Origin of the sequence: Kribbella sandramycini (assembly GCF_013131805.1) — a bacterium.
Lineage (GTDB): Bacteria > Actinomycetota > Actinomycetes > Propionibacteriales > Kribbellaceae > Kribbella > Kribbella sandramycini.
This window is the reverse complement of sequence record NZ_JABJRC010000009.1, coordinates 286,474-343,907: the sequence shown is the minus strand read 5'-3', so window position 1 is coordinate 343,907 and position 57,434 is coordinate 286,474. Positions and strand designations below refer to the sequence as shown.

48 protein-coding genes (2 of these 48 only partly in view) are annotated in these 57,434 nt (G+C 69.3%); 22 read left to right on the top strand and 26 right to left on the bottom strand.

Annotated features, from left to right (window positions below):
* Together HPO96_RS31620 and HPO96_RS31615 are read left to right on the top strand one after the other, a co-directional pair.
* On the top strand, positions 1 to 944 hold the 3' portion of the coding sequence (locus HPO96_RS31620; protein ID WP_171678047.1) for an ATP-grasp domain-containing protein. 10 nt of this gene lie to the left of the window's left edge; only the last 944 of its 954 coding nucleotides appear in the window; the start codon falls outside the window, past its left edge; the stop codon is at positions 942 to 944.
* Positions 941 to 1,333, top strand: a complete 393-nt coding sequence (locus HPO96_RS31615; protein ID WP_171678046.1) for an MAPEG family protein — start codon at positions 941 to 943, stop codon at positions 1,331 to 1,333. Before HPO96_RS31620 ends, HPO96_RS31615 begins: the two co-directional genes overlap by 4 nt.
* Here the strand turns inward: HPO96_RS31615 and HPO96_RS31610 are convergent.
* Entirely contained in the window at positions 1,326 to 2,123 is a 798-nt protein-coding gene (locus tag HPO96_RS31610) for a HEAT repeat domain-containing protein (RefSeq protein ID WP_171678045.1), read from the bottom strand. The two genes, HPO96_RS31615 and HPO96_RS31610, sit on opposite strands and share 8 nt — an antisense overlap.
* Before the next feature lie 53 nt (positions 2,124 to 2,176).
* Here HPO96_RS31610 and HPO96_RS31605 point away from each other — a divergent pair, with 53 nt between their 5' ends.
* The 3 genes from HPO96_RS31605 to HPO96_RS31595 are packed head-to-tail and all read left to right on the top strand — an operon-like array spanning position 2,177 to position 5,158.
* Positions 2,177 to 3,082 carry an NADP-dependent oxidoreductase gene (locus HPO96_RS31605; protein WP_171678044.1) on the top strand — a complete coding sequence of 302 codons (906 nt, stop codon included), beginning with the start codon at positions 2,177 to 2,179 and terminating at the stop codon, positions 3,080 to 3,082.
* Positions 3,083 to 3,116: 34 nt separating this feature from the next.
* Positions 3,117 to 4,235, top strand: a complete 1,119-nt coding sequence (locus HPO96_RS31600) for a VanZ family protein (RefSeq protein ID WP_171678043.1) — start codon at positions 3,117 to 3,119, stop codon at positions 4,233 to 4,235.
* A 44-nt stretch (positions 4,236 to 4,279) separates the two neighbouring features.
* A complete protein-coding gene (locus HPO96_RS31595; RefSeq protein ID WP_171678042.1) occupies positions 4,280 to 5,158 on the top strand; it encodes a bile acid:sodium symporter family protein in 879 nt (292 codons plus the stop codon).
* Here HPO96_RS31595 and HPO96_RS31590 read toward each other — a convergent pair.
* Together HPO96_RS31590 and HPO96_RS31585 are read right to left on the bottom strand one after the other, a co-directional pair.
* Positions 5,147 to 5,443 carry a hypothetical protein gene (locus tag HPO96_RS31590; RefSeq protein ID WP_171678041.1) on the bottom strand — a complete coding sequence of 99 codons (297 nt, stop codon included), beginning with the start codon at positions 5,441 to 5,443 and terminating at the stop codon, positions 5,147 to 5,149. The genes HPO96_RS31595 and HPO96_RS31590 overlap by 12 nt on opposite strands.
* Before the next feature lie 12 nt (positions 5,444 to 5,455).
* The gene (locus tag HPO96_RS31585; protein ID WP_171678040.1) at positions 5,456 to 11,764 is read right to left on the bottom strand and encodes an RHS repeat domain-containing protein; all 6,309 of its coding nucleotides are present in this window, start codon (positions 11,762 to 11,764) and stop codon (positions 5,456 to 5,458) included.
* A gap of 184 nt (positions 11,765 to 11,948) precedes the next feature.
* Between HPO96_RS31585 and HPO96_RS31580 the strand changes: the two genes are divergently transcribed.
* Positions 11,949 to 15,998, top strand: coding sequence for an RICIN domain-containing protein (locus HPO96_RS31580; RefSeq protein WP_171678039.1), 4,050 nt, complete (start codon positions 11,949 to 11,951; stop codon positions 15,996 to 15,998).
* On the opposite strand, the gene HPO96_RS31575 is transcribed toward HPO96_RS31580, so the two are convergent.
* The gene (locus tag HPO96_RS31575) at positions 15,985 to 16,575 is read right to left on the bottom strand and encodes a TetR/AcrR family transcriptional regulator (RefSeq protein ID WP_171678038.1); all 591 of its coding nucleotides are present in this window, start codon (positions 16,573 to 16,575) and stop codon (positions 15,985 to 15,987) included. The two genes, HPO96_RS31580 and HPO96_RS31575, sit on opposite strands and share 14 nt — an antisense overlap.
* A 52-nt stretch (positions 16,576 to 16,627) precedes the next feature.
* On the opposite strand from HPO96_RS31575, the gene HPO96_RS31570 reads away from it, so the two are divergent.
* A complete protein-coding gene (locus HPO96_RS31570) occupies positions 16,628 to 18,049 on the top strand; it encodes an MFS transporter (protein ID WP_171678037.1) in 1,422 nt (473 codons plus the stop codon).
* 18 nt (positions 18,050 to 18,067) lie between these two features.
* Entirely contained in the window at positions 18,068 to 19,597 is a 1,530-nt protein-coding gene (locus tag HPO96_RS31565) for a molybdopterin-dependent oxidoreductase (protein ID WP_171678036.1), read from the top strand.
* Here the strand turns inward: HPO96_RS31565 and HPO96_RS31560 are convergent, their stop codons facing one another.
* The 8 genes from HPO96_RS31560 to HPO96_RS31525 form a co-directional block, all read right to left on the bottom strand.
* On the bottom strand, positions 19,598 to 20,386 hold the full coding sequence (locus HPO96_RS31560) for a maleylpyruvate isomerase N-terminal domain-containing protein (protein WP_171678035.1): 789 nt from the start codon (positions 20,384 to 20,386) through the stop codon (positions 19,598 to 19,600).
* Positions 20,387 to 20,458: 72 nt separating this feature from the next.
* A complete protein-coding gene (locus tag HPO96_RS31555) occupies positions 20,459 to 20,653 on the bottom strand; it encodes a CsbD family protein (protein ID WP_171678034.1) in 195 nt (64 codons plus the stop codon).
* Positions 20,654 to 20,732: 79 nt separating this feature from the next.
* Positions 20,733 to 21,620, bottom strand: coding sequence for an N-acetylglucosamine kinase (locus tag HPO96_RS31550; RefSeq protein ID WP_171678033.1), 888 nt, complete (start codon positions 21,618 to 21,620; stop codon positions 20,733 to 20,735).
* Positions 21,617 to 22,645, bottom strand: coding sequence for an SIS domain-containing protein (locus tag HPO96_RS31545; protein WP_171678032.1), 1,029 nt, complete (start codon positions 22,643 to 22,645; stop codon positions 21,617 to 21,619). Before HPO96_RS31545 ends, HPO96_RS31550 begins: the two co-directional genes overlap by 4 nt.
* A gap of 15 nt (positions 22,646 to 22,660) precedes the next feature.
* Positions 22,661 to 24,325 carry a glycoside hydrolase family 9 protein gene (locus HPO96_RS31540; protein WP_171678031.1) on the bottom strand — a complete coding sequence of 555 codons (1,665 nt, stop codon included), beginning with the start codon at positions 24,323 to 24,325 and terminating at the stop codon, positions 22,661 to 22,663.
* Positions 24,309 to 25,151 carry a carbohydrate ABC transporter permease gene (locus HPO96_RS31535; RefSeq protein ID WP_238355690.1) on the bottom strand — a complete coding sequence of 281 codons (843 nt, stop codon included), beginning with the start codon at positions 25,149 to 25,151 and terminating at the stop codon, positions 24,309 to 24,311. Before HPO96_RS31535 ends, HPO96_RS31540 begins: the two co-directional genes overlap by 17 nt.
* Positions 25,151 to 26,020, bottom strand: a complete 870-nt coding sequence (locus tag HPO96_RS31530) for an ABC transporter permease subunit (RefSeq protein WP_202886633.1) — start codon at positions 26,018 to 26,020, stop codon at positions 25,151 to 25,153. The genes HPO96_RS31535 and HPO96_RS31530 overlap by 1 nt, the downstream gene beginning before the upstream one ends.
* Entirely contained in the window at positions 26,017 to 27,291 is a 1,275-nt protein-coding gene (locus HPO96_RS31525; RefSeq protein ID WP_171678030.1) for an ABC transporter substrate-binding protein, read from the bottom strand. Before HPO96_RS31525 ends, HPO96_RS31530 begins: the two co-directional genes overlap by 4 nt.
* A 99-nt stretch (positions 27,292 to 27,390) precedes the next feature.
* Here HPO96_RS31525 and HPO96_RS31520 point away from each other — a divergent pair, with 99 nt between their 5' ends.
* Positions 27,391 to 28,131: a GntR family transcriptional regulator gene (locus HPO96_RS31520; RefSeq protein ID WP_171678029.1), complete on the top strand. Its 741-nt coding sequence runs from the start codon at positions 27,391 to 27,393 to the stop codon at positions 28,129 to 28,131.
* Here the strand turns inward: HPO96_RS31520 and HPO96_RS31515 are convergent.
* The 4 genes from HPO96_RS31515 to HPO96_RS31500 all read right to left on the bottom strand — a co-directional run bounded on the left by HPO96_RS31515 (position 28,098) and on the right by HPO96_RS31500 (position 30,366).
* Positions 28,098 to 28,460: a ribosomal maturation YjgA family protein gene (locus HPO96_RS31515; protein WP_171678028.1), complete on the bottom strand. Its 363-nt coding sequence runs from the start codon at positions 28,458 to 28,460 to the stop codon at positions 28,098 to 28,100. The two genes, HPO96_RS31520 and HPO96_RS31515, sit on opposite strands and share 34 nt — an antisense overlap.
* 20 nt (positions 28,461 to 28,480) lie before the next feature.
* On the bottom strand, positions 28,481 to 29,203 hold the full coding sequence (locus HPO96_RS31510) for an anti-sigma factor domain-containing protein (protein ID WP_171678027.1): 723 nt from the start codon (positions 29,201 to 29,203) through the stop codon (positions 28,481 to 28,483).
* A complete protein-coding gene (locus HPO96_RS31505; protein ID WP_337796887.1) occupies positions 29,184 to 29,762 on the bottom strand; it encodes a sigma-70 family RNA polymerase sigma factor in 579 nt (192 codons plus the stop codon). The genes HPO96_RS31510 and HPO96_RS31505 overlap by 20 nt, the downstream gene beginning before the upstream one ends.
* Positions 29,763 to 29,892: 130 nt before the next feature.
* Positions 29,893 to 30,366, bottom strand: a complete 474-nt coding sequence (locus HPO96_RS31500) for a MarR family winged helix-turn-helix transcriptional regulator (protein WP_171678025.1) — start codon at positions 30,364 to 30,366, stop codon at positions 29,893 to 29,895.
* A 71-nt stretch (positions 30,367 to 30,437) separates the two neighbouring features.
* Between HPO96_RS31500 and HPO96_RS31495 the strand changes: the two genes are divergently transcribed.
* The 4 genes from HPO96_RS31495 (at position 30,438) to HPO96_RS31480 (ending at position 35,420) form a co-directional block, all read left to right on the top strand.
* On the top strand, positions 30,438 to 32,453 hold the full coding sequence (locus tag HPO96_RS31495) for an MMPL family transporter (protein WP_171678024.1): 2,016 nt from the start codon (positions 30,438 to 30,440) through the stop codon (positions 32,451 to 32,453).
* A 79-nt stretch (positions 32,454 to 32,532) separates the two neighbouring features.
* A complete protein-coding gene (locus HPO96_RS31490) occupies positions 32,533 to 33,360 on the top strand; it encodes a DUF4397 domain-containing protein (RefSeq protein WP_171678023.1) in 828 nt (275 codons plus the stop codon).
* Positions 33,357 to 34,046 carry a sortase domain-containing protein gene (locus HPO96_RS39330; protein WP_171678022.1) on the top strand — a complete coding sequence of 230 codons (690 nt, stop codon included), beginning with the start codon at positions 33,357 to 33,359 and terminating at the stop codon, positions 34,044 to 34,046. The genes HPO96_RS31490 and HPO96_RS39330 overlap by 4 nt, the downstream gene beginning before the upstream one ends.
* Positions 34,047 to 34,082: 36 nt before the next feature.
* Positions 34,083 to 35,420, top strand: a complete 1,338-nt coding sequence (locus tag HPO96_RS31480) for a TIGR01777 family oxidoreductase (protein WP_171678021.1) — start codon at positions 34,083 to 34,085, stop codon at positions 35,418 to 35,420.
* Here HPO96_RS31480 and HPO96_RS31475 read toward each other — a convergent pair.
* Entirely contained in the window at positions 35,415 to 36,263 is an 849-nt protein-coding gene (locus HPO96_RS31475) for an MmyB family transcriptional regulator (RefSeq protein WP_171678020.1), read from the bottom strand. The genes HPO96_RS31480 and HPO96_RS31475 overlap by 6 nt on opposite strands.
* A gap of 132 nt (positions 36,264 to 36,395) precedes the next feature.
* Here HPO96_RS31475 and HPO96_RS39325 point away from each other — a divergent pair, with 132 nt between their 5' ends.
* From HPO96_RS39325 to HPO96_RS31460, 4 genes are all read left to right on the top strand, one after another.
* Positions 36,396 to 36,521: a hypothetical protein gene (locus tag HPO96_RS39325; RefSeq protein WP_272954743.1), complete on the top strand. Its 126-nt coding sequence runs from the start codon at positions 36,396 to 36,398 to the stop codon at positions 36,519 to 36,521.
* A 170-nt stretch (positions 36,522 to 36,691) separates the two neighbouring features.
* On the top strand, positions 36,692 to 40,261 hold the full coding sequence (locus HPO96_RS31470; RefSeq protein ID WP_171678019.1) for a glycoside hydrolase domain-containing protein: 3,570 nt from the start codon (positions 36,692 to 36,694) through the stop codon (positions 40,259 to 40,261).
* Positions 40,262 to 40,456: 195 nt separating this feature from the next.
* Positions 40,457 to 41,590 (top strand): phosphotransferase, encoded by a 1,134-nt coding sequence (locus HPO96_RS31465; protein WP_171678018.1) that lies wholly within the window; start codon positions 40,457 to 40,459, stop codon positions 41,588 to 41,590.
* A gap of 66 nt (positions 41,591 to 41,656) precedes the next feature.
* Entirely contained in the window at positions 41,657 to 42,436 is a 780-nt protein-coding gene (locus tag HPO96_RS31460; RefSeq protein ID WP_171678017.1) for a CPBP family intramembrane glutamic endopeptidase, read from the top strand.
* 25 nt (positions 42,437 to 42,461) lie between these two features.
* On the opposite strand, the gene HPO96_RS31455 is transcribed toward HPO96_RS31460, so the two are convergent.
* From HPO96_RS31455 to HPO96_RS31445, 3 genes are all read right to left on the bottom strand, one after another.
* Complete coding sequence (locus HPO96_RS31455; RefSeq protein WP_171678016.1) at positions 42,462 to 43,103, bottom strand: BTAD domain-containing putative transcriptional regulator; 642 nt, start codon at positions 43,101 to 43,103, stop codon at positions 42,462 to 42,464.
* A 432-nt stretch (positions 43,104 to 43,535) separates the two neighbouring features.
* Positions 43,536 to 43,994, bottom strand: a complete 459-nt coding sequence (locus tag HPO96_RS31450; protein ID WP_171678015.1) for a hypothetical protein — start codon at positions 43,992 to 43,994, stop codon at positions 43,536 to 43,538.
* Between the two features lie 910 nt (positions 43,995 to 44,904).
* Positions 44,905 to 46,068 (bottom strand): acyl-CoA dehydrogenase family protein, encoded by a 1,164-nt coding sequence (locus HPO96_RS31445; protein ID WP_171678014.1) that lies wholly within the window; start codon positions 46,066 to 46,068, stop codon positions 44,905 to 44,907.
* A gap of 134 nt (positions 46,069 to 46,202) precedes the next feature.
* Between HPO96_RS31445 and HPO96_RS31440 the strand changes: the two genes are divergently transcribed.
* On the top strand, positions 46,203 to 47,540 hold the full coding sequence (locus HPO96_RS31440; protein ID WP_171678013.1) for a UDP-glucose dehydrogenase family protein: 1,338 nt from the start codon (positions 46,203 to 46,205) through the stop codon (positions 47,538 to 47,540).
* On the opposite strand, the gene HPO96_RS31435 is transcribed toward HPO96_RS31440, so the two are convergent.
* The 3 genes from HPO96_RS31435 to HPO96_RS31425 all read right to left on the bottom strand — a co-directional run bounded on the left by HPO96_RS31435 (position 47,537) and on the right by HPO96_RS31425 (position 50,516).
* The gene (locus HPO96_RS31435) at positions 47,537 to 48,754 is read right to left on the bottom strand and encodes an MFS transporter (protein ID WP_171678012.1); all 1,218 of its coding nucleotides are present in this window, start codon (positions 48,752 to 48,754) and stop codon (positions 47,537 to 47,539) included. The two genes, HPO96_RS31440 and HPO96_RS31435, sit on opposite strands and share 4 nt — an antisense overlap.
* 75 nt (positions 48,755 to 48,829) lie before the next feature.
* On the bottom strand, positions 48,830 to 49,315 hold the full coding sequence (gene purE, locus HPO96_RS31430; protein WP_171678148.1) for a 5-(carboxyamino)imidazole ribonucleotide mutase: 486 nt from the start codon (positions 49,313 to 49,315) through the stop codon (positions 48,830 to 48,832).
* 28 nt (positions 49,316 to 49,343) lie between these two features.
* Positions 49,344 to 50,516, bottom strand: coding sequence for a 5-(carboxyamino)imidazole ribonucleotide synthase (locus HPO96_RS31425; RefSeq protein ID WP_171678011.1), 1,173 nt, complete (start codon positions 50,514 to 50,516; stop codon positions 49,344 to 49,346).
* Positions 50,517 to 50,658: 142 nt separating this feature from the next.
* Here HPO96_RS31425 and HPO96_RS31420 point away from each other — a divergent pair, with 142 nt between their 5' ends.
* Positions 50,659 to 51,204, top strand: coding sequence for a GtrA family protein (locus tag HPO96_RS31420; RefSeq protein ID WP_171678010.1), 546 nt, complete (start codon positions 50,659 to 50,661; stop codon positions 51,202 to 51,204).
* Positions 51,205 to 51,403: 199 nt separating this feature from the next.
* On the opposite strand, the gene HPO96_RS31415 is transcribed toward HPO96_RS31420, so the two are convergent.
* Positions 51,404 to 51,991, bottom strand: coding sequence for a PH domain-containing protein (locus HPO96_RS31415; RefSeq protein WP_171678009.1), 588 nt, complete (start codon positions 51,989 to 51,991; stop codon positions 51,404 to 51,406).
* Between the two features lie 159 nt (positions 51,992 to 52,150).
* On the opposite strand from HPO96_RS31415, the gene HPO96_RS31410 reads away from it, so the two are divergent.
* The 3 genes from HPO96_RS31410 to HPO96_RS31405 are packed head-to-tail and all read left to right on the top strand — an operon-like array spanning position 52,151 to position 54,168.
* A complete protein-coding gene (locus HPO96_RS31410; protein ID WP_171678008.1) occupies positions 52,151 to 53,545 on the top strand; it encodes an OFA family MFS transporter in 1,395 nt (464 codons plus the stop codon).
* Positions 53,542 to 53,649, top strand: coding sequence for an MFS transporter small subunit (locus HPO96_RS39935; protein WP_420323406.1), 108 nt, complete (start codon positions 53,542 to 53,544; stop codon positions 53,647 to 53,649). The genes HPO96_RS31410 and HPO96_RS39935 overlap by 4 nt, the downstream gene beginning before the upstream one ends.
* Positions 53,650 to 53,679: 30 nt before the next feature.
* Positions 53,680 to 54,168 (top strand): hypothetical protein, encoded by a 489-nt coding sequence (locus HPO96_RS31405; RefSeq protein WP_171678007.1) that lies wholly within the window; start codon positions 53,680 to 53,682, stop codon positions 54,166 to 54,168.
* Here HPO96_RS31405 and HPO96_RS31400 read toward each other — a convergent pair.
* Positions 54,144 to 54,968 (bottom strand): biotin--[acetyl-CoA-carboxylase] ligase, encoded by an 825-nt coding sequence (locus HPO96_RS31400; RefSeq protein WP_171678006.1) that lies wholly within the window; start codon positions 54,966 to 54,968, stop codon positions 54,144 to 54,146. The genes HPO96_RS31405 and HPO96_RS31400 overlap by 25 nt on opposite strands.
* A protein-coding gene (locus HPO96_RS31395; protein ID WP_171678005.1) for a phosphoenolpyruvate carboxylase crosses the window boundary here: on the bottom strand, positions 54,968 to 57,434 show its 3' portion. The gene runs 161 nt beyond the window's last position; only the last 2,467 of its 2,628 coding nucleotides appear in the window; its start codon lies off the right edge, out of view; its stop codon occupies positions 54,968 to 54,970. Before HPO96_RS31395 ends, HPO96_RS31400 begins: the two co-directional genes overlap by 1 nt.

The window sequence follows — 57,434 nt, the reverse complement described above, 5'->3', positions numbered from 1 at the left end:
TCCTGTTCGTCACCGACCCGCTCGGCGGACTGGCCGCCGACATCGACGCCACCATCGGCATGATGGACGCGACCCAGCGACTCGGCCATGCCGTCTGGTGCTGCGGCCCCGAGGACCTCGCCGTCGTCGACGGCCTACTCGTCGCCCGCGCGCACCACATCCGGCTCCGGCCGCGCCACCCCGGCGTCGACCACCGCTGGATCGTCGACCCGACCTGGTTCGACGAGCTCACGACGGACGTCGTCCCGGTCAGCGAGTTCGCCGTCGTCCACCTGCGGATCGACCCGCCGGTCGACGAGCGCTACCTGCACACGACGTACCTGCTCGATCTCGCGGGCACCCGGGTGATCAACCGGGCCGACGGCGTCCGCGCGATCCACGAGAAGCTGATCGCCTTACGGTTCCCCGACCTGTGCCCGCCGACATCCGTCGGGACCTCGGTCACCGACCTCCGGGACTTCGTCGCCCAGGCCGGGACGGCGATCGTCAAACCGGTCGACGGTTTCGCGGGGCTCGACGTGTGGCTCGTCCCCGACGACCACGCGGCCACGTCGCTGCTGGAGTCGGCGACCCGCGGCGGACGGCGGCAGGTGATCGCCCAGCAGTACCTCCCAGCCGTTGCGCACGGCAACAAACGGCTCTTCCTCCTGGACGGTGAGATCGTCGGCGCCGTACTGCGTCGCCCAGCCGCCGCCGATTTCCGGATCGGACCGCCGGTCGCCGTCGCACCGATCGACGCGGCCGATCTCGCGATCGCCGCCGCCCTGCGGCCGGTCCTCGTTCAGCACGGCCTGGCCATCGCGGGCGCCGATGTGATCGGCGGCCGGCTGATCGAGGTCAACGTGACGTGTCCCGGCGGTATGCACAAGACCGACGCCCTGCTCGGCACCAACCTCAGCGAAACCATCGTTCGCCGCCTCACCCGTGAAGGAGTTCTGACATGACCACCGTGACCGTCACCTGCATGGCCCTGCTCGGCATCCTGCTCTTCCTGCTCGGCGCCAACGTCACCCGGCAGCGCGTCCTCCGCGGCGCCGGCAACCAGCAGCCCACCGACCCCGCCGATCGCCTCCTGATCGCCCAGCGCGCCCACGGCAACGCGGCCGAGTACATCCCCACCCTGCTCGTCCTGATCCTGGTCTGCTCGACCCTCACCGACAGCCCACTCGTCGACGCCCTGGCCATCGCCGCCCTCGCCGTCCGCCTCGCCCACGCCATCGGCATGCTCACGGCCAAAACCCTCGCCGCCCACGGCCCCCTCCGCGACATCGGCGCCCTCGGCACCTACCTCGTCGGCCTGGCCATCGGAGCAACCGCGATCGTGGCTATGTGAACCGCTTGAGCGCCCGCTTCGCATACGGCGCGAGCTCGCCACCCGCGGCAGCCACCGCCTCCAGATGCGTCCGCGCGGGCTCGTGCCGGAGTTTGCCGAGCGCCAAGAGGGCCGCGGCCTGAATGCGTTCGCTCGGATCGGACAACAGCTCCATCAACACCTCCGGCATCCGCGGGTCCTTGGTCTTCGGCAAGCCGGTGCCGATCAGCGAGACCCGAAGGTCGCCGAGCGATTGATCGCGGACCAGGTCGATCAGCTCGTCCGCAACAGCCGGCGTGGCCTGCTTCGCCAGGCCGCTGCAGATCGTCTCGCGGAGCTGGGTCTGCCAGTGCGCCATCCCCCAATCGGACTGGGGATGGTCCACCGGCGGCGGGTTCCGAGTCAGCTCCAGGAAAACCGGTACGGAGTACTTGCGCGCCGCGACCGGACTGAGTACGTGGGCGATATCGGAGGCCAGCGGGTAGTAGGTGACCTTGGGCAACCACTGGGCGAGCAGCGGAATCGCCGGCCGGTAATCGATCTGGCGCCGCTCGACGACCTCGCCCGACGCGTCCTTGACGAAGATGGCACGTTGCGTGAGGTCGCTGACGTGCCGGATCTGGAACCCGTGCGCGTCGAACTCGGGAATCAGCGACTGCAACTGGGGCAGCAGGTCGGCGGCGGCCTCGGCGTACAGCCGCTCCCGCTCGACGTGCTCCGGGTCGGCGGCGAGGGCGGCCGCGCGCTCGGCCTGGATCCCCGGATCGTTCAGGATCCACTCGACCATTTCCCTGTGCGACTTCCACCTCATCGCCGCAGCGTACGACGCCCTGGGGTGCACCTTCGGAGGCCGATACTGGGCGGATGCGCGCACTTACGATCAGTCGGTTCGGCGGTCCCGAGGTTCTTGAGGTTCGGGAGGTGGCGGACGCGGTGGCCGGGCCGGGCGAGGTGCTCGTGCGGGTTGTTGCCAGCAGCCTCAATCCGGTCGATGTGAAGACGCGGGCCGACGAGATCCGTGGTGGGGTGCCGGCGCTGCCGATGATCTTGGGCTGGGATGTCGCCGGCATCGTGGTCGATCCGGGGAGTAGCTCGTTCGACGTCGGGCAGCGGGTGGTCGGGATGTCGGCGCAGCTGGCCGCGGGGAAGGGCACGTGGGCCGATCTGGTCGCGCTGCCGGAGCGGGTGCTCGCGCCCGCGCCCACGGCGGCCAGTCTGGCCGAGGCCGCGACGCTGCCGTTGCCGGCGCTGACAGCGTCGCAGGCCGTTGAGTGGCTCGGCCTGTCGGCTGGGCAGCGGTTGCTGGTGACGGGTGCGGTGGGCGCCGTCGGCGGGCTCGCGGTTCAGCTGGCCCGGCGGGACGGCGTCGTCGTGGATGCGCTGGTCTCTCGGGACGCCCAGCTGGAGCGGGCGATGGCGCTCGGCGCGACCACGGCCTGCACGAATGCGCACGCATTGTCCGCTTCGGCGTACGACGGGATTCTCGACACCGCCGGCATCAGGCCGGAGGAGGCACTCCGGGACGGCGGCCGGCTCGCCTCGATCGCGACCGAGGCCGGCCCGGTCCCGGACCTGTCGGCGCGCGGGATCGCCAGCACGAACGTCCAGGTCGCCGAGGACGGTGCCCGGCTCGCGACATTGATGAAGCTGGTGGACGACGGTGTCCTGCGGGCTCGCGTCGACAGCACGTACTCGATCCACCAGGCACGGGCGGCGCAGGAGCGGTTCGCGGCCGGCGGCCTGAACGGCAAGGTCGTCCTCACCTTCTGAGATGAGCTGATCACAGTCCGCTACAGTCGGCGGGGTGTCCAGGGTTCTGCCGGCAGTGCTGGCCATCTTGTTCGGCGGGCTGCTCGCCCTGGTGTTGCTGACGCCCTTCGTCTATCGCAGTTACCGGCGGCGCGGCGAGCTCGGCTTCGGGTCGACGCTGCTCGCGTTCAGCTCGCTGATCTACGGGTTCGCGCTGGTCGCGTACGTGCTGTTCCCGGTGCCGACGATCGACGACACCTGGTGCGCGGCGCACGAGGCGCTCACGCGTCCGCAGCTGAACCCGTTCCAGTTCGTGCATGACATCGCGAAGGAGCGGCGCGGCTTCGGCGTCAGCGCCTTCCTCGCGAACCCCGCCGTCCAGCAGCTCGTGTTCAACGTGTTCCTGTTCGTCCCGCTCGGCGCCTACCTCCGGCACTACACCAAACGCCGCCCGGTCGTGATCGTGCTGATCGGGCTCGGGATCTCGTTGCTGATCGAGCTCACCCAGCTGACCGGCAACTGGTTCCTCTTCGAGTGCCCGTACCGGCTCTTCGACGTCGACGACCTGCTCACCAACACCGCCGGCACCGCGATCGGCCTGCTGTTCGCGCCGGTACTGCGCGTTCTCGACCACCCGCGAGCCGACGTCCAACCCGGGACGCCGCGGCCGGTCACCACCCGCCGCCGGCTGCTCGGCATGCTCGTCGACCTGATCGCCGTCACCGCCTTCGGCGCCATCCTCGGTGTGTTCGTCACGCTGCTGGTCCGGGGCGCGTTCGACGTCTGGATCGACGACACCCCCGGCGGCAAATTGCTCGGCGTCGTCCTCACCACCTGGCTGCCCGCTCTGCTCCTGCTCGCGCTCCCGTCGCTCAGCCCGCGCCAAGCCACCATCGGCCAAATGTCCGTCCGCCTCCGCCGCGCCCGCCCCGACGGCCGACCGGCAGGCCCCAAGATGATCCTGGCCCTGCTCTTCGGCTCCTTCGGCTACTTCATGCTCTTCGGCCTCTCCCGCTACGTCCCCGTTGCCGAGAGCCTCTACCAGCTCTACCCCGTCGCCGCCTTGATCCTCGCCTGGCGCCCACGCGGCCACCCCGGCCTCTCCGGCGTCGTCAGCGGCCTGACCATCGTCGACGACCGCGCCGACATCTGGACGAACAGCCGCCGCGGATAGGACCCTGTTCCTCCACAGTTCGGGGTCTACACGGGGAGCGCACTTTGTCCGACTCGGTTCTCACTTCGGTGCTGCTGCCGATCGCGCTGGCGATCATCATGTTCGGCCTCGGCCTGAGCCTGACGACCGGCGACTTCGCGCGGGTCGCGCGGATGCCCAAGGCGGTACTGGTTGCGCTCGGCACCCAGATCGTGTTGCTGCCGGTGATCTGTTTCGGGCTGGTGGAGCTGTTCGGCCTCGCCCCGGCGCTGGCCGTGGGCATGATGTTGCTGGTCGCCTCGCCGGGCGGGACGACGGCCAACCTGTTCAGCCATCTGGCCGGCGGCGACGTTGCGCTCAACGTGACGCTGACCGCGGTGAACTCGGTCCTCGCGGTGATCACGCTGCCGATCGTGGTGAACCTGTCGATCGCGCATTTCATGGGCGACTCCGGCCAGCTCGGCCTGCAACCGGCCAAGATGCTGCAGGTGTTCGCGATCGTCCTCGTCCCGGTCGCGCTCGGCATGCTGGTCCGGAACCGCAAACCCGGGTTCGCCGACCGGATGGAGCGGCCGGTCAAGCTCGGCTCGGCCGTGGTGCTCGCGCTCGTCATCTTCGCCGCGATCTACACCGAGCGCGCGAACTTCCTCGACTACCTGGCCGCGGTCGGCCTGATCGCCGTCCTGCTGAACGTGATCAGCCTCGGCCTCGGGTACGCCGTCCCGCGGGCGGCCCGGCTCGGCGAGCGCCAGGCCATCGCCTGCTCGATGGAGATCGGCATCCACAACGCGACCCTCGCCCTGGCCATCGCGCTCAGCCCGTCACTGCTGAACAACAGCGAGATGTCGATCCCGGTCGCCGTCTACGGCATCGTGATGTTCTTCCCGACGGCAGTCGTCGCCTACCTGCTCAGCCGCCGGACGCCGGCCGCCTCAACCCAGTAGCCAGTCGAGGAAGCCGGCCTCGCCGAGGCGGGTGACAGCCGCCTCGGCGGACTCCCGGGTGAGGCCCTGCACGGACACGACATTCCCTTCGTAGAAGATGCCGCCGTCCGCGGTCTCGGCCTCGGCGTCCTGGGATAGCCGGTACGGGTCGTAGACGATGACGGGGAACGTGCGGTCGCCGTACGCCAGCCGGCCACCCATCAGCAGGCCGCGGCTCTCCACCCCGAACCAATCGAGCTCGTCGAAACCGTCCGGGGCGACGAGCCGCCAGCCTGCCTGGGTCATATTCGCTCCTAGCTAGAGAAACTTGATCGCGTTGACCAGTTGGAGATAGGCGTCCTCGGTGAGCTGGACGCCGGCTCTCGGCACGATCTCGAAGTGCGTACTGGTCGCGGGGTTACCGGTCTGCCGGATCGCCAGTTGCGGACTCACCGAGGACCGGTCGATCAGCCGCGGGCTGAATCCCCGAGGCAGGTTACCGGGCACGGTGTTGGTCGACATCCCCGCGTTCGGCTTCACCATTCCGTTGACGTCGAGTTTGTAGTCCACGCCCTTGCGCAGCGCGAGCGGATCGGTGCCTTCCTTGGCGCCGCGGTAGACGGGTTCGTCCGCCCGCGCCTCCCGCCCGACCCGGGACGGCTGTTGTTGCTGCTGTCCCTTGGGTTTGCGCGGCTGCTGCTGTTGCCGCGGCTGCCGGGGCGGCTGCGGCTTGCCAGGGTTCCCTTCCTGCGCCTTCGACTTGCCCTGGTTACCCCGGTTGCCCTGATTGCCGCGGCTGCTGTTGCCGTTGTTGTTGCTGTTGCGCTGGGCCTTGTGGTTGTTTCGCGGCTTCTTCTTGTCCGCGACGTGTTTGATGATCGTCTTGTAGATGATCACCGCCTTCTCGACGATGTACATCACCACGACCCAGATCAGTTTCCAGAGGGTGACGACCACCGTCCAGACGACCTTGACCAGTTTCACCACGGATTTCCAGGCCCATTTCAGGACGTCCCAGACGTTCTGGACCTCCTCCCGGAAGCTGACCATCTGGATTTCCTGCTGGTACGACTGCAGCGCCGCCTGCAACATCAGCGCCACGATCAGCACGATGATCAGCACCGGCACCACGACGACGATCGCGAGCTCGCCGCTGGCGTCGTTGTAGCTGACCGGGTTGTGGTTCGCGTAGCCGTACCCGTTCATCTGCCGCGGATCGGACAGGTCGATGATCGGGTCGACCGAGATGAACCGGCCGATACTCTTGTCGTACTGCCGGGCCCCGAGCTGCACCAGCCCGGTGTCCGGATCGTTCGTCCCGCCGTGGAAGTCGCGCTGCCCCGGCCAGGACGCCGGCGCCGCGCCGCGCGCCTCGCCGTACGGCAGCACCCGGCGCTTCTGCACGACCTGCGTGGTCGCGTCGATCGCCGTCAACGGCGTGCCCTGCAGGTCGCCGAGCAGCCAGCTCAGGTTCTGCGCGGTGCGGACGGCGACGACGCGGTCCCCAAATCCGTAGTACCGCGTTCCGGTCACGGTCTGACCGGTCTTGTCGAGCTTGAGCTCGGTCTCGCCCAGGTAGAGCGTCGTACCGGCCGAGTCCCGGCGGAGCAGGCGTTGCCCGTCCGCGTTGTAGACCGCGGAGGTTCCGGTGGCGCCCTTCGTGGTCTTGGTCAGCCGGTCCTCGGCGTCCCATTCGAGAATCTCGTCGACCCCGTTGGCAGTCCGCCGGGTGGTGTTGCCGACCTCGTCGTACCCGAAGGTCTTGGTCTTCGTCCCGGCTGGGCCGGTGGTGGTGACAGCGGTCACCGCGTGCGGTTTCGCGCTGCCGTACTCGTAGGTGCTCGTCGTCGTCCCGGCGGTTGTGGTGGTCTTTTCGGTCTTGCGGTTACCCGACTTGTCGAAGGTCCACTGCTGCCAGTACGCCGCCGGCCCGCCGAGGTCCGCTGCCGCCGGAGCGGCCGCGCAGTCGCCAGGTCCGTTGTCCTGCCCCGGTTTCGGCGTCCAGGCCTGGGTCAGCCGGCTCATGTAGTCGTAGTCGAAACACTGCGTGTCAGTGGCCTCGCCCGAGCCCTCCGGAGCGATGTCGCTGATCTTCTTGATGTTGCCGCCCGGGTCGTAGTCGTACCGGGTGTCGGAGACCCGTCGCGGCGACAGCTCCTTGTCCACCACCACTCGGCTGACGCGCCGGGTGATCTGGTCGTACTCGAACTTCTGCTGCACGAACGGCCCGGACGCCGTCCCCAGCGTCAGAACATCGGCGTCCTCGAACGGCGTGTACGACAGCTGCCGGACATAGGTGTCCTGACCGGCCAGCGAGGTCGGCAAGCCCTGGTTGTTGTAGCCGAAGTTGAGCGTCTCCGCCCCGAGCCCACCGGCGGCCGGCAGCGATCGCGTGGCGACCTTGCCGTCGTCGGTGTAGGTCTGGCCGATCGTGTAGGCGCCGGCCAGCTTGCCCTCGGACTCCGGCAGGGTGACCGTGGTCCCGGTCGTCCGGCCGGACGAGTCGTACCCGGTGATCGCGGTCGTGTAGGCCTCGGTCTTACCGTCCTTCGTGACGTAGCGGGTCGACGACGTCGGCCGCCCCGCCGCGAGGGTGTCGAACTTCCACTCGCTCTGCAGCGGGCCGTCGGGCGCGTTCAGCCGGGTCGCCGTCTTGCGGCCGTTGATGTCGTAGCTGTTGTACAGCTTGGTCCCGCGGGCATCCGTGGTCGACACCAGCTGGTCGGCCGCGTCGTACTCGAACTTGCTGATCCCCTTGTCCGGGTCGTTCTCCTCGATCTTGCGGCCCTGGACGTCGTACTTGTAGCTCCAGACGTTGCCGCCCGGATCGGTGACGCTCTTCAGCGCGCCGGTCGGCCAGTACGCGTACTTCGTGCTGTCGTACGGGCCGGTCGGGCTGTCGCCGTGGTACTGCCGCAGCTCGGTGAGGTTGCCGTCGACATCCATGATCCGGGTGGTCGGCGTCTGACCGGCCGGCGGATCGATGCTCTGCCGGTTCGTGCTGATGTCGTGGTCGATCGCCCACTTCTGCACGCCCATCGACTTGAACGCCTGCTGCTTCGGCCGCTCGGCCTCGTCCCAGGTCGTCACCTCCTGCTTGGGCAGGGTCGCCTCGTCGACGAGTTTCAGCTCGCCCTCGGCCAGCGTGGCCGTGTAGTACGGGCCGTTGACCTTGACCTCGAGACCACGGGAGTCGTACCGGTTGTCGGTCACCAGCCAGCCGCCGCGCGGCGACTGCTCGTGCGTCTGCCGGATCCGGCCGAGGCCGTCGTACAGGTCGTAGCTGACGTCGTACGTGCCGCTCTTCACCCGGCGCTTCGTGGTGACGAGCGACGGGCCGTCGTCGCGTAGCTTGTACTCGAACTCCAGGTCGGCCGGGCCGCTGGTGGCATGCCCGGAGTCCCAGGTCTTCGCGACCCGGCCCACGGCGTCGAGCTGACGGACGCCGCGGCGGCCGTCCGGCATCTGCACGGCCGTCTCGAACCCGAAGGCGGGCTCGAGCTCCTTCACCACCTGCTGGCCGTTCGCGGAGGTGTCGGTGATCTTCTGGATCGGCCCGTACGCCGGGCTGTACGCACGCGTCGTCGGACGATTCAGCCCGTCGACGGTCTCGGTCTGGCGGCCGATCGCGTCGTACTTCGCCGTGTAGGACAGCTCGTACTTCGGCTGCCCGGCCGCGTCGAATCCGGCCAGCCGTTCGGCCCGGGTGACCAGACCCTTGGTCGGGACGGCGGTCACCGAGGTCGCGTTGTCGTAGAACAACCGCTCGTCGGTGAGGACATCGGCGTTCGTGAACGGCTGGTCGCAGCGCTTGCCGACCTGCTGCAGCCGGGCCGGCAGCTCGCGCAGGTTCTTCGTCGCGTTCTCGACGTAGGTGTACCGCGTGCAGCTGTCGTCGGTGGTGTCAGCGAGGTCGCCGGCTTCGTCCTTGCTGGTCAACCGGCCGCTGGCGTCGTAGCTGTTCTGGGTGTCGATACGCAGTGTGCCGGTGTCGGTCGGCTGGTACTGCGTCAGCTGCTTCTGGCCCGAGTAGCGTGCGGTCAGCGTGCCCCACGGCCGGGTCATCGTCGCTGTCGGCGCGGAGAGGTAGTAGTCGGCGATGCTCTTGTTCAGGACCGTTGCGCCCTTGTAGACCAGCTGTTCGCGCGGCTGCCCGGCGTACTCGTTGAGGTCGTCGACCTCGACTCCGGTCGAGTCCTTGACCTTGATGTCCTTGGTGCCGCCGGCCGCCGTTCGGTCGCCGTCGAGGCCGCGGAAGTACAGCGTCTCGTTGACGGACTGCGGTTCGTCCGCACGACCCTTGACGACCTTGACCCGGCCGAAGCCGCGCCACTGGGACCAGGTGGACTCCTTCAAGTCGGTCCCGGCATCCTGCTCCTCGAAACGCCAGGCCGGCTTGTCGAGGTACTGGACGTTCGTGACGACCGGGACGGGCGCCTGCCACGGGTCGGTGGCCGAGACCGTGCGGTCGGTCTCCTGGACCGACGTCACGACGTACTTGTGGAACCAGTCGGTGCGGTCGGGTGAGGTGTCGAGCAGCGACCACTTCTGCGGTCGGCAGCGCCGGTCGTTGTTGTCCGGTGCGGGCAGACCCGTTGGCTGACAGTCGATTCCGCTGTAGTTGACCGCAAGGTCGCCACCGGTACCACCGTGGACGGCGTTGATCCGGAACCACTCCAGCGGCGGCACGGTGTCGCTTCCGGTGTCGACCCGGTTGCCCAACGCGATGCCGTCGAAGCTGGTCGTGGGCATCTGGATCGGAGTCGAACCGACATGTCCGGTCGGCGCAACCTCCTTCAGCCACAGGGCTGGGCTGCTGTTGTCAGCACGTAGATACTCCTGCCGTAGCGACCAGGAGTGCACGTCTTCGTGTTTGCTCGTCGCGGCCCGCCACACCTGCGTGGTCACCTTGTCGAGCCGGAGCTGCGTCCAGAACGTCGGTGTGTAGTGGTTGTCGCAGTTGGTGGTGCTGGCGCAGGTCAAGTCCCACGGGGTGTCCGGGTAGGTCGCCTTCTGGGTCGGCCCACACGGCAACGGCGTACAGCGCTCGGCCATCGTGTAGAGAACCTGCCCGACCGGCTTCTGCGTGAACACCTGGCCGTCGACCTGGCCGTACTCGATCCGCTTCACCGCACTGGCCCGCACGTAGGTGCTGACCGAGGCCTTGGTGAGGTTGCGGGCGTAGCGGTCGGTCTCGGTGTTGTAGAACAGGCTCATCGTGTTGCCGTGCCGGTCGACCACGTAGTCGAGGTTCCACTCATAGGCCTGCTGGCACCACGAGTCGGCGAACGCGGTCTTGTGGCACTGCTCGCCGGAGTGGTTGCCGAACACCGGGACGGTCGAGGCGGACTTCGTCTCCTCCTTGCCGGTTGCCCAACCAGGCAAGCGGTTCAGGCCGAAGTAGTACTTCGTGCCATCGGGTGACGTCATCCGCCAGTACTCGCCCTTGTCGGCCGCGGCCGTGCCGTCGTCGCCGTTCGTCGCGCCGCCGAGCCGCTCGATGATGGCGCCGTCGTCACCGCGCATCCGCCAGACCTCGCCGCTGGCGTCCTTCTTGGCCAGCACCAGGTCACCGGACTTGCCGTTGACGGAGATGTTCAGGCTGTCACCGGCGAAACAGAGGTCACCGGTCTTACGGGTGCCGTTGTTGCCGTTCAGGTCCTTCGAGCAGGTCCGGTACCGGCGCTCGATCGAGCCCCCACCGGTCGTCGTGAAGCCCTGGCCGATCAACGACGTCTGGTTGTTGGTTGCCGAGGACAACCCATCGAGCGCGCCGGACGAGTAGCTCAGGGCAACCGACGGCTCCGGGCCGCCGATCGCCGGCGGCGCGTCCAGCGGCAGCTGCCACTCGAAGTCACCGGACGAGCCGCCGATACTCCAAGTCGCGCTGCCATCGCCGGACTCGGGCTTCTTGTAGTCGCCACCACCACTGGACTCACCGGCCGCGACCGCGAACGTCTGCGCCTGCGGGCCGACCGGGACGTCGGCAACCACAGCGCCAGAACCGTTGTTGCGGCTGGGAATCACCACGGTCTTGCCGTCGCGCTGGACGGTGAAGCGCAACCGGGTCGCCCAGTCGCCGCCGTACGTCTCGCGGAACTCGCGGTAGTCGACGCCGACCGTGACGTGTCCGGACTTCGCCGAGCCATCCGCCCGGCTGACCTTCAGCTCGAGTGTGTCACCGCGCCGTCCGAGCAGATCGATCTTTATTTTCGACGGCGCAGCGGTTGTCCCCTTGGACAACACCTCGCGAGCCGTTGCGGCAGTCGGCGCAACCCACACCGGCAACTGGCCGGCCTGCGCGCGTTCGTTGACCCGGCCGCCGTTCAGGGCAAGCTGCCAGGTGCCGTTCGCGGCGGGTTGCGGGACGGCGACCTCGGCCGATCCGGCCGTCGGCCACTGGACGGCGGTCGCGCCGCGGAACTCGCGCGCCGCCGTCGCATTCGCGGGCCGGGGCACGGATTTCGCTGTCCTGCCGTCGATCGAGGCGTACTCGGTCGCGTTGAACTTGGGGTCGGGCCGGGTCGCGGCCGCTGCGGTGATGCCTTGTTGTTGGACGGACAGAACCATCGTGACGGCCAGGCCGACGGCGACTGCCGTACGGGCGACGAGGCGTCGAGAGGGCATGGGCGGGCCTCCTGGGTAGACGCCGGTCAGCTTGCCGCCGCCGCGTCGCCCGTCACCAGGTAAGAAGTGGACAACTTCCGGAATTGGCCAGTAATCAAAGGGTTCGAAACCATCGCCTGCACGCGCCGGACGTGTCATTGTCTTCCTCGTCCGACGGAGAACTCTGGTGTGAGGTGGTGGGGGAATGCGTCGGCGACGCTTGTCCTTGGGTGCTGTGCTGGTGCTGCTGTCCGCGGGGCTGGTGGCCTTTCCGGCCGCGCCCGACGCCGCGCAGGCGGCCTTCGAGACGCCGCGCGCGATGAACCCGGACGAGGCATCCCCCGAGGCCCGCGCGATGGCCACGGCCTTGCGGACCGGCGAACGCGTCGAGCTGGCCGACCATCGCACCGAGACCGGCCAGGTGTTCGCGAACCCGGACGGCACCAAGACGATGGAGCAGCACTCGCAGCCGGTCCGGGTCCGCAAGGGCCGCGACTGGGTCGATCCCGATCCGTCGCTGCGACTCGATGCCGACGGCCGGATCCGCACGGTGGCAACGATCTCGCCGCTGGAGCTGTCCAACGGCGGCGACCGGGAGCTGGTGGCGATCGGCGCCGCCGGGGCACAGATCCGGCTGGGTTGGCCGGGCGTGCTCCCGAAGCCGGTGCTGTCCGGCAACCTCGCGACGTACGCCGACGTGTTGCCCGGTGTCGACCTGCAGATCAAGGCGGAGGTCGATCGCTTCTCCCAGCTGCTCGTCGTCCATGACCGCGCGGCGGCGGCCAATCCGGCCCTGGCCACGCTGAACTTCCCGGTCAGTGCGGATGGTCTGACGCTGAAGGTCCAGCCGGACGGCTCGACCACCGCGGTCGATCGCAAGGGCAAGCTCGCCTTCACCGCGGACCGGCCGACGATGTGGGACGCGTCCAGCGACTTCAAGCCCCGGCGCGCGCAGCTCGGCATCCGGCAGGAGCCCGGCCGGTTCGTACTCACCCCGGATCGCAAGCTGCTCACCGATCCGGCTGCGAAGTTCCCGCTGTACATCGATCCGTCGATCTCCGGGACGGCGGTCAACTGGCTGCACGTGAACAAGGAGTCCGGCACGGTCGACGGCTGGACCTACGACCGGGACGCCGGTGGCGCGAAGGTCGGCCCGCGCTGGGGGGAGCCGGCCAACGTCTACCGGTCGATGTTCCTGATGCGGACGACGAGCGGCGCCCAAGCGATCGCGGGCAGCACGATCCTGAACGCCCAGTTCCGCATCACGCTCGACTGGAGCTCGTCGGGGACGGCGAAGCCGGTCGAGCTCTGGCAGCTGACCGACCTGGACACCGCGAACAAGAAGCTCAACTGGGGTACGACGAACGCGACGTACTGGAAGACCGAGCTGGACTCGCGTAACGGCGCGGCCTGGCCGGAGGAGAAGACGCTGCCGATGGAGTTCGGCGCGCTCAACGCTCCCAGCAAGCTGCGCACCTTCGTCCAGGCCGTCGCGGACGGCCGGAAACCGACGCTCTCCCTCGGCCTCCGCTCCCCCAACGAGGGCACGAACACCGAAGCGCAGTACCACTGGAAGAAGTTCGTCCCGAGCTCGGCGGCACTCGCGGTCACCTACAACACCACGCCGAAGATGCCGAAGGGGCTCGCGCTGACCAGGCCGCGGCCGTGCGGTACGGCGTCCGCCCCGACCCCGGTCCTGACCGCGCAGCCGCAATGGGCCTCGGTCGCGGACGACCCAGATCTCGGCGACAACGTCACCACCACGTTGCAGATCAAGGATCCCGCGGGCGCCGTCGTCCACGAGAGCGCTGTCGGGCCGACCGTCAGCGGAGCGGCTTTCGCCTGGCCGGAGACGCCGGCCGGCAAGCTCAGCCCAGGCGTTGTCTACAGCTACAGCGCTTTCACGAAGGACGCCGCGAACGCGGCCGGCCCGACGACACCGGCTTGCTACTTCGTGATCGACACCTCGGCGCCCGCCGTACCGCGGATCGAGTCGACGGACTTCCCGGATGCGGGTGACCCGGTGGTCGAGGCGCGCAAGGTCGGCAGGGTGACGTTCAAGCCGGCCGGCGGCGAGACCGATCTGGACGAGTACGTCTACGGATTCCAGGCCGATGCGCTGGTCAGCCGGGTGAAGGCCGGTGCGGACGGGACGGCGACGATCCCGATCACCGTGCATCCGGATCCGATCACCGGCGTACCGAGTCTGCGGTTGTACGTGCGGGCGGTCGACCGGGCCGGGAACAGCAGCGCGACCCGGGAGGCCTGGGAGCTGAACGCGAAACCTGCGGCCGGTCCGGCGCCGAAGGTGCGCGGGGACAGCAACGGCGACGGGCGAGCCGATGTGACCGCCGTCCTCGACCACGGCTTCGGGCGGACCGGGATCTGGAACATCGTATCGGGCGGCTCGGCGTTCAATGCGGGGACGATGGCGTGGGACACCGGTGAGGGCACCGGTTTCTCGCTGGCCAAGGTGAAACCGGTCCAGGGTGACTTCGACGGTGACGGCCGGACCGATATGGCGGTGTTCCGCTCGGGTGCGGGCGGACGGATGTATCTGTACAAGCTGCCGTCGGACGGGAACGAGTACCAGAACCCGCCTGCGGTGTGGACGACCGAGACCAGCCCGTGGCAGCTGAACACGGCCCGGGTGGTGTCGGGTGATGTCGATGCCGATGGCAAGGACGACATCGTCGTCCAGAACGCAGGGACCGGGGACAACTGGCAGGCGCAGGTGTTCCGGGCGGCCGACGACTTCGCAGCCCCGGTGGGCTGGGTGCAGGCGGCGGCTGGGAACACCTGGTCGCGCAGCGCGCCGCTCCTGGTCGACATCGACCAGGACGGGAAGTCCGACCTGCTCAGCGTGCGCAATCTGACCGGCTGCCGGACGGCGGTCGACCTGTACCGCTCGACCGGTACGGCGTTCGCCGCGGCGACCACGATCTACGACTCCGGCGCGGACGGGTTCTGCTGGGACAAGAGCCGCTTCACGGTGGCCGATCCGGACGGCAACGGTCGCGACGACATCGTGGCGCTGACCGAGAACACCACCAACGACGGCACGCTGGTCGTCTTCAGCGGCTCCGCAACCCAACTGACCAAGGCCGACTGGCGACGCGTGACCGGGCTGGAACTGGCCAAGACGACACTCGTCAGCGGCGACTACGACGGCGATCGGCTCGACGACATCGGCCTGCTGTACGCGGCGGCCGACGGCGACCGTGAGGTCTATTCGCTGCGGTCGACCGGGTCGGCGTTCGCCGACAAGGTGCAGACCTGGTCGGGGGCGGTCGGCGCGGTGACCGGGCCGAAGTTCGACATCGAGCACCGGCAGTACGAGCTGGTCAACAAGAACAGCGGCAAGTGCCTGAACGTCAAGGGCAGCAGCGTCGCCGACAAGGCCGCGCTGATCCAGTTCCGGTGTGTGGGTACGGCGTTGAACGAGCGGTTCCGGCTGATGCCGATCGCGGGCACCGATCAGTACAGCATCCGGCCGGTACACACCGCGGTCGACGTCGGTCCGGTGAAGTGTCTCGACGTGACCGGAGGCAGTTCGCAGGACGAGGTCGCCGTCATCCAATCCAGTTGTGGCGGCGGGTTGGGTGAGCCGCGGGCTTGGCAGCAGGTGACGTTCGATTATGTCGACGGGAGCGCGTACGAGACCGTCGTCCAACTGCGGTTCGCCCACAGTGGTAAGTGCTTGGGCGTCGCGGCGGCGTCGTTGGACGACGACGCGCTGACCCAGCAGGTGCCGTGCGGGCAGGCCGCGAGCGAGCAGTGGATTCTGCGGCCGGCGTTCAACGCGACCCAGCTCGGGGGCACCGGCAGCACGCGCTATCGGGTCGATGCGGCGGTCGGTACGACGACGGTCCTCGAAGTGCCCAAGTGCGTGACGGCGGCGAGCAGCCCGGTCCGGATGGGCACCTGGGCCTCGGCGAGTGTCTGCCAGAAGTGGAATCTGCGCAGCCTCGGCGACGACATCTACAAACTCGTCGACACCAACTCCAAACTGCCACTGGAGATCAAGGGCTGCTCGAAGTTGCCAAGAGCAAGCATGATCATCTTCCCGGACGGCGCCTCGGAGTGCCAGAAGTGGCGGATCGAGCCGGCACCGGGCGGCACCTACAGCGTGATCGCGGTCAGCTCCGGCCTCTCACTGGACGTCGCGAACGGCAGCTCGGCCGCGGGCGCCGAGGTGATCTCCTGGTTCTACCACGGCGGCAAGGGCCAGCGCTGGGCCTTCAAACCGCAGTAGCGCGGAGCGCGTCGGACAGCCGGCGCAAACGGGCTCGATGGGCGTCGGCGACGGCGTCCATCGAGTCCCCTGTGAGCCGCCGACGGGCGGTGTCGATCAGGACGGTCGAATAGCCGGCCACGAAGAAGGCCGCCAGGAGCGCCGCGTCGCCGTCGTACGCCGGGGTGAGTTCTTCGGTGAGCGCCTGCTGGAGGCCGGCGGCGATCTCGCGGGCCCGGGCGGTCAGCGCAGCCGACTCCGCGACGGTCCGGAAGAACGGGACGGACGCCGGGTCGAGACCGGACAGCGGGTGGCGCTCGTCGGCCAACCGCAGCGTCAGGTCGCCGAGCAGGCCGATGATGTCGCCGCCGGGGCGAACGGCCGCGCGGAGCAACTCCTCGGCCTCGGCCTGGCGGTCGAGGAAGAGGTCTTCCTTGCGCGGAAAGTGCTTGAAGACGGTGACGCTGGAGACACCGGCGGCCTTGGCGACGGCGGCCACGGTGACCGTGTCGAACCCGTGCTCGAGGAACAGCCCGGCCGCGGCCTCGGCGATCCGCGCCCGCGTCTGTGGTCCGCCTCGTGACCCCGTCCTCGGCATCGCTCTCCTCCATTAGCTTGTGTCACTAAACTTAGTGAGTTAACTTAGAGACATGATCATCGCACATTCTCCCCGGCTGCGGGATGCCTGGATCGCGCTGGCGGGCCTGTCGGCCGTCTTCTTGTTCGAGATGCTCGACAACTCGATCCTGAATGTCGCGCTGCCCACGATCGGCCGCGAACTGCGCGCGTCGACGACCCAGCTGCAGTGGGTGACCGGGGCGTACGGCGTGGTCTTCGGCGGGCTGATGCTGCTCCTGGGCGCCCTCGCCGACCGCTCCGGCCGGCGGCGGATGATGCTGGTCGGGCTGGTCCTGCTCGCGGTCGCGAGCCTGGCGACAGCCTTCGTGACGACCGCGGAGCAGCTGATCGCCGTACGGATCGCGATGGGCGTCGCCGCCGCGATGACGACTCCCGGCTCGATGGCGCTGGCCTTCCGGCTCTTCCGGGACGACGGGCTCCGGGTCCGCGCCTTCAACCTGATCTCGACCGTCGGCCTGGTCGGGCTCGCGATCGGCCCGACGGCCGGCGGGTTCGTGCTGGCGTTCGCGCCCTGGCAGGTGCTGCTGCTGGTCAACGTGCCGATCGCGATCCTCGCGTTCATCGGCATCCGGACCGGGATCGCCGCCGATGACCCGGCCGAGCTGCACCGGGATCCGGTCGACGTGGCCGGCGCCGTGCTCGGCACGGCGACGATCGCGCTCGCGCTCGTCGCGCCGACGTTCTTCGTCGAACAGGGCGCCCGCGCCTGGCAGCCGTGGGCGGCCACCGCCGCGGTCGTGGTGGCGATCGTGCTGTTCATCGTCCGGGAGCGCACTGCGCGGTACCCGCTGCTCGACCTGAAGCTGATCGCACGGCCACTGGTGTCGAGCGGCTTGGCCTACAAGGCCGCGGCGGGCCTCGCAACCGCCGGCCTCGGCTACCTGGTCACGTTGCAGCTCCAGCTCGACTGGGGCTGGTCGCCCGCGCTGACCGCGATCGGACTGCTGCCGCAGGTCGTCGTCCTGATCGCGGGCGGCGCGCTCGTCACGCCGTTCGTCCAGCGCGTCGGTCTGGAGAACTCGGCCTGGATGAGCTCGGCCATGGTCGTGCTCGGGCTGGCCGTGTACGCCGGGCTCGGTCGGCTCGGCTACGGCTGGATCGCGCTCGCACTGGTCCTGGTCTCCGCGGGGATGCGCGTGGTCGGCGTCGTGGCCGGGACGAATGTTCTGCGTGGATTGCCCGCGAACCGCTCCACGATCGGCGCGGCCCTGGTCGACACCGCCTCCCAGGTCACCACCGGGGTCGGTATCGCCGTCAGCGGCACGATCTTGGCCGCGCTCTTCACCGGCAGTATCGCCGTCTCGAACTGGACCGCACAGCAGACCGCCCAGTTCGAGACGGCGACCACCCTGGCCGCGACCGTTCTCACCGTCACGGCCGCAGCGCTCGTCACCTGGGCCTTCACCCGGCGGGAAACCCATCCGGCCGACTGATGGCACCGAAGAGTACGCATGAGCGAAACGGCGGTACGACGGTTCGCGGCGGCCTTCGGCGGGGTGGTCGCCGCGGGGAGTGCGCTGGCAATCGGCTACCTGGTCGCGGATCTGACCGGCGGCCCCTGGCCGGTCGATGCGGTCGGCGTCCAGGTCATCGACTGGGCGCCCGGGCCGGTGAAGGACTGGGCCGTTCGGGAGCTGGGGACGGCGGACCGGCCGTTGCTGCGCTTCGGGATCTGCGTGACGCTGGCGATCGTCGCGGCGGTGGCAGGCGTGGTCGGACGGCGGTCGCCGCGGTTGGCTGTTGGGCTGGCCGGCGGGCTCGGGCTGGTCGGCCTGACGTTCGCGGTGTTCAGCCGATCGGCGGCGTCCGGGGTGGTCGAGCGACTGCTGCCCTCGGTGGTGACGCTGGTCGTGGCCGTGGTGGCGATGTGGTTGGTCGTTCGGCGGCCGAAGGCCGTCGCGGCCGAGCAGCCGGACGGGTTCGACCGACGCCAGTTCCTGGTGACGGTCTCCGCGCTGGCGGTGGCCGGCGCGGCGAGCTTCGCCGCGACCAAGGTGTTGTCGGTGAAGCCGGGTGAAGCGCTGCGAGCGCGGTTCAAGGTGCCGCGGCCGACCGAGGCGGCGCCGCCGATGCCGGCCGGCGTCCAGGCCGACGTACCGGGCGTCAGCCGGTTCGTGACGCCGAACGCCAAGTTCTACCGGGTGGACACGCTGCTCGAAGTACCGCAGATCGATCCGAACGACTGGGAGCTGCGGATCCACGGCATGGTCGACAAGGAAATGCGGCTGTCACTGGCCGATCTCGTCGACCGGCGCCTGATCGAACGCGACATCACGCTGACCTGCGTCTCGAACGAGGTCGGCGGCCCGTACGTCGGGAACGCGCGCTGGATCGGCGTACCGATCGCCGACGTCCTCGCCGAGGCCGGCGTCCGCTCCGGGGCCGACGCGGTCAAGTCGACCAGCATCGACGGTCTGACCATCGGCACCCCGCTGAGCGCGCTCACCGACGGCCGCGACGCGATCTTCGCCGTCGCCATGAACGGCGAGCCACTCCCCTTCGACCACGGCTTCCCGGTCCGGATGGTCGTCCCCGGCCTGTACGGCTACGTCTCGGCCACCAAGTGGATCGTCGACTTCGAAGTCACCCGCTTCGCCGACTTCAGCGCCTACTGGACCGACCGCAACTGGTCCGAACAGGCGCCGATCAAGACCTCGTCCCGGATCGACGTCCCCAAGGGCTTCGCCACCCTCAAAGCCGGCCCGGCAGTCGCCGCGGGCGTCGCCTGGGCGCAACGCCGCGGCATCCGCTCGGTCGAGGTCCAACTCGACGACGGCCCGTGGCAACCCGCCAAGCTCGCCACCGAGGACTCCATCGACACCTGGCGCCAATGGACCTTCCGCTGGAACGCCACCCCCGGCAACCACCGCCTCACCGTCCGCGCGACAGATGCCGAGGGCAACGTTCAGACCGCGACCGAGGCGCCGCCCCGCCCGAACGGCTCGTCCGGCCTGCACAACACGATCTTCATGGTCGAGTGATCAGTACCCTGCGAAGACGCTGCGGAGGGTGTCCAGGGTGAACGGACCGGTCAGCTCGACACCTTCCGGCGTCCGGTCGGGGCCGAGGCGGCCCGCACTCAGGCGCAGCCAGGCCTCGGCAGGCAAGGTCAGCGTGCCGTCGGGCTGGTCGGTCGATGCCTCGATGCCAACCGGATCGGCCAGGCGGAGCGCGAACTCCTTGGCCGGTTCGGTGGTGGAGACATTGAGGACGGCGGTCTGACCGTCGAGGGCCGTCGGCTTCGCGATCCGGCTGAGGTCACCCTCGGTCTGGACCAGCTCCGCGACGGCCTCCAGGTCGAGTGTCGCCGTGGGGTCGGCGGCGCTGCGGACGTCCCACGAATGGTGAGTCAGTTCGCTGAGGCGCATCCGGCCGAAGGTGGCGACGTCGACCGGCGCCGGGAGAAACCCCAAATCGACCCGGAGCGCGGCGCGCTGTTCGGCATCCAGCGATTCGAACAGCGCAATCAGCTTCTCGTTCCACTCCACGAACCCGGTGGCCTGCTCACGGCGCGACGACGCGTCCCAGCGCGCCCAGACACTCTGGTAGAAATCACCTCCGGCGGCACCCGGCTTCTCGTCAAGAGCCCGCTGCAAGGTGTGCAGCATGATCTCGGCGCCACTACCCAGGTGACTCAGCACCTGCGCGACATCCCACTCGGTCGCCGCCGACGGGCCTGCCAGCGCGGCGTCGTCGTACCCCTTCACGAAATCCGCCAGCCGGTCGTAGCCGGTGCGGAGTGCGGCGATAACGCCATCGGCGGTGCTCAAACTGTGCCTCCAGGAACGCGAGTTGATCCGTCCTCACAGTGAGCCGCGCCGCACCCCGACTTATTCCCGCCGTTACTTCTTGAACGCGTCCTTCACGTTCTGCGCGGCGTCCTTCACGTTCTCGCCCGCGTTCTTCAGCCCGGCCTCGGTCTGATCCGCCTGTCCCTCGGCCTTCAGATCCTTGTTCCCGGTCAGATCCCCGATGGCCTCCTTGGCCTTCCCCGCCAGTTCCTCGGCAGCGTTCTTGGCCTTGTCCGCGATACCCATAACGTCCTCTCCTCTTCATCGACGTCCAACCTGTGCCCGCCACCCCGAATCCGAAGCAGCGACACCGTTAAGACCCCACTCACAGCGAATCGTCACTGTGACCAGTGCCACCCAGGCGGCGGGCGAGGGTGGCGGCGCCGGTTACGGGTGGGGTGGTGAGGAGGGAGGGGGTGGCTTCGGGTGGGAGTTGGGCGCGGATGGCCTGCCAGTAGGTGGGGACGTTGGTGACGAGGCCGCCGGCGAAGACGACGTCGGTGAGGGGGATGTTGCGGGATTGGAGGGTGCGGAGGAGGTCGGCGATGGCTTGGGCGCCGGCGGCGAGGACTTGGCGGGCGTCGGTGGAGCCTTGGCGGGCGGCTTCGATGACGGCTGGGGAGTGGCGGCCCCAGGTTTCGGGGGCGCCGCCCCAGCTGAGGGTGAGGGCGAGGTCGGCGATGGTGGTGACGCCTACGGAGGCGAGGAGCAGGTGACCGAGGGGATCCAAGGTTTGGCCGCGGTCGGCGCGCTGGAGGACGGCGCGGGCGGCTTCGCGGACGAGGGCGGACGCGCTGCCGTCGTCCGAGAGGACCCAGCCCCAGCCGCCGGCCCGGGTGAGGTTACCGGCGCCGTCGTCGGCGATGGCGATCGCGCCGGTGCCGACGATGACGGCGATGCCGCGGTCGAGACCGGCGGCGGGGAGCAGGAGTTCGGCGTCGTTGACGACCTGGACGGGGATGGCGAGGCGGCGGCGCAGTTCGGCGGCGAGGTCGTTGCAGTGGGCCCGTTCTTCGCAGCCCTGGGCGCCGGCGGCCAGGGCGGTGAGCTCGGCGCCGGCGAGGAGATCGACGATCCACTCGGCGGCTTCGGCGATCGGTGTGGCGGACCAGCCGGTCGACGCGACGATGCGGTCCTCGATGGTCGTGCCGTCGGGGGTGAGGAGGCGGAGGTGGGTCTTGGTGCCGCCGATGTCGAGTGCTGCCAGGGTCATCTGAGCTCTCCCGGAGAGGCGAGGCTGAAGTCGGCCGGGTCGACGCCGCCGCGTTTGGTGTCGTCGTTGGCGAAGACGAACGCCTCGGCCGGGACGCCGCGTTCGTCGGCGAGCGCGGCGACGAGCTCCTGGGCGACGACTGTCTCCAGGACGACGCGAACGGCGGGCGCGACCGACGGCAGCGGCACGACCGCGAGGTGCGCGGCGGGTTCGATCGGGTCGGCGGTGACCAGCAGGGTGTGGTGACCGGCCGCCGAGAGCGTCCGCGCGAGGACGTGCTCGCGGCCGTCGCCGAAGATCACGTGCAGGGTCGAGCCGGCCGACTCCATCTCGCCGTGCAGGTAGGTCCGGGTCGGCGACGCCGTGGCGGGGATGCGCGGGACTTCGCGCAGCAACAACGCGGTCTCCTCGGCCGAGGCTCGGGAGGCGCCCGCCGCGACGACGTCCGCGCTGGTCACGCCGGCGGCCTGACTGCGGATGCTGTCGACGACGTGGACGGCGTCCGCCCGGACCTGGCGAACCAGGTCGTCGATCCTGGTCCACACCGGCTTGGTGCCGACGAGGAGATCGAGGGCGACGATCGTGCCGGTGAAGCCGACGGTGGAAGCGTACGAGTCGGGTTCGGACCCGAGGTCGAGCGCGTACTCGGCGACCTCGGTGAGCGGTGCGGGCGCGACGTTCACGAGCGCGACGCGCGGAACGCCGGTGAGGCCCTCGAATGCGGCCAGCGTCTCCGCGCTGCGGCCGCTCTGCGATACCCCGACTACGAAGCCGGGGTCGAAACCGCCAGGGTGATCGCCCAGCTCGTCGGCGCGCACGCGCTGCGACGCGACACCGGCCGCTCGTAATGTCGCGACCGGTACGGCAAGCGCGGCGAACGAGGCGCCGATCCCGGTGAACAGCGGGCGCCCGGTGAGGACGCCCGCGGCGGACCAGGTGTCGAGCTGCCGGGTGACATGGGCGGCGATCCGGGCCAGCGCGGCAGGTTGCGCGTCGCGGCCGGCCAGGAAGGTGAGGCGGGACATGGGTCTCCTTGAAAGTCAGTGGGCGACAGCGAGCAGGAACCAACCGGTGTGCGGAATCCACTGCTCGGCCCAGCGCCAGACCTCGCCCGGCGGCGCGTCGGCGGGCAGCAGGGCGACGTCGTTCTCGTCGGTCCAGCCGGAGGTGATCCCGTTCGCGATCCCGCCCGGGACGTTCGGGAAGTCGGCCGAGTACTCCGGGTTGTTCCGGCCGCGACCCTGCAGCATCGAGCTGTCGAACGGGTTCCGGCCGAGGATCCAGTGCAGCTGATCGGCGGCAAAGGTCTTCAGCCGGGCCCGATCCGCGGGATCGAGTTCATCGAGCGCGGCGCAGGCGCTGGCGGCGGCCGAGAGCGAGGCGATGGTCGCGTTCTCGCCCTGCCACCAGTAGCCGGTCTCGTTGGCATGGGGGAAGAAGAAGGCCGCGTGCGCCTCGTCGTCCGTCGGCTGCACCAGTTGCCGGGGATAGCCGAACGGGTTCGGGACGGCGTGCGTCCGGTCCAGCAGGTCGAGCATCGCGCGGACGGCGGTCGATCGGGCGCGGACGGCGTCCGCCGGGCAGGCTTCGGCGTACCGGAGCAGGGCGAGGACGGGCAGACCGGCCTCGGCGGCGTGGAAGAACGGGCGGCCCTTGGCATCGGCGACGAAGTGGCCGTCGGCGTACCGGTCGATCAGGGCAGCGGCCCGCCGCGCCGCCGCCGGAGCGGCACTGTCGATGCCAGCGGCAACCAACTCGGCGGCAGCGAGTAGCGCGGTGTAGTCGTCGAGTACCGACTCCTCGCCGTCGAACAGGTACTCCAGGTTGTGCGCCTCGAGATGGTGGAACGCCTGCTCGGCGACCTTCAGGTACCTCGTCCGCGGGAAGTCGCCGTCGTCGTCGAGGGTCGCCGCGCGGGCCAGGGCCGCGATCGCCAACCCCCCGCCCTGCCGGTAACCGGCCTGATAACGCGGCGTCCGGACGCTGTTCTGCAACGGCGCGTTGATAAACCGCTCGTCCAGATTCTTGGTCAGGGCATCGAAGATCCCGGTGTAGAAGTAGCCGTCGGCGGAGCGGAAGCGGACCAGGAAGTCCGCGCCGAACAGCGCCTCGTCGCGCAGCCGCGTCGAGACCGCCTTGACCAGCTCGGGATGGTTCGCGGCGATCGCGTCGCGGGCGGCGATCATCGCCCAGACGCAGAGCGGGATCTGCTGCGGGCTCATCGTCGACGTGTAGGTCAGATGGGAGAGGAACTTGCTGGTGTCCCCACTCGCGTCGAGCCAGCCGCCGCGGGCGTCGACCGTCCGGCCGGAGTCGTCCGCCCAGAGCTTCGCCGCGCGATCCTTGCGATCGATCTCGCCGCTGGAGCGCATCGCCTTGAAGTAGTTGAGGACGTCGGACAGCGTCTGCCGCTGCAACCGGGACGGCGCCACCGTGATCGGCTCCGAGATCAGCTCTTTGCCGACGGCCCGGACCCGGACCTGATAGCTGCCCTCAGCAAGCTCTGACGGCAAGGGGATCCGCACGAACGCCCCCGTCGTCCAGCCCGGCACCCGCTGTACCGGGCCAGGCGCGAGGGCCGGCCCGCCGACGAGCTCGGCCGTGACCGGGCCCTCGGCGTCCGGGAACACCGCGACCACCGCGTTGGCCGCGCCGATCCCGTACCCGACCTGACTGACCAGGATTCCTTCAGCCCTTGAGCGCACCGGAGAACACCGCCCCTTCCATCTTGTCGGCGAACAGAACGTAAACCAGGTAGACGGGCACCAGCGTGATGACGATGCCGGCGGCGAGGACGCCGTACTGCGCGGCGTTGGCCATCGACAACAGCGGCAGCGCGACCTGCGCCGTCCGGACGGCGGGGTCCGGGCCGGCGATCACCAGCGCGAAGAAGTACTCGTTCCAGAAGGACAGGAAGTTCAGGATCAGGACGACGGTCAGCGTCGGCAGGGTCAGCGGCGCGTAGACCGAGACCAGCACCCGCAGCGGCCCGGCGCCGTCGATGATCGCCGACTCCTCCAACTCGGCCGGCACCGTGCGCATCGCCTGGGTGAGCAGGACGACGGACAGCGGCAAGGCACTTGCCGGCAGCAACAGAATCAGGAACTCCCGGGTGTGGAACAGGTCGAGCCGGATCGCCAGCAGGACGGTCGGGACCAGCGCCGCGAACCCGGGGACCAGGAAGCCGAGCGCGAAGATCCGTTCGATGATCCGCCCGACGCGGCCGCGGGTGCGGGCCAGCGCGAACGCCGCCGGGACGGCGAGCGCCAGGGTCAGGATGTTCGCGGCGACCGTGATGTAGGCCTGGTTGATCAGGCCGCGGCCGAGGCTGCCGCCCTCCCAGGCCCGGGCGAAGTTGTCGAACTGCAGCCCGCGGAACGGGTTGAACGGCGAGTCCAGGATGGCGGTGTTCGACTTCACCGACGAGATCGCGAGGTAGTAGAGCGGGACCAGCAGGAGCAGGACGTAGACCCAGACACCGAGATGGGCGACCAGCCGGAGCGGCCCGGCGCCTCGCATCGCGCGGCTCATCAGAAGTCCGCCCGGAAGAGTCGACGGATGCCCAGCAGGCCAAGGACGCCGACGCCGAACAGCAGGACGGCGATGGCCTGTGAGTAGCCGACCTTCGACTGGTTGAACGCGTAGTCGTAGACCAGGAACGACAGATTGACGGTCGACGTCCCGGGGCCGCCGCGGGTCAGCAGCAGGACGACGGCGGCGGACGAGAACAGCGTCCACAGGAACTGCAGCATGGTGACGACGCCGACGAACTCGCGGCAGATCGGCCAGGCGATCTGCCAGAGCTGCCGCCAATGCCCGCAACCGTCCAGCTCGGCCGCCTCGAACAGCTCGTCCGGTACGGCGTTCATCCGCGAGGCGAGCATCGCGGCCGAGACCGACATCGACGACCAGACGATCACCACCAGGATCGCGATCCCGGCCGTCGTCCCCTCGGCCAGCCACGGCCGCGCCTGGGCCGACCGGCCGAGGCCGTCGAGGAAGCCGTTGACGAGGCCGGACGGCGCGAACACCCCGAGGAAGACCATGCCGAGCGCGGGCGCGGACAGCAGCACCGGGGTGAACAGGACGGCCCGGACGATCCGGTGCCCACGCGGCCGCAGCGACAGGTAGTACGCGATCATGAACGCGCCGACGATCACGATCGGCAGCGTGATCACCAACTGGAGCAGGGAATTGCGGATCGCGTGGTGGAAGACCGGGTCCTCGGCGAGCCGGCGGAAGTTGTCGCCGCCGACAAAGGTGCGCGGCGCGATCAGGCCGCGCCAGGCGGTCATCGAGTAGTAGAACAGGCTGACCAGCGGGCCGACCGTGAAGACCAGGAACCAGCCGAGCGCCGGCAGGGTGAACCCGAGCAGCGCGAGCTCCCGCCGGCGCCTCACTTCGCGGCCTGGTAGACCGCGTCGATCGTCGTACAGATCTTCTGCGCGTCGTTGCCGGCGGTGTAGGCGATCGACGTCGCGCGGTACATCGGGTTGCCGACGTCGGCCGGGACGTAGAGATCGGGCATCACGGTGAAGTCGACGGCCTTGGGCAACGCGTCGACCGATTGTTTGAGCAGCGGGACGGTGACGGCCGACGAGTCGACGCCGTCCATCGCGGCCGGGACGACGCCGCCCTTGAGCATCGAGTTCAGCACGTCGGTCCGGTACATGAACTTGATCAGCTTCTCGACCGACGACAGCTTCTGCTGACCGTTCGGGCTGACCCACCAGCCGGCCGACGTCGAGCCGGTGTACGCGGTCGGTTTGGCGTAGGTGCCGCCGTCCGGGACGGGGAAGCCGCCGAGCGTCGTCGTACCGACCACGGCCTGGTCGGCGGTCGGGTAGCTCCAGGAGCCGATCGGCGCGATCGCGGCCTTGCCGCTCATGTAGAGGGCGGTCGCCTGGTCGGCGGTCAGTCCTTCGGCGCCCTTCACGAAGACCCCGGCGTCGCGGAGCTTCACGAACAGGTCGACGCCCTTCATGGCCTGCGGATTCGCGCAGAGGCCGCCCTTGGCGAAGATCTCCTTGGCCGCGTCGGGCGTCAGGTAGCTCTCCAGGATCTGCAGGAAGATCTTCTGGCCGGACCAGTCGTTACCACCGATCGCGACCCCGCCGACGCCCTTCGCGGACAGCTTCTGGACGGCGGCGATCAGCTCGTCCACGGTCTGCGGGAGCGGGACGCCGTGCTTGTCGAACAGGGCCTTGTTGTACCACCAGGGCCAGGTGAAACCGGCGTACGGGAAGGCGCGCAGGTGACCGTCGGCGTCCTTCCAGTCGGCCAGAGCGGTGGCGGGGATGGTGAGGCCCCACTGGTCGACGTACTGCTCGACCGGGACGACCGCGCCGTTCTTCACCCAGTCGAGCTGCTTCTCGAGCAGACCGACGAGCAGGACATCGGCCTCCTTCTTCGCCAGCAGCGCGGTTTCGTAGACCTGGTTGAGATCGTCGCCGCTCTCCAGCAGCTTGACCTTGATGCCGGTCTCCGCGGTGAAGGCTTCCAGCGCTGCCTTCAGCGGAACACTCTCCTGACCCCCGCTGGTCCAGTTCGTCTGCACGGTGAGCTCGTTCGCGTCCACCGCCTGCCCGGTATCGCTGCCGCCGCACGCCGCGGTCAGGGTCAGGGCCAACAGACCCGCGACGCCGACACTCCATCGAGCCAGTCGCTGCATGGCTACCTCCTCGTCATCCGTCCGCAAAAGGTATGCAGTGGATCACCAAGTGGTCAATAGTTGTCTTAGATCTGCGCCGCAGTGGTATCGTCACGCTCGATGACCGAGACGCCCAGCCGCGAGCACCGGCCCGAACCCCTCTGGGCGCAGGCCGCGGAGCTGATCAGCGAGCAGATCACCCGCGACGGCCTCACGCCCGGGTCCCGGCTGCCCACCGAACGCGACCTCTGTGCCCGCTTCGGCATCTCCCGCGTCACCCTGCGCAAAGCCCTCGGCCACCTCCTCGACCGCGGCCTCGTCACGTCCTCCCACGGCCGCGGCTGGTTCGTCGCCACGCCCTCGACCGTCCGCGAGTGGCCCAACGACCTGGAGTCGTTCACCACCACCGCCCGCCGCAAGGGCCTGGTCGCCCGCTCCGAAGTCCTCGAGCAGCTCGTCCGCCCGGCCACCCTCGACGAGGCCGACGCCCTCGCCGTCCCGGCCGGCACCCCGCTCCTCGTCCTCGAACGGGTCCGCTTCCTCGGCGACGTCCGGATGGCCCTGGACCACGCCGTCCTCCCGGCCGCACTGGCCCCCGGCCTCGCCGACGTCGACTTCACCGCCGCCTCCCTCTTCGAGGAGCTGACCGCCCGCGGCGTCGTCCTCGACCGCTCCGAAACCGCCATCGAGTCCCGCATCGCGGGCGAGGCGCTCGCCGCCAAACTCCACCTGTCGGCCGGCGAGCCGATCCTGCTCCTCGACCAGACCATCTACGACGCCGACAACCGCCCCATCCTGTTGTCCACCGTCGAATACAGCGGCGACCGCTACCGCCTCCGAACCACCTTCCGCCCCCGCTGACCGCGCACGACCGCCACCCCCAAGCCCGCGCCCACGACGTACCAGAACAAGTCGGGCGGATTGAACGTCGAGCCCAGCACCAGGCGGGCGATCACACTGCGCTCGGACAACTCCGCCGGGACGCCGGTCAGCTGAAAGAACTCAACCGCCCAACTGAAGCCAGTGGCGCCCACCGCAGCCCAAACCGGCTGCAACCAGAAGGCGAGCAGGGCGTAGATCAGCGTGGCGTAGAGCGCGACACCGGCGTACTTGGCGAAGTCGCCGCCCGCAAAGGCGCGAACAGCGAGGCCCAGCGCGAGCACGAGCGGTACGGCGAGCCAGGGGCGCATCGCGACAGCTTAGGCGCGGTTCAGGCCGGGAGGGTGCCGCGGATGATGCTGTTGCGGGAGTGTTCGGGGTTACCGTCGTCCGGCTCGAGGGAGATGTCGACGATGCGGTAGCCCTGCGCGATCAGCTGGGCGGGAAGCTGGAAAGTCCCAGCGCTGCTGGGATCGAGGACGCCGAGGGAAACCATCCGTTTGCCGTCGGTGTTGATCATCCACACCTCGTAGTACCCGGCGGCGGCGGCGAGCCCGGAGGCGGTGACCTTCAGCTGTTCACCCGAAGCGGCCTTGAGCAGGTCGGCCGTGCCGGTTCCACTGCGGCCTTCGAGCGCCGACAGTGGGACGACGGCCTGGACGGTCGGCTTCTCGTCGTCCTGCACGATCAGGGTCGCGCCGACGCCGACGCCCGCACCCAGGACCGCGGCCACCGCTGCGGCCGCGACCAGGGCCCGGCCGCGGAAGCGGCGCACTGAGGCGTTCGGCGTACGACGTGCGTCCGGCAACGGGATCACAGTCGGCTCGGCGCGGTCCGGGTCGAGGCTGAGCTCGTCGGTGATCCGGCTCCAGACTTCAGCCGGCGGGGACTCCAGGCGGGGCAGGTCACCGGCAGCGTCGAGGACCTGCCGAAGCTCGGCCAGGCTGCCCGCACAGCGCTGGCAGCTCTGGAGGTGATCGGCGGCCGGCCCGTCCGGCGCCTCGTCGCCCAGTGCCCAGCGCGCCAGCAGGTCGTCATCGAGATGTGTCGTCACCAGTCACCTCCTTCAGTCGGTCGCGCAGGTGCAGCAAACCCCGGCGGACGTGACTCTTGACCGTGCCGAGCGGCAGGTCGAGCCGTTCCGCGATCTGCGGGTACGTGCAGTCTTCGTAGAAGGCGAGCTTCAGGATCGTTCGCCGCGGGTCGCCCAGCCGATCCAGTTCGTCGGCGATCAGCACCCGGTCGACGGTCAGGTCGTCCACCACCTGCACCGCCGGGCGTTCACCGGCGAGCTGGGCCGCCACCTCGGTGTTCCGCAGGTCGCGGCCGCGCGCGGCCAGCCGATCGGCGATCCGATGCCGGGTGATACCGGTCAGCCACGCGCCCAGCTGGCCGCTGTCGGGGTCGAAGTTCGCCCGGCCCCGCCAGGCCGAGACGAAGACCTGCTGGGTCACATCCTCGGCGTCCGCGCGATTGCCGAGGGCTCGCAGGGCGAGCGTGAAGATCAGCGACGACCAGCACCGATAGGCGTCCGCCAGGCTGTCGGGACGCCCCTCCGCAAACGCCTTCGAGATCTCTGCCGGCGACGGAGGGCCGGCCTCCGCACTGGCCACGGCGCACACTCTAGCCAATCCCGCCCGCGCCGCCAGCAGCTCCACAGTCATTCCGACCTCCCGCCACCTGGCCGCACGAACAGGTGTCAGCCGGTCTTCGACCGTTCCCCCGGGTCCGGATGCAGCGAGCTCACTCGTCGTCCTCGAGGCGCCGGCGGTACGCCTGATAGGAGTCGAGCGTCGCCGCGAGGTAGCGTCGAACGACCTCGACCTCCGCCGGGCTGAATTCGGCGGTGGCCTGGCGGTGCAGATCGCCCAGCGGGACGAAGAACTGCCGCGCCAGCTGCATTCCGGTATCGCCGTAGTGGATCAGCACCTTGCGGCGATCGACCGGGTCGCGCTCCCGGCGGACATGACCGGCCCGCTCCAGCCGGTCGACGAGCGCGGTCACGGTCCCCGAAGTCAGGCCCAGCTCACGCCCGAGCTCCCCAGCGGTCATCGGGGCGCCGTCGGCGCCGGACTGCAGGATCCGGATCAGCGCCTCCATGTCGGTCGGATGCGCGTCGTGGCGCTGCGCGAACCGGTGCGCGATGCGCTGCCCCTCGGCGACCAGCAACTGGATCAGCCGAGTGACCTCCACCGACCCTGGTTTGCGACTCGTCATCCCCGTCCCCTATTGTCTTGATCATCAAGATAATTGACCGTCAAGTCTTTCGTCGAGATCAGGGTGCCACTATGTCAGTCACTTCGCGCCGGCTCGCACTGCTCGTCCTGCTGGGCGCGCTGGCCGTGGCCGCCGCCGTGCTGATGGCGCCCGAGCCGACGCCGGCCACGCCGCGCTCTGCCACCGGGCTCTCGACGGACGCCGGATCGGCGAAAGCCGAGCAACTCCGGCGGCAGTTCGCGGACGACCAGGTGTCGACCGCGTTGCTGGTCCAGTCGCGAACCGATCGCGCCGTCCTCGGCGCGGCCGATCGCCAGGCCGTCGAGGCGGTGCGCACCGCCGTCCGTCCACTGGCGCGCGATTCGGCCGTCCCGCCCCCGCAGTACTCCGAAGACGGTACGGTCGCCCTCACCGTCGTCCCACTCACGGCGCCGGACGATGCCGCCGTGTCGAAAGCGGTCGATGAACTGCGAGCCAAGTCGGCCGACGCCGGATCGGCCGGTATCACCGTGCAGGTGACCGGCGAGGCCGGCTTCACGACTGATCTGACCCGGGTCTTCGACGGAGCGGACCGCAGACTGTTGATCGTCACGGCCGCCGTGGTCGCGGTCCTGCTGCTCGTGACCTATCGCAGCCCGGCGCTGGTCGCGATCCCACTGGCCGTCGTCGCGCTCACCGAGCAGACGACCCTCAAGCTGGCCGGCCTCGCCCTGTCGGCGGCCGGCCTCCCGGGTGGCGGCCAGGTGACCGGTATCGCGAGCGTGCTGGTGTTCGGCGCCGCGACCGATTACGCGTTGCTGCTGATCGCCAGATACCGCGAGCAGTTGCGGACGACCGAGGATCACCGCATGGCCGTACGGCAGGCGGTCCGGCGCGTGTTCGAGCCGATCTTCGCTAGCGGTTGCACGGTGATCGCCGCGCTGCTCATCTTGCTGCTGGCGAGCACCGAGACCCTGCAGGGCATCGCGGTCGCCTGCGTGGTCGGCGTCCTGCTGGCGATGCTCTCGGCGTTGCTGGTGCTACCGGCTGCCCTGAACTTGGCCGGCCGTCGCGTGTTCTGGCCGTTCGTCCCGCGGGTCGGCGATGTCGCGCGGGAAGGCAAGCTCTGGGGTCGGCTGGGCGCCCAGGTCGCCAAGCGCCCGGTTGTGGTTCTGGCTGCGTCCGTGGCCGTCCTGGGCGTGCTGTCTCTCGGTGGCCTGGGCGTCAAGACCGGTCTGCCGCAGAACGAGCAGTTCCGCGTCGAGCCGGAGGCGGTCCGCGGTGCCAAGGTTCTCGCCGGCGCCTTCCCGGCCGGGACGACGGAGCCGGTCGTCGTGGTCGCCAGATCCGGAGCGATTCGAGAGGTCAGCCGCGTGGCGCAGCAGACGGAGGGTGTCGCGTCGGTTCGGGTCACCGCGGGCAACGCGGAGCTGTCCGAGCTGACCGTCGTACTCGATGCGGAGGCCGGGACGGCGCAGTCGTTCGCCACCGTCGAGCGGCTGCGGGAGCGAGTCGGCGCTGTCCCTGGAGCGGACGCCGCAGTCGGCGGTGAGCCCGCGGCGAAGCTCGACGTTCGCGAGGCCGATGCTCGGGACCGGATGGTCATCCTGCCATTGATCCTGCTCCTCGTCGGCGGAGTATTGACGGTCCTGCTGCGCAGCCTGCTTGCCGCGGCGCTGCTCGTCGGCACCGTCGTCGCATCGTTCTTCGCGGCCTTCGGCATCAGTTGGCTGCTGTCCGAGCAGGTCTTCGGATTCGTGGCGCTCGACGGATCGGTGATCCTGCTGTCCTTCCTGTTCCTGGTCGCACTCGGCGTCGACTACAACATCTTTCTGACCACCCGGGCGCGGGAGGAGGCCCGGACGGCCGGAACGCGGGACGGCATGCTCAGCGCGTTGACCTTGACCGGCGGCGTCATCACCAGCGCCGGCATTCTGCTCGCGGCCGTCTTCGCGGTGCTCGGCGTCCTGCCGCTGATCACGCTGACGCAGGTCGGGATCATCGTCTGCACGGGTGTTCTGCTCGACACCCTGCTCGTCCGGACGGTCGTCGTCCCAGCGCTCGCCTTCGCGCTCGGCGACCGCTTCTGGTGGCCCGCGAAGATCTGATCGGAAAATCTCCGCCGCAGTGCATCCGGGCGCTGGGGTCGGCCGGAAGTGCGGTCAAAGGCTGACTCAAGGAGGATTCATGTCTGTTCGTCGTGTCACCGCTGTGATGGCGGCCGGACTGCTGCTGGCGGGTCTGCCGGCGGCGGCCGCGCAAGCTGGACCGACTGCCAATGCGACGGTCTCGGTTCTGCACGCGGTTCCAGGCGCCACCGTGGACGTGTACGCCAACGGCAAGGCCCTGCTGACCGACTTCAAGCCCGGGACGCTGACCGACCCGGTGAAGCTGCCGGAGGGCGCGTACGACCTGAAGGTGACGGCGGCCGGCGCCGGGGCGAACGGCGCGGCGGTCATCCAAGCCGACGATGTCAAGGTTCCCGGCGGCGCCAACATCACCGTGGTGGCGCATCTGGGCGCCGATGGCAAACCCGTGCTGACGCCGTTCGTCAACGATGTCTCGAAGGTTGCCGCAGGCAAGGGCCGGTTGACGGTCCGGCACACCGCGGCGGCGCCGGCGGTCGACATCCGGGCCGGCGGCAAACCCGTCTTCGCAGGGCTGACCAACCCTGAGGAGGCCAAGGCCGATCTGCCCGCCGGGACGGTCAAGGCCGACGTGGCGCTCGCCGGTACGTCGACCGTCGCGCTCGGGCCCGCCGACGTTCCGGTCAAGGAAGGTGTGAACACGATCGTCTACGCCTGGGGCAGCGCCGCGGACAAGAACCTGAAGCTCGCTGTCCAGACCATCTCCGGGCTTCACCACAACCCGTCCGGGATCCCAGGCGGCACCGGCGGACAGGCCGCATCGGACGGCGTCACCCCGGTCTGGGCGCTGGGCCTCGCCGTACTGGCGGCCATCGGCGCGATCAGCGTCGGGTCGGCACGACTGGCCAAGGTACGCGCGCGGTCGTGACTCGCCGTCGCCGACGTGCGGCCGTCGTTCTGACGGCCGCACTGACCTCTGGCCTCCTCCTGGGCTCGGCGGGGTGTGCTGACTCCGGCGCCGGGCCCGAGGCCGGAGGCGAGCGGGCAGCCGCACCGTCGGTCGGGGCGGGTAAGTCCCCCACTCCTCGCCCCACGGGTGCGGCGCCCGTGTCGCCGGGCCGGATCACGGCCCGGCCGGCGGACCTCCCGACTGCGGTCGTCGACGCACCGGCACCGCGGCGGCTCGTCGTCACCGCAGCCGGTCTCGACCTCCCGGTCGCGGCGATGGGTGTCGCGGCCGACGGCCAGATGGCGCTGCCGCCCGATCCGCGGACAATCGGCTGGTATCGCTTCGGGCCCGCGCCCGCCGACCGCACCGGGTCCGTCGTCCTCGGCGGTCATCTCGACAGCCGCGAGTACGGAATCGGTCCGCTGGTGCGGCTCCGTAAGGTCCGGCGGGGCGACTTGGTCGAAGTCCGGACCGCCGACGGCTCCGCGCACCGCTATCGCGTCACGCTGGTCCGCGACGTACCGAAGACCCTGCTCGCCGTCGACGAGCTCTTCGACCGCACAGGTCCGCGTCGACTTCGGATCGTCACGTGCGGCGGCCCGTACAACCGGGATGCCGGTGGGTACCGTGACAACCTCATGGTCACCGCCGACCCGGTCCCCTGAGAATCTGCTCGTTCGGCAAGTGGAGGTCTGCGGTACATGAGTCTGAAACGCTCCAGTGTGGTGGCCGCGCCGCGGCACGAGGTGTACGCGTGGCACGAGCGCGCGGGCGCCGTCGTCCGGCTGACTCCGCCGTGGATGCCGGTCCGGATCAAGCAGGAGGCCGAGGACCTCGCCGGCGGTGTCGCGGTGCTCGGCTTCCCGCTCGGGTTCGACTGGGTTGCGCGGCACAGCGGCGCCCAGGCCCCGGAGCGATTCGTCGACGAGTTCGACACGGCGGTCGTCCGGAATGTCGTGAAATGGCGGCACACGCACAGCTTCGCCGCCGCGGGTCCGGACGCCACCGAGATTACCGACGAGATCGACAGCACGGTGCCAGGCTTCCTGCTGCGCTCAATGCTCGAGTACCGGCATCGCCAGCTGGCCGACGATCTCGCCGCCCTGAGCCGCGCGCGCAGCGGCGGGATGCGCCCGCTGACGGTCGCAATGACCGGTACGCACGGGACGATCGGTACGGCGCTCGCCGCGTTGCTGAGCACCTCGGGGCACACCGTCGTACGCCTCGTGCGAGGTGCCGCGAAGGCTGCTGATGAACGCCGTTGGGATCCGGCCGCGCCCGATGCGACGCTGCTGGACGGCGTCGACGCCGTGATCCATCTGGCCGGTGCATCGATCGCCGGGCGGTTCACGCCGGCGCACAAGGCGAAACTGCGTGCGTCCCGAATCGAACCGACTCGGGCGCTGGCCGCGGTCGCGGCGGCGGCGTCCAACGGGCCGAAGGTGTTCGTGAGCGCCTCGGCGATCGGCTACTACGGAGCCGACCGTGGGGACGACGTCCTGACCGAGGAGAGCGAGCGCGGCGACGGCTTCCTTGCTGAGCTGGTGGAGGACTGGGAGCAGGCCGCCGCTCCCGCGCGCGACGGCGGTCTGCGCGTCGTCCACGTCCGCACAGGGTTGGTGCAGACGCCGGCCGGCGGCGTACTGAAGGCGCAGTACCCGCTCTTCGCGGCGGGCCTCGGCGGACGGCTCGGGTCCGGCGACCAGTGGCAGGCCTGGATCGGGATCGACGACCTGCTCGACATCTATCACCGTGCGCTGTGGGACGGGCAGTTGTCCGGCGCGCTCAACGCCGTCGCTCCGAACCCGGTGCGCAACCGCGAGTACGCCGCCACGCTGGCGCGGGTTCTGCACCGACCTGCCTTCGTCCCAGTGCCAACGTTCGGCCCGCAGCTCCTGCTGGGCGCAGAGGGGGCCCGGGAGCTCGCCAATGCCTCGCAGCGGGTGCTGCCAGCCGCGCTGACCGCGGCTGGTCACACCTACCGCTACGTCACCCTCGAGCCCGCCCTTCGCCACCTCTTGGGCAAACCGGCTTCATGACTGGTGGGAGCGGTGGGCGAGGAGGCGGAGGCGGTCGGCGTCGGGGGTGCCGGGGTCGGCGGTGAAGACGAGCATGACGGGGCCGGGGTTGCCGGGGAGGGGGTAGGTGTCCCAGTCGAGGGTGATCTCGCCGACTTCGGGGGAGAAGTAGACGCGGGTGCCGCTGGTGGTGGCGCCGACGTCGTGGCGGGCCCAGAGGGCGCGGAAGGCGGAGCTGCGGATACTCAGCTCGCCGATGAGCTCGGTCGCGCGCGGGTGGGTCGGGTCGGTGGCGATCGAGGCGCGCATCATGGCGATGTAGTCCTGCGCGTGCCGCTCCCACTCGGGGCAGCCCCACTCGGTCGCCTGCACCTCGTCGAAGACGAGCAGCAACAGGTTCAGCCGGTCGCGGGGGATGGCGGTGAAGTCGCCGAGCAGCAGCTCGGCCATCCGGTTCCAGTGCAGGACGTCGAGATGCCGGCCGAGCACGATCGCCGGCGCATCCATTGCCGCCAGCAACCTTCTGGTGCTGTCCGGCACCGACTCCGGCGTCCGCTCCACCGCGACCGGCATCGGACGCCGAGCCGCCCGCGCCAGCGTGAACAGATGCCGCCGCTCGGCGTCGTCCAGCCCGAGCGCCGCGGCCAGCGCCGTCAGCACCTCGTCCGACGGCCGCAGCTCGCGCCCCTGCTCCATCCGCTGGTAGTAGTCCGTACTCAACCCGGCCAGCAGCGCCAACTCCTCACGCCGCAACCCGGCCACCTTCCGCCGCCCACCCGGCTCCAGCCCCACATCCTCCGGCTGCAACCGCCCCCGCCGCGCCCGCAGAAACTCCCCGAGCTCACGCGCGTACGGATGCGACACCCACCCAGTATGCCGCCCCGGCGTCCCCCCCAAGGTAGGACCACCATTCCTAGGCAAACCGCGGCGACGGCTCCCCCACGCAACCGGCCTAGCCTCGTGGTGAACCCAAACCGCCTCTGAATGGAGTTCCTGATGAACCGCATCAAGAAGGCCCTCGCCACCGCCCTCCTCGGCCTCGCCGCCGTTACTCCCTTCGCCCTCCAGTCCGCCCCCGCCGACGTTCCCGTCGCCGGTTGCCACCAGTGCCCCGGTTGGTGATCAGCCGCTGACATCCGAGGGCCCCGGCCAGGCTCAGGCGGGGCCCTTCGGTCAGCAGAGGTCTAGGGCAGTTGCTGGCCAGGAAGTCTGTGGGGGCTTCATGATCGGGTGGTCGCCCGACCACTGGAGGTAACGTGCCTCGCCGGCCCTGGATGTTTCTTGCTCTGCTGTTGACGATTTCGCTGGTTGTCGCTGTCGGCCCACCGCAGCCGGCTGCTGAGGCGGTGCGGCCGTCGAGCGGCGGAATGTCGGTCTGGACCGAGTCTGCCTATACCTCTGTGTTCCGGGACAGCGGGCCGTCGGACGAGGCTGGGCAGGAGGTGGCGCTCGATACGGCGCGGCATGACTACGAGGGCGCGCAGATCGTGCTGCGGCGGGGGCAGGGGTTCACGGTCGAGGGGGTCGAGTTCAGTGCGCTGTCGGGCGCGGCGGGGAGTATCGCGGCGAGCAATCTGAGTTACAACTTCGTCGACTACGAGTATCTCGAGAAGAATTCGACCGAGGGCTGGCGTGAGGTGACGCCGGTGGTCCGGAACGGGCCTGGGCTGTTCCCGGATCGGTTGCGGAACGACAAGTCGATGGCGGTCGCGGCGAACAGTACGCAGTCCATCTGGGTTCGCGCGTACGTGCCGGCCGAGGCGGCAGCAGGTGTTTACACCGGGACGGCGACCATTCGGACGAGCGTCGGGAGCCTGCAGGTTCCGGTGTCGGTGAACGTGCGGAACGTGGTGATTCCGCCGACCAAGGACAGCCAGTTCACGAATGCCTTGTGGCACAACATGCTCGGGCCGGCGTCCTGGGACCACATGGCCGGCGACACGGGTGAGCTGACCTTCAAGGTCAAGCGGTACGACGAGCGCTGGTGGCAGGTGATCGACAACTTCGCGCAGATGCACAAGCGGTACCGGGGCAACAGTCTGCAGCTGCCGGTCATTCATCTGCTCCGCGAAGGCGGTAGCGGTGTCGATGCCAACGGCAACTACCACTTCAACTGGACGCGCTTCGACCAGGTGGTCGAGCGGATCATGGCCGCCGGGCACGTCAAGCGGCTCGAGGGCTTCACGATGTCCGGGCCGCACACCTCGGGGTCGCCGTGGTACGACCCGAACCGGCCGAACGGCAAATGGCTGACCGAGGTGCTCGGCAAACCCGACGCCGCGACCGGGCAAGCCTCGTTCAGCTGGATCGACTGGGACTCCCCGCAGGCCGGCAAATGGATCGACCAGTTCTTCCCGGCGCTGCGGGACCACCTGCGGGCGAAGGGCTGGGAGAGCCTGTGGTGGCACCACATCGGCGACGAGGCCGGGCACAGCGCCGGTGGCGCGGCGTGGTATCCGCTCGAACAGCGGATCCGCAGCCGCTGGCCGGAGGTCAAACTCGGTGACGCGCTGATCGGTGAGATGGGGCTGGAGCAGGCCAAGAAGGCCGACATCGTGATCCCGATCCTGAACCTGTACGACGAGAACCGGGCTGCGTTCGACGCACAGCGGGCCGCCGGCAAGGAGTTGTGGCTCTACAACTGCATCGGCCCGGCCGCCAACTTCCTGAACAGGTTCGTCGACCAGCCGCAATGGCACCAGCGAATGACCATGTGGTACGCGTACTCGCGCAACGTGACCGGATACCTGCACTGGGCCTGGATGAACTGGCAGTACTCGATGAAGGACCAGCCGGGTAAGGGCGACGGCTACATCGTCCGGCCGGACGCGGAGAACTACACCTTCGAGTCGTCGCCGCGGTACGAATCGCTGCGGGACGGGATCGAGGACTGGGAGGTCCTCAACCTGCTGGGCAAGCGAAACCCGGGCCTGGCCAAGGATCTCGCCACGTCGATGGCCCAAGCCGGTGACACCTACGCCATGGACGTCAGCTACCAGCAGCGCATCCGCCGGATGGCGCTGGACGCCGCCGCCGGGCTCCCCGTGATCGCCGAGGACCACGCCCGCGGCAAGCCGGCGGCAAGCTCCCCGGCCGCGGACGGATTCGGCGCGGACAAGGCAGTCGACGGTAATGCCGCCAGCGGCTGGCGCCCGGCGAGCAGCTCCGGCACGCAGTGGCTGCAGGTCGACCTCGGGCAGCAGAGCCGAACGGACGGCGTCCATCTCGCTTGGGCCACGGCCGCCGCCCAGAGCTACAAGGTACGGACGTCGTACGACGGGACGAGCTGGGTCGACGCCCACGTGACGTCGAGCGGTAACGGCGGGGACGACTTCGCCGGGTTCGTCGGCAAAGCGCGGTACGTACGGATCGAGGTGACCAGCGGGAGCCCGGGCTACCAGCTCAACTCGATCAGCGTCTCGGGGTATTCGCCGGCGCTGCCGAATCTGGCGGCCGGTAAGGCGTACCAGCTCAACCCGGCGCCGGACAGCCATCCGGACGAGACCCAGCGCCAGCTCACCGACGGCCAGCTCGGCGATGCCTGGTCGGACAACCGATCGGTGGGCTGGAAGGCGTTCAAGGGCTCCGATCGGTACACCGACATGAGTATCGATCTGGGCTCGGCGCAACGGGTCGCCGAGGTCAAGGTGCACGCGTACGAGGAGTACCAGCACTACCGGCCGGACGAGGTCACCGTGCTGACGAGCACCGACGGTACGAACTTCACCGCGCGCAAGACGGTTTCGGGCGATCGCCCGGAGGGGCAGTCGAAGATCTGGTACGACCTCGCGTTCCCCGCCGTCCAGGCGCGGTGGGTCCGGGTGTCGTTCAAGAAGCGCGGCACCGACCAGGCGACCGTCACCTTCATGGACGAGCTGGAGGTGTACGGCGCCGGCTCGGCCGTCGGCCCGGAGGAGCCGGCCGGATCACCCGCGTTCGCATGGAAGCACCAGAACCACCTGTTCGCGCCGTCCGCCACCGGCAACCTTCAGCACTGGTGGTGGACGCCGGGGATCGGGATCGAGCGGGACGTCTGGGCCAACGGCCCGGTCCAGGGCAAGCCGGCTGGGGTTGCCCTTGGCAACCAGCAGCACGTCTTCGCCCGGAGCGCCGCCGCCACCTTGCAGAGCTGGTCGTGGACGGAGGGCGATCCCGCGGTCCAATCGGCCGACCTCGGCGGTTCGGCGTACTCGGACCCGACGCCGGTTGTCTGGGGCAATGAGCTGCAGGTCTTCGCACGCTCCGCCGACGGCGGACTCACGCATTGGCAGGGCAACCGGGTCAGCGACTGGCCGAAAGCCCCCGTCGCGATCATCGGCAAGCCCTCCGCATTCACGTCCCGCGACGAACTCCACGTGGTTGCCCGCGGCACCGACAACCGCCTGTACCACTGGTGGCGGCGAGCCGATGATCCTCGTCCGCAGGTGGAGGCCTGGGGTGGCGAGGCCCATTCCGACCCGACCACCTTTGTGTACGACGCCCAGATCCACGCCTTTGCCAGAGCAGCCGACGGCCAGCTCTTCCACTGGTGGGCCGATCCCAGCGACGGGCTGCACACCGACAAGTGGGCGGGCGCGCCCGCGGCTTTCCAAGGGACGCCTGCCGGCTACCGCTACGGCTCGCAGCAGCATGTCGTCGCGCGCGGCGCCGACAACACTTTGTATCACTGGTGGTGGGATCAGCCCACCAACACGGTCAACTTCGCCAACTGGGGTGGCCAAGCGCATTCCGACCCAGCGGCGTCCGTCTACAACAACGAACAGCACGTTTTCGCCCAGTCCGCCACCAACACCCTGAGCCACTGGAAATGGGACGCCGGCGGGCTGCAGCGTGACGACTGGGGCGGCTCCGTCAAGTACTGAGGTCTGTTGACATTCTCGGAGGATGCTGAGCAGGATGGGGGCTGGGCGTCGGCCGACGCCCAGCCTCTGAAGGCCTCCCCCAGCGAGTTCTTCGAGACGGCGAAGGGGAAACTGCCCTCAAGGCCAGCTGTGAGTGTCCAGGCCTGTATCGAGTGTCGCGCTGCTGGGGAGCGGGGACATGTCGAGGAGGCTTGTATGACCAAGCAGGGCAGTTTCAAACGCGCCGTCCGTCAGCGCGCTCGCGAGACCGGGCAGCGCTACACGCAGGCGCTCGCCGATGTGGAGCAGATCAACCGCTCCCCCTTCGCGCGGACGCGGCCCGTCGCACCCCCGGATCTCAAGGCGCATCTCGAAACGCGGTACGGCGTCAAGATCGCATCGCTGGCCCCGATCGACGACGACCCGGCCACTCGCCCCCGCGGCTCCTGGCCCGGCCACTACCCGTCGACGCTCTACGTCCGGCCGGCCGACGGCTCCGCGTGGATCGCGCGGGTGTTCTCGTCACCTGCCGACCAGACGGCCCGGGTCGAAGGGGACGCCGAGATCCTCCGCTTCCTGGCCGCGCACGACTACCCCGCCGAACGGCTCGCCCACGAGCACCCTGTCTCGACGTTCAACGGCAGCGGCGTCATCATCACCCAGTTCATCGAAGGCGGCCGCCCCTCCGACGAGCACGGCCGCAGCGAATCCGCCACCGTCGCCCAAGAGCTGGGCGACCTACTAGGCCGCCTGCACGCCCTCCCGGCTGGAGCCGGCGCAGTAGCCCGCCCCGGCGGCGCCGAAGAAACCGACGGCGGCTTCTACGTCGGCCGCCCCAGCCAAGACCTCGCCGCCGCCATGAGCTTCCTGGCTGCCGTCGAACCCAAGGTTCCCGAGGCCGCCCGCGAGAAGTTCGACTGGCTGCGAGACCAGGTAGAGACCGCCGACGACGCCGAGGGCCTCCCCGAAGCCCTCACCCACAGCAACTACCACCTCTGGTCCGCAGTAGGCGCCCCCGGCTCGCTCAGCATCACCGGCTGGGCCGGGGTCGGCCGCGGCCCCCGCCTCCCCGCCCTCGCCTGGCTGCTGCGAACCACCGCCGAAGCCGCCCCCGACAACCTCACCGCCGTCCTCGACGGCTACACCCGACACGTCGAACTTACCGACGAGGAACTCACCAGACTCCCCGCCGTCCTCAACCTCCGCGCGCTCTGGCTGGCCTGCCTCGACTTCCAGATGACCGTCAACAACGGCGGCGCCCCCACTCTCCACGAAGGCTGGCTACAGCCTTCGAGTATCGATCACGCCAACCAACTGGCCGCCCGCGTCACCACAGCCTTGAACCGGTGAACTGGCGAGCCCGCCTGTCAGGTGCGTGTCAGTCCCGTGTCAGGCGCCGCGGGGATTGTCGTCGCCATGAGACAAGCACTCACCGAACGCCTGCTGGCCGATCGTCACTCGCTGCCCCTGTCCGTCGCGCTCCATCTGGTCCCCGGCGTCCTCATCGTCGCGGCCTACCTGCTCGCCGGCGAACCCCTCGCCCTGGCGCTCGGCGCCCCGGTCTTCCTCGGCTGGGCAATCGCCCTCTGCCTGATCCTCTACCCACTGCTCGCCGCCCTGTACTGGCTGGGCCACCGCCGCAACGGCCGGCTCACACTCCGCGGCGTCCTCCACTACACCGACAAACCGTTGCCCAAGGCAAAGTTGGCCGCACTCGCCATCCCCTTGTTCCTCTGGATGATGATCGTCTCGCTCGCGCTCATCCCGCTCGACAACTTCGTCTTCGAGCAGTTCTTCACCTGGCTCCCGTACGCCGAAGCCGGCGGCAGCGCCACCACCTACCTCGACGGCCACAGCCGCACCGCGATCCTCACCACCCTGGCGATCTGCCTCCCCCTCACCGGCATCTCCCTCCCCCTGATCGAAGAGCTCTACTTCCGGGGTTTCCTGCTCCCCCGCCTGGCCCACCTCGGCGCAACCGCCCCGATCCTCAACACCGTCCTCTTCGCCCTCTACCACTTCTGGGCCCCCTGGACCTTCTTCTCCAAACTCGTCTTCTTCCTCCCCGGCCCCTGGCTCGTCTGGAAGAAGCACGACATCCGCCTCTCCATCGCCATGCACGTCGGCTCGACCCTCATCTCCACCACCGCCGGCCTCATCGCCCTGGCCTTGAACCTCCTCCCCCAATCCCTCTGAGATCTGACGACGATGCGCTGGTGGGCTAGGCCTTCGGCGTCGACGGTGTGCTGAGGCCGACGACGGCTGGATCGCGCAGGAAGCTCGCCCAGCATCCGGCGGCGTCGTCGACCAGGCGTCGCGAGGCGAGGTCCAGCAGGCCGGTCACGCTGGTGACGACCCCGGCCACGACCCCGTCGGACCGTCTGACGATGGTCTGCACCAGCCGCACAATCTTCGGCGATGGGTACTCGAACCGCGTCACGATCACGACCTCGTTGCCGAGGACCAGCTCCTGCCGGTACTCGATCGCCACATTCAGTTCCACCGGCCCGACGCCGGCCGCGGCCAGCTCCCGGATCGACAGGCCGGCGTCGGCCCAACGGGCCTGGATCGAGTAGTCGATGTACATCGAGCTCCGGACCTGACCGCCCGTACCGATGTCGTCGCTGCCGACCACCAGCCTCGCGATATGGGTGACGCCGTCGCCCTCCGGCTGTGCCGGCCGTTCGGCCGGTTCCGTTGCCAGGCGCGATGTGCTCGGACCGTCGACAATCGTGCGATGGGCAGCACGGATCTCGGTGCCAGGTTCGACTCCGAGTTCCTCCGTCAGCCGGCGGCGCAACGACTGATAGATGGCGAGCGCATCAGCTCGCTGACCGGCGGCGGAGCGCACCGCAAACCTCATAAGCGCGGCCGATCTGCCCCCTGACCTGCGATCTCTTTCTCGTTGTTACTCGGCAATCACCAGCCTTTGGCAACACCCCACGGCGCAGCGACGGAGCCGGGACGCCTGCACCATTGGACTGCGCTGGGGGCATGAGTTTATCGGGCAGCGAATAGGGCTCGGTTTGGAGCGCCTTCTTCTCGCGCATTTCGTCGTTGAGGGCCAAATGCGGGGCCCGACCGATGTAGGCGGCGGCTCCTGGTGTCGCAAAATCGAAGGTTGCGCAACCTTCCACCGGGGTCCGAGAGGCTATTGGTGGCGTGTCGACAGTCTCGGTCGGCTCTCTTCAGCTGCAGCCGGACGCCGGCATGTTCAGTGAAGTCTGCTGAGCCACAGCGCCGCGGTGCTGTGGCTCATTGCAGGACAACGCCAGGCTCGGCTGCCGCCGCTTGGTCAGGACGGAATCAGCAAGGAGCCGATGTGGTAGTTGCCGCTGACCGGGGTATACAGGCGCGTGCTTAGCGATGCCGGACCACAGCAAGCCTGCTTGAGGGTGCTTTCCACCACGTACTTCGAGTCGGTATGGGTGAAGATGCGCCGGACCGTCACCACCCACTCGTACGTCCCCGCGGCCAGGTAGATCTCCCGTTCAAGCGGGCTGCCCAGGCCGGTCAAGTCCAGCTGCCAGCGATAGTTGCCCGCTGCCAGATAGATTGACCGGGACCAGCTTGCCGTCGACCCCACCGGTGCCCCGGTCGAGAGATAGATGTCCCTGGACAGCTCGGCGCCGGCCGGCGCCATCACCGCGTTCCCGTGAGCGCTTGGCCCTGACGCTTGGGCGGCCCACGCCTGGCCGGTCAGTGTCATTGTCATTGCGGCGAGCGAGGCGACTAGCGCCATAATTTTGCGCATTTGCGGTTTCCTCCAGAAGTGGTGCCCCATCGTTCCCCAATACAAAAGGGGCTACTGTTTGCAGTTGTCACTACTCACAGCGTAATGATGGGAACCTCTGTCCCAAGCGTGGTGGCATAAAGTTGCAATGGTTCGACGTGAGCCCTTTGTAGGGATCTTGGAGTCAGGACGAGAAGGTGGCGTCGAAGAGGCGCCGCCAGCGATGTCATGAACTCGCGAGCCTCCGCAGAACCGACCATGCGGCCGGTTTCATCAGCGATGCTGCTTCAACCTCCGGCCCGGGGTTCGTCATCGCCGAGACTGGCGGCCGCGAGCTGGTTCTCAGCCCCGGAGAACAGCGCTTGCGATGCCGCGGTCGCCCTGCCAACGAGGCCCCGGCATCCGCTGGATGGCTGCTTGTTCGGCGTTGTCGAACGCCAACCACTCACTGAGGTGGGCCAGCTCGCCGACAGCTGAGGACAGTCCCCGGTGGATGTTGTGACTGGCGTGAGCGGTCCTCATGCCGGTGACGTCTCGGTGGGTGGCCGGTCGGCGTCGAGGGGATGCAGCCACCAGGAGTCCCGGGAGCTGCTTGAGGACCAGTTGCATGAGCAGTCGAAACCCGAGCTGAGCTTGAGCTTCGGCGTGATCCTGAGCAGGGCTGGATGCCAGTCGATTTATGGTTCCCGGTCGCCTTCAAGTCGGCGACGCTCACAATCCCGCCCGAGTACCTCAACAAGCTGTTCGCCGGCCTCGGTCCCGGCCCGGCGGATCCGCACCGGCAGGAGTTCAGCCCGCGGGCAACCGAGCAGGAATCGTCGTGCTTACCTGCGTCTTGGCGGGTGTTCGCGCGGCTGGGAGGTGGGTGTGGCTTGGTCGCGTGCGCGCCGGAGGTGCTGGAAGGGGCAGTCGCCGCCGGAGGCGGTGTCCTTCAGGCGAGGCCCTTGAGGAGTTGGCGGGCCATGACGATGCGTTGGACTTGGTTGGTGCCTTCGTAGATTTGGGTGATTTTGGCGTCGCGCATCATGCGTTCGACGGGGTAGTCGTGGGTGTAGCCGTAGCCGCCGAGGAGTTGGACGGCGTCGGTGGTGATGGCCATGGCGGTGTCGGAGGCGAAGCACTTGGCGGCGGCGCCGAAGTAGGTGAGGTTGGGGTCGTTGCGTTCGGAGCGGGCGGCGGCGGCGTAGGTGAGTTGGCGGGCGGCTTCGAGTTTCATGCCCATGTCGGCGAGCATGAACTGGAGGCCCTGGAACTCGGCGATGGCCTTGCCGAACTGTTTGCGCTCCTGGACGTAGCCGAGGGCGTAGTCGAGGGCGCCCTGGGCGATGCCGAGGGCCTGGGCGGCGATGGTGACGCGGGTGTGGTCGAGGGTGGCCATCGCGGTGGCGAAGCCGGTGCCGGGGTCGCCGATCAGGCGGGACGCCGGGATCCGGACGTTGTCGAAGTAGACCTCGCGGGTCGGGGAGCCCTTGATGCCGAGTTTCTTCTCCGGGGCGCCGAAGGAGACGCCGGCGTCGGATTTCTCGACGACGAAGGCGGAGATCCCGCGGGAGCGCGCGTCGGGTTCGGTGACCGCGAAGACCGTGTAGTACTCGCTCTCGCCGGCGTTGGTGATCCAGCGCTTGACGCCGTTCAGCACGTAGCCGTCGCCGTCCGCGACCGCGCGGGTCTTCATCGAGGCGGCGTCCGAGCCGGCCTCGGGCTCGGACAGGCAGTAGGAGAACATCGCGTCACCGGCCGCCACCGGCGGCAGGTAGGCCTGCTTGACCTCCTCGGAGCCGGACAGCAGCAGCGGCAGCGAGCCGAGTTTGTTCACCGCGGGGATCAGCGAGGACGACGCGCAGGCGCGGGCGACCTCCTCGATCACGATCACGGTGGCGAGTGCGTCCGCCCCGGCGCCGCCGTACTGCTCGGGGATGTGCGGCGCGTGGAAGTCCGAGGCCTTCAGCGCGTCGTACGACGCCTTCGGGAACTCGGCCAGCTCGTCGACATCACCGGCGTTCGGCGCGACCTTGGCGTCGCAGACGTCGCGGACCGCGGCCCGGATGGCGTCGTGCTCCTCGGACAGCGCGTACAGGTCGAATGAGTTACTCACGAGTTCACAGTACGGCGTCCGCCCGGCCGCGGGGAGTTCCCGGACGCCGAAAGTGACGAAGTCCGCACGGTCCGGAACCCGGTTGGCCATGAGCCGGTCACCGGCCGATAACCGCGGTCGGTAGAGTCCCCGGCATGAGTGAAGCGACCTCCCGCCCGCTGCGGATCGCCGTCATCGGCACCAATTACCTCGGCGCGAACACCGCGGCCGGGATGGCCGAGTTCGGTTTCGACGTGATCGGGGTCGAGATCGACGAGCACCGGCTGAAGCTGCTGAACGACGGCAAGGCCCCGCTGTACGAACCGGGTCTGGACCCGCTGCTGAAGAAGCACGTGGAGTCCGGCCGGCTGCGGTTCACCAAGGACTACCGCGAGATCGCCGACTGGGCCGACGTGCACTTCATCTGCGTCGGCACCCCGCAGGTCGATGGCAGCGACGCCGCCGACCTGACCCAGGTGAACTCGGTGGTCTCGATGCTCGCGCCGCTGCTCACCCGCCCGGTGCTGGTGGTCGGCCGCTCGACCGTCCCGGTCGGGACGTCGAAGGTCGTCGAGGCCCGGTTCCACGCCGAATCCCCGGCCGGGGCCGGCGTCGAGATCGCCTGGCAGCCCGAGTTCCTCCGCGAGGCGCACGGCGTCGACGACACCCTGCACCCGGATCGCCTGGTCTTCGGCGTCCAGTCGGAGGTTGCCGAGGCGCGGCTGCGCGAGGTGTTCGCGACGCCGATCGCCGAGGGGACGCCGGTCGTCGTCTGCAACCTGCCGACCGCCGAGCTGGTCAAGGGCGGCGCGAACGCGTTCCTGGCCACCAAGATCTCGTTCATCAACGCGCTCGCCGAGATGGCCGACGCGACCGGCGCCGACGTCACCCAACTGGCCGACGCGCTCGGCCACGACAAGCGGATCGGCCGCGGCATGCTGTACGCCGGCCCCGGGTACGGCGGCGGCTGCCTGCCGAAGGACCTGCGCGCGTTCATGCACCGCGCCGGTGAGCTCGGCGTCGAAGAGGTCATCACACTGCTCCGCGAGGTCGACGACATCAACCAGCGCCGCCGCGCCGGCCTGGTCGACCTGACCCACGAGCTGCTCGGCGGCCAGTGGGTCGGCAAGAACGTCGCCGTCCTCGGCGCCGCGTTCAAGGCCGGGACGGACGACGTCCGCGACTCGCCCGCGCTCGACGTTGCCGGCCGGATCTCGCTGCACGGCGCGACGGTGACCGTCTACGACCCCGAGGCGATGGAGAACGCGCGCCGGGTCCGCCCGACACTGCAGTACGCCGCCAGCGCGGCCGAGGCGATCGCCGGGGCGCACGCCGTCCTGCACCTGACCGAGTGGCCCGAGTTCCGCGAGCTCGACCCGGCGGCGCTGCGCGGCAGCGTCGAGAACCCGGTCGTCATCGACGCCCGCCTGCTCCTGGACGCCACCAAGTGGCGCGCCGCGGGCTGGACCTACCGGGCCCCGGGCAAGCCCTAAACAGTTGCGTTGCGCAGGACGGGGCGGGTCAGCACGACCGCCCCGGCCAGCGCCGCGACCACGGAGATGCCGAGGCAGACGCCGGTGATACCGACGGCGTCCAGATCGGCGAGCGCGCCGAGGACCGGGTTCATCACCACGAGCGCGAGGTTCTGGCAGAGGACGACGACCGACTGCAGCCGGGACTGGTACTCGCGCTCGACCGAGTTCATCAGCAGCGGCAGCACGTGACCGGTGAACGTCCCGACGCCGATGCCGCTCAGGACGCCGGCCGCGAAGGCGAGCGGGAGCGGTTCGAAGACCGATAGGCCGAAGAGGCCGGCCGCGGCGACGATCAGCCCGACGGCCGCGAAGATGCCGGGCCGCGGGAAGGCGCCGCGCAGCAGGATGCGCAGCGCGATGATGCCGACGCCGAGGCTGCGGCTCGCGACCAGCAGACCGGCCGTCGCCGCGTTCCAGCCGTGGGAGCGGGCCAGCAGTGGGAAGAGCAACGCGTCGAGCGGCATCAACAGCCCGGCCGCGACGGTCATCGTGATCAGCAGCGCGCGGGTCAGCGGCCGGCCGAAGGCCATCTGCACGCCGTCGCCGATCGACCGCAGGATGCCGGTGACCATCTGCCCGGGCGGCGCGACCGTCTTCCGCAGCAGGATCAGGACGATGATCATGATCCCGAAGGTGATCGCGTCGAAACCCGCGGCCGCGGTCAGCCCGGCCCAGGTGACGAGCACGCCGCCGACCGCCGTACCGGTGACGGCGAAGACGACGCCGACGACCTGGAAGCTGGCCAGCGCCCGCGGCACCTGCTGCGGCGGGACGAGCAGCCGCGGCATCGAGCGGGACGACGGCAGGAAGAACGCATCGATGACGCCGACGACCAGCGCCAGGCAGACCAGCAGCCAGACCGGCTCACCCGCGGCCAGGGTGGCCGGGACGAGCGCCGCGGTGACGACGAACATCGCCGTACAGCTGGCCAGCAGGACCCGGGGTGCGCCGAACCGGTCGCCGATCGCGCCGCCGATCAGCAGCAGCGCGGCCCGCGGGGCCGCCGCGAGCAGCAGAATCAGACCCGCCACGCTGCCGCCGTGCTTACTCGCGGACCAGCCGATCGCGAACGTGATCGTCAGGTCGCCGAGCAGCGACACGGCAGCGCCGAACAGCCAGATCCAGTACCGGACCGGGATGCGCTGCGTATCCGAATCAGCGGGCGGAGTCACGATCGACGACCTTAGACGACAATTGGGTGGGATCTGACGACTACCCCGGGAGGGCCGTGAAAAACCGGCCGGAGGTCACGATTTACGGAGGTCTGTCGCGCCGTCACGCACGGTAGCGCCCTTGGCCCGGGCCAGCTCGGCCAGCGACTCCTGGAACGCGAGCACCCGGTCCCGCAGCTTGTCGTCACTCGCGGCCAGGATCCGGACCGCGAGCAGGCCCGCGTTCTTCGCGTTGCCGATCGAGACCGTGGCCACCGGGATCCCCGCGGGCATCTGCACGATCGAGAGCAGCGAGTCCATCCCGTCCAGGTACTTGAGCGGCACCGGGACGCCGATCACCGGCAGCGGCGTCACCGACGCGAGCATCCCGGGCAGGTGCGCGGCCCCGCCGGCGCCGGCGATCAGCACCTTGAGTCCCCGCTCGTGCGCTGACCGTCCGTAGTCGATCATCTCGGTCGGCATCCGGTGCGCCGAGATCACATCTGCCTCAAAGGGCACGTCGAAATCGGCGCACACCTCGGCCGCCGCCTTCATCGTCGGCCAGTCCGAATCCGAGCCCATCACAATGCCGATCACAGCTGCCGTCCTTCTACTCGTCGATCGTGCCGGTCAGGTACGCGGCCGCGTGCCGGGCGCGCTCCCGGGTCTGTTCGAGATCGTCGCCGTACGCCGTCACGTGGCCGACCTTGCGGCCCGGCTTGACCGACTTCCCGTAGAAGTGGACCTTGAGGCCCGGGTCGCGGGCCAGGCAGTGCAGCAGGCCGCGGTGCATGTCCTCGACGTCGCCGCCGAGCACGTTCACCATCACGGTGTACGGCGCGCGGGCGGCCGGGGAGCCGAGCGGCAGATCGAGGACGGCGCGCAGGTGGTTCTCGAACTGCGAGGTGACGGCGCCGTCGATCGACCAGTGGCCGGTGTTGTGCGGGCGCATCGCGAGCTCGTTGACGAGCAGGCGGCCGTCGCGGGCCTCGAACATCTCGACCGCGAGGACGCCGACGACGCCGAGCTCACCGGCGATCCGGAGCGCCGTCTGCTGGGCCTGGGCGGCGCGCTCCGGCGCGAGGCCGGGCGCGGGGGCGGTGACCTCGACGCAGATACCGTTCTCCTGCACCGACTCGACGATCGGGTAGGCGACCGCCTGACCGTGCGGTGAGCGGGCCACGATCGCGGACAACTCGCGGACGAAGTCCACCTTCTCCTCGGCCAGGATCGGTACGCCGCTACCGAACGCGACCGCGATATCGGCGTCGTCCGGGCCGTCGATGAACCAGACGCCCTTGCCGTCGTACCCGCCGCGGGTGGTTTTCAGGATGATCGGGAAGCCGCCGACGCGCTTGGCGAAATCCGCGACGTCGGCCGGGGACGCGACCACCTGGTGGGCCGGCGAGGGCGCGTCGAAGCTGTCCAGGCGGCTGCGCATGACCGCTTTGTCCTGGGCGTGGACGAGCGCGTCGGGGCCGGGGAAAACCTTTACGTTCTCGGCTTCGAGCGCGCGCAGCAGGTCGGTCGGGACGTGCTCGTGGTCGAACGTGACGACGTCGCACTCGGCGGCGAACCCGCGGACCGTGTCCGGGTCGCGGTAGTCGCCGACGGGGGCGTCGGCGACCGCCTGGGCTGCGGAAACCGTCGGCCCTTCGGCGAGCACGCGGAGCTGAACACCCAGCGCGATCGCGGTCTCCTGGGTCATCCGGGCCAGCTGCCCGCCGCCGACCATGCCGACGACCGGCGTACCGACCGGCAAGTCATCTCGGGAAAACTTCACGAACGGAGCCTAATTGCCTTATCGCATCAGGCTTACGGCGGCTACCGGGGCACGCTGGCGATTTCGGGACGGGACCGGTCGGCAGGTACCGTGGTAGTTCCTCTGTTTGTTGCGGCGTGATCACAGAAAGTGCCGGAGACCGTTGAAGCTCTTCACCAAGCTGTACCGCCAGGTCGAGCACCTGGTGCACGAAGTGGCCAAATTCGGTCTGGTCGGTCTGCTCGGTCTGGTCGTCGACCTGCCGATCTACAACTGGCTCGTCTTCAACAACCCGCTCGTCCTGGCCGACTCCGGCGAAGGCATGCTGCACCACAAGCCGCTGACCGCCAAGCTGATCTCGACCACGGTCGCGACCCTGGCGACGTACTTCGGCAACCGCTACTGGACGTGGCGCCACCGCGAGCGCTCCGGCCTGCACCGTGAGTACGTCCTGTTCTTCGTCCTCAACGGCATCGGCCTGATCATCGCCTGGGGCTGCCTGGCCTTCTCCCGCTACGTCCTGGACCTGCACAGCTGGCTCTCCGACAACATAGCCGCCAACTTCGTCGGCCTCGGCCTGGGCACCCTCTTCCGCTTCTGGTCCTACCGCCGCTTCGTCTTCCGCGAAGAAATCCTCCTCGACGAAGCCGAACACACCCCACCCAAATCCCTCGACCCAGACACCGGCGACCTCCCCGCCGTCCGCTAACCGCACGCCCGCTCGCCGACCCCGGCCGCCCCCAGCCAACCGGCGCACGAGCCACCTCACCACCAGCTCGCAGGCTCTCAACCCCACCTGCAGTTCGCGGCCGCCGGACATACTTCCCGGCCGCCTTCAGCAAACTGCTGGTGTAGTTCCTGAGCCGATCACCTGGCTGCGGTCAGGTTAACTCGCCAACTGACCGGGGTCAGTTGGAGGTGAAGAGGGTTTCGCCTTCTTCTGGGGGGTTGCGGCGGGGGTGGGCGGGTGGGGTTTCGTCGTCGAGGATGCCGTCGCCGGGGCGGCCTTCGGGGCCGCCGAAGAGGAGGTCGGACATCTGGAGGTGGACGTGTTCCACGTGGGGGACGTCGGGGAGGACGACCTGGCCGCGTTCGCCGGCTGATTCGATGTGCAGGGTGCCGCAGCCGAGGATGCGGTCCATCAGGTGGTGCTCGTAGGAGACGTCGTTGATGCGCATCAGGGGGATGTCGCGGCCGGTGCGGGTGAGGATGCCGTGGCGGGTGATCAGGCGGCGGTTGGTCAGCGTGTAGGTGGAGAAGAACCAGTTCAGGAAGGGCTTGGCCGCGAACGTCAGGAGGATGACGACGCCGACGGCCAGGATCGCGATCCGGCCCGGGGTCTGCAGGTCGCCGGCGGGAATGATCGCCGCCAGGAAACCGCCGCCGCCGGCCACCAGCAACAGCACGAAGACCGGGAAGATCAGCGCCTTCCAGTGCGTGCGGGTGCTGACGACGACGTACTCGTCCTCGCCCAACAGTTTCGCCGAGATCGCCATGGCCCCAGTGTCACAGTTGCCGGGGGCGGTTGTCCCGTCGCCCCGACACGATCGGGCAAAGCAAGTGGTACAACTCTTCACAAAATGCATACAGGTCGGCGAGGATGCGCGAGGGATCATGCGTTTGATCTGACAAACGCAGAGCGAAGAGGAGCCGTGATGGGCATCTTGTCGGTACTCGACCGGGAGCACACGGTCGCACCGGAGGGGTACAGCCGGTGGCTGATCCCGCCGGCCGCGCTCGCCGTGCACCTGTGTATCGGCCAGGCTTATGCGACCAGCGTCTACAAGACGTCGCTGGTGAAGCATTTCGACACCAGCCTGACCTCCGTCGGAGTCGTCTTCAGCATCGCGATCGTGATGCTCGGCCTGTCCGCCGCGATCGGCGGCACCTGGGTCGAGCGCAGCGGCCCGCGGAAGGCGATGTTCGTCTCGGCCTGCTTCTGGGCCACCGGCTTCCTGGTCGGCGCCCTGGGTATCGGCACCGGCCAGCTCTGGCTGCTCTACCTCGGGTACGGCGTGATCGGCGGCATCGGGCTCGGGATCGGCTACATCTCCCCCGTCTCCACCCTGATCAAGTGGTTCCCGGACCGCCCGGGCCTGGCCACCGGCCTGGCCATCATGGGCTTCGGTGGCGGCGCGCTGGTCGCCAGTCCGCTGTCGCGGCAACTACTCGGGACGTACGACGCCGCGTACGACCCGAACGTCAGCAGCTCGGTCGCCAGCGGCGGCGCCCTGGTCGGGCTGTTCGTCACGCTCGGCCTCGGCTACTTCGTGATCATGATGTTCGGCGTCTTCAACATCCGCGTCCCCGCCGAGGGCTGGAAGCCGGCCGGGTTCGACCCGTCGACGGTCAAGCAGAAGGCGCTCGTCACCACCTCGAACGTCTCCGCCGCGAACGCGATCAAGACACCGCAGTTCTGGTGCCTGTGGGTCGTGCTGCTCTGTAACGTCACCGCCGGGATCGGCATCCTCGAGCAGGCCAGCCCGATGATCCAGGACTTCTTCCGCGGCGGCGACGGCAAGTCGACGGTCGCGGTGGCGGCGGCCGCCGGGTTCGTCGGCGTCCTGTCGATCTTCAACATGGCCGGCCGGTTCGTCTGGTCGTCGACGTCCGACGTGATCGGCCGCAAGCCGATCTACGCCGTCTACCTCGGCGTCGGGATCATCGCCTACTTCCTGCTGGCCACGGTCGGCCACAACAGCACCGCGATCTTCGTGCTGCTCGCGGCGGTCATCCTGTCTTTCTACGGCGGCGGTTTCGCCACCGTCCCGGCGTACCTGCGGGATCTGTTCGGCACCTACCAGGTCGGCGCGATCCATGGCCGGCTGCTCACCGCCTGGTCGGTGGCCGGTGTCGTCGGCCCGCTGATCATCAACGGCTTCCTGGACCGCGAGGGCAAGCCGGGCACGCTGACCGCCGAGGCCTACCGGCCGGCGCTGTTCACGATGGTCGGCGTCCTCGCGCTCGGCTTCGTCGCGAACCTGCTGATCCGCCCGGTCGCGGCCAAGTTCCACGAGAAGTCCACCTCGACCGCGGAGGCGACCCGATGAACCAGACCCCACGCCTGGTGATCTCCTGGCTGCTCGTCGCCGTCCTGCTCGGCTACGGCATCATCCAAACCCTGATCACCGCGGCCAAACTGTTCACGAACTAGTTGCCCCCGCAGTTCGGGAAACTGGGCGGCGTGACTGCCTACGAGAATCTCGGGAAGAGCGTCGGCCGCGTCGGCTGTCTGGGCCTGATCGGTATGGTCCTCTGCTTCGTGGCCGCGCTCCAGGGCGGACCGTCCATCGCCGGCGCGGTGGCGCCGCTGCTCGGCAACAGCGAGACGGTCGCCCGCCATATCGGGTTCTTCTGGGGCCTCCTCCCCGCGCCGCTCGGAATCCTGCTGCTGGTGTTCGGCGGTCGAATCCACCCGGTCATCCGGCGGGTCCTCGGGCTCGGTCTGATCCTGTGGTGCCTCAGCGGCGTCCTGCTACTGCCGCTGGGGCCGGCGGCGGACTTCGATCCGGCCGCGCGCGCGACGATGAATCAGTTCGCGTTCAGCTGGTTCTGCGCGATCGGCGCCATCTTCCTGGCGATGCTGATCGCGCGGAAGCTGTCGGCGAAAGGAGCCGTCATCACCTCAGCGCTGATGTTCGTTCTGGGCTACTCGGCGGCGCTGTTCGGCTGAGCCCTGAGGTGGGTGACGTCGCCGGCGGCGAGTGAACGCTCGCCGTCGGGGGTGTCGACGATCAGGCGGCCATCGGCGGCCAGATCGCGCGCTGTACCGGTCAGGAACGTGCCATCCGGCAGCTCCACCCGGATCTCCCGGCCCAGCGTGGCCGAAAGCTCCCTGTACTCCGGGAGCAGCACACCTGGGTCACCACCCGCATCCACCCAGGACTGGTAGCGCGAGCCGAGCTCACGCAGTACGGCGGCCGCAACCGTCGCTCGGTCGACAGTCGCCGCAGCCTCCAGCACCAAGGACGTCGCCGCGGGGTGTGGCTTCTCGTCCGGCCGCAGTGACACGTTGAGACCAATGCCGACCACAGCGGCCGGCCCCTCGATCCGCTCCAGCAGAATGCCCGCCAGCTTGCGGTCTTCAACCAGTACGTCGTTCGGCCACTTCACCTGCGCCGGCAGCTGAGCCACCTGCCGGACGGCCGCAGCGACCGCCAGCGGCACCAGCAAGCCCAGCCACGGCCACCGCGCCGGGTCGACTGCCGTCGGGCGCAGCAGAGCCGACATCAACAGCGCTGACCGCGGCGGCGTCGTCCAGGTGCGCCCGAGCCGACCACGACCAGAGGACTGGTGCTCGGCGAACACCACCAAGCCCTCAGCCGCGCCATCAGCCGCAGCCTTCGCCACGTCTGCGTTCGTCGACGGAGTGTCAGCCACTACGTCGATCTGCGTCCACAGCGAGCCGGGACGCACCAGCCGCCCACTCAGAAAGCGTGCGTCGAGTGGCGGCCGCTCCAGGTCGCCGAACATCAGCCGGTGTTCTGCAGACCCGCAGCAACGCCCGAAACGGTCAGCAACAGCAACCGCCGGGTGCGCACGATCTGCTTCTCAGTGAGGGTGTCATCAGTACGCAGCGTACGCAGGGCCCGCAACTGCAGGTAACTGAGGGCGTCGACGTACGGGTTGCGCAGCTCGACAGCACGGCCCAGAACGCGGCGCCCAGCGAGCAGACGCTCCTGGTCGAGGACTTTGAGCACCCACTCCGTCGTCAGTGCGTGCTCGTCGAGCATCAGCTGGGTCAGGTCGGCCCGGTCGCCCAGCTCCAGGTAGCGGCCGAGGATGCGCCGGTCCGTCTTCGCCAGCGACATTTCGGCGTTCTCCAGCATCACCTGGAAGAGCGGCCAGTTCTGGTTCGCATCCCGCAGTACGGCGACATCGCCGACCGCTGCGAGGGCGGAGCCGAGCCCGTACCAGCCCGGGGCATTGACGCGTGCCTGCGACCAGGCGAAGACCCACGGGATCGCCCGCAGGTCCTCCAGGGAGGACACTGCGACGCCACGGCGGGCCGGGCGGGACCCGAGCGGCAGCTGACCGAGCTCCTCCAGCGGAGTCACCCGGCCGAACCACTCCGCGAAGCCCTCGGCCTTCACGAGCCGGTGGTACGCCGTCCGCGCGGCCTCGTCGAGCGTCTTCTCCATCACCGCAAAGCGCTCCGCAGCGATGGCCGCGCGCTCCTCGATCGCCGGAGTGGAGGCGAGCAGCGTCGCCGCCGTCACCTGCTCGATGTGCCGCTGCGCGATCGGTGCGTTGCCGTAGCGGGCCGGAATGGCCTCACCCTGCTCAGTGAGCTTGAAACGACCGGCCACCGAGCCAGGCGCCTGGGCGAGCACTGCGCGGTTCGCCGGGCCGCCACCGCGGCCGAGCGCGCCGCCGCGGCCGTGGAACAGGGTCAGCCGAATCGCGTTCCGCTGCGCCCACGCGGTGATCCGCGCCTGCGCGTCGTACAGCGCCAGCGTCGCCGACACTGGGCCGACGTCCTTGGCGGAGTCCGAATAGCCGAGCATGACCTCGAACCGGCGGTCGTTCGCGGTGAGCCGGTGCCGGACCCGGGTCAGCTGGATGGCGTTGTCGAGCACGTCGACCGAGTTCTGCAGGTCCTCGCCGGTTTCGAACAGCGGTACGACGTCCAGCTCGATCGGACGGCCGTCGAGCGCCGCATCGGCGAGCTCGTAGACCGCAGCGAGGTCACCCGCGTTCCGGGTGAAGGAGACGACGTACCGACGGCAGGCCTCCGGGCCGAAGCGCTGCTGGATCTGCCCGATCACACGCAGCGTGGCCAGAACCTCTTCGGTCTGCTCGGACAGCTCACCGCCGCCGAGCACCTCCTCCAGAGCCTTGGTGTGCACCGAGGAGTGCTGACGAACCTCCAGCTCGGCCAGGTGGAAGCCGAACGAGTTCACCTGCCAGATGAGCTGCTGGAGATCGCCGTACGCCTGCCGGGGCGCGCCTGCGGTGACCAGCGAGTCCTGCAGCACTTTGAGCTCGTGCAGGAAGTCAGCGGCCCGCGGGTAGCCGAAGTCGGCGTCCCGGGAGCGCGTCGCGGCCAGACGGCGTGCGGCGAGCAGCAGCAACTGCCGGTGCGGCTCGGACGGCGACCTGGTCTCGATGTCCGCGATCAACTCCGGGTTCACTGCCCGGGCGTCCTCGAGGATGCGGCGGACCGGCGCGGACGGCGGCGTGGTCGCCGCGTCCAGCGTCAGGGTGTGGCCCAGCGTGTCAGTGGCCCGCTCCAGCGCCCGCAGGACGTGATCGGCTTGGATCTGCATCGCCTCCCGGGTGATGGCGGCGGTGACGTTCGGGTTGCCGTCGCGGTCACCACCGATCCAGGAGCCGAGCCGGACGAACGGCGCCACGACCGGCTGGCGCAGACCGGCGCCGTCACCGGCCAGCGCGTCGTCCAGCCGGCGGTACACGTTGCCGACGACGTCGAAGAGAGTCTCCTGGAAGACGGCCATCGCGGAGCGAACCTCATCCAGCGGGGAGGGCCGGTTCTCCCGCAGCTGCGCCGTCCGCCAGAGGATGTCGACCTGCTCGACCAGACGGCGCTGGTTCTCGGACAGCTCGCTGTCACCGGCGCGCGGGTCGTGCCGCTCCTCCAACAGCGCCGAGATACGCCGGATCGTCGCCAGGACGGCGCGGCGGCGAGCCTCGGTCGGATGCGCGGTCAGAACCGGGCGGAACTCCAGCCCGTTCAGCAGCGCGCGGGCCTGCTGCTCGCCGCTGTCGCGGGCGATCTGCTCGACCGCCTGGGCCAGCTCCGAGGTGACGGGGGCGTTGCCGACCCGGTCGCGCTCGCGGAGCACCCGGGCACGGTGCAGCTCCTCACTCAGGTTGGTGAGGTGGAAATAGCAGGCGAACGCGCGGGCGACATCCTCGGCCCGGTCCCCCGGCCATGACGCCACGAGCTGCTCGGCGCCTTCGCCGTCCCCGGCGATG

Excerpts from the sequence above, each read along its gene's own strand:
- purE (WP_171678148.1), bottom strand. The coding sequence starts at position 49,315 with ATGGGCTCGGATTCGGACTGGCCGACGATGAAGGCGGCGGCCGAGGTG.
- HPO96_RS31495 (WP_171678024.1), top strand. The coding sequence starts at position 30,438 with ATGTCAGTCACTTCGCGCCGGCTCGCACTGCTCGTCCTGCTGGGCGCG.
- HPO96_RS31610 (WP_171678045.1), bottom strand. The coding sequence starts at position 2,123 with ATGAGGTGGAAGTCGCACAGGGAAATGGTCGAGTGGATCCTGAACGAT.
- HPO96_RS39325 (WP_272954743.1), top strand. The coding sequence starts at position 36,396 with ATGAACCGCATCAAGAAGGCCCTCGCCACCGCCCTCCTCGGCCTCGCC.
- HPO96_RS31460 (WP_171678017.1), top strand. The coding sequence starts at position 41,657 with ATGAGACAAGCACTCACCGAACGCCTGCTGGCCGATCGTCACTCGCTG.
- HPO96_RS31415 (WP_171678009.1), bottom strand. The coding sequence starts at position 51,991 with ATGGCGATCTCGGCGAAACTGTTGGGCGAGGACGAGTACGTCGTCGTC.
- HPO96_RS31590 (WP_171678041.1), bottom strand. The coding sequence starts at position 5,443 with ATGACCCAGGCAGGCTGGCGGCTCGTCGCCCCGGACGGTTTCGACGAG.
- HPO96_RS31615 (WP_171678046.1), top strand. The coding sequence starts at position 941 with ATGACCACCGTGACCGTCACCTGCATGGCCCTGCTCGGCATCCTGCTC.
- HPO96_RS31585 (WP_171678040.1), bottom strand. The coding sequence starts at position 11,764 with ATGCCCTCTCGACGCCTCGTCGCCCGTACGGCAGTCGCCGTCGGCCTG.
- HPO96_RS31545 (WP_171678032.1), bottom strand. The coding sequence starts at position 22,645 with ATGTCCCGCCTCACCTTCCTGGCCGGCCGCGACGCGCAACCTGCCGCG.
- HPO96_RS31515 (WP_171678028.1), bottom strand. The coding sequence starts at position 28,460 with ATGCGCCCCTGGCTCGCCGTACCGCTCGTGCTCGCGCTGGGCCTCGCT.
- HPO96_RS31450 (WP_171678015.1), bottom strand. The coding sequence starts at position 43,994 with ATGCGCAAAATTATGGCGCTAGTCGCCTCGCTCGCCGCAATGACAATG.
- HPO96_RS31535 (WP_238355690.1), bottom strand. The coding sequence starts at position 25,151 with ATGAGCCGCGCGATGCGAGGCGCCGGGCCGCTCCGGCTGGTCGCCCAT.
- HPO96_RS31555 (WP_171678034.1), bottom strand. The coding sequence starts at position 20,653 with ATGGGTATCGCGGACAAGGCCAAGAACGCTGCCGAGGAACTGGCGGGG.
- HPO96_RS31465 (WP_171678018.1), top strand. The coding sequence starts at position 40,457 with ATGACCAAGCAGGGCAGTTTCAAACGCGCCGTCCGTCAGCGCGCTCGC.
- HPO96_RS31480 (WP_171678021.1), top strand. The coding sequence starts at position 34,083 with ATGAGTCTGAAACGCTCCAGTGTGGTGGCCGCGCCGCGGCACGAGGTG.
- HPO96_RS31570 (WP_171678037.1), top strand. The coding sequence starts at position 16,628 with ATGATCATCGCACATTCTCCCCGGCTGCGGGATGCCTGGATCGCGCTG.
- HPO96_RS31580 (WP_171678039.1), top strand. The coding sequence starts at position 11,949 with ATGCGTCGGCGACGCTTGTCCTTGGGTGCTGTGCTGGTGCTGCTGTCC.
- HPO96_RS31550 (WP_171678033.1), bottom strand. The coding sequence starts at position 21,620 with ATGACCCTGGCAGCACTCGACATCGGCGGCACCAAGACCCACCTCCGC.
- HPO96_RS31565 (WP_171678036.1), top strand. The coding sequence starts at position 18,068 with ATGAGCGAAACGGCGGTACGACGGTTCGCGGCGGCCTTCGGCGGGGTG.
- HPO96_RS31605 (WP_171678044.1), top strand. The coding sequence starts at position 2,177 with ATGCGCGCACTTACGATCAGTCGGTTCGGCGGTCCCGAGGTTCTTGAG.
- HPO96_RS31400 (WP_171678006.1), bottom strand. The coding sequence starts at position 54,968 with ATGTTCGGCGACCTGGAGCGGCCGCCACTCGACGCACGCTTTCTGAGT.
- HPO96_RS31525 (WP_171678030.1), bottom strand. The coding sequence starts at position 27,291 with ATGCAGCGACTGGCTCGATGGAGTGTCGGCGTCGCGGGTCTGTTGGCC.
- HPO96_RS31440 (WP_171678013.1), top strand. The coding sequence starts at position 46,203 with ATGAGTGAAGCGACCTCCCGCCCGCTGCGGATCGCCGTCATCGGCACC.
- HPO96_RS31500 (WP_171678025.1), bottom strand. The coding sequence starts at position 30,366 with ATGACGAGTCGCAAACCAGGGTCGGTGGAGGTCACTCGGCTGATCCAG.
- HPO96_RS31575 (WP_171678038.1), bottom strand. The coding sequence starts at position 16,575 with ATGCCGAGGACGGGGTCACGAGGCGGACCACAGACGCGGGCGCGGATC.
- HPO96_RS31455 (WP_171678016.1), bottom strand. The coding sequence starts at position 43,103 with ATGAGGTTTGCGGTGCGCTCCGCCGCCGGTCAGCGAGCTGATGCGCTC.
- HPO96_RS31520 (WP_171678029.1), top strand. The coding sequence starts at position 27,391 with ATGACCGAGACGCCCAGCCGCGAGCACCGGCCCGAACCCCTCTGGGCG.
- HPO96_RS31490 (WP_171678023.1), top strand. The coding sequence starts at position 32,533 with ATGTCTGTTCGTCGTGTCACCGCTGTGATGGCGGCCGGACTGCTGCTG.
- HPO96_RS31410 (WP_171678008.1), top strand. The coding sequence starts at position 52,151 with ATGGGCATCTTGTCGGTACTCGACCGGGAGCACACGGTCGCACCGGAG.
- HPO96_RS39935 (WP_420323406.1), top strand. The coding sequence starts at position 53,542 with ATGAACCAGACCCCACGCCTGGTGATCTCCTGGCTGCTCGTCGCCGTC.